Genomic DNA, 57671 nt, shown 5'->3' with positions numbered 1-57671 from the left:
CTTCCCAAGATAATCCTGATTGATATTGTTCTGGTGGTTGATTTCATAAGCCAGGTCAACGTCTTCTGAGATATTAATCAAGAGCGGCAAAATAGAGAAATAGCGGGAAATATAAACCATTTCATCTGTCGTCAGTTCTTCTACAATTGCTTTTAACTCATGATATTTGGAGTTGACAGCCAGCTCCTCCATAAGGGAGATTTTTTCAAAGGTCTCAGGGCCGAGAAGATTCCGAGTAATATCAGCAAGCAAGTCTGTCAAAATGGCGACTTCTTCTCGAATCACTTCTTTATTGCTGTAGCTTTCTAATTTGTTAAATGACATAATCTGCACCTTTCATTTTTGCAACAACTGTTCACACGAACTGTAATTAAGCTTCCTCAGACCGGCCTTGCGCCTCCGCTTCCATCTGCTCATACAGGGCATCACGGCGCTCGTTAGCATCAATATTAAGTACCAAGGCGATGGCTACTGACAAGACCAGAAGACTGTTCCCTCCTTGCGATAGGAAGGGGAAGGTTACTCCTGTAGAAGGAATGAGACCTGAAATTCCACCGATATTGATGAAGGTCTGCATGAGTATCATGCCGCCAATCCCCAAAGCCATCATGGAGTTAAATGGATTCTTGGCCCGAATCCCGACCAAGATAATTCTCAGAATCAGGAAAAAGAGTAAGGCCAGAATCAGACTGGCACCAAAGAAACCAAACTCTTCTATCACGATAGAAAAAACAAAGTCCGTATGAGCTTCCGGCAGATAGCCACGCTTCTCGATAGAGTTACCCAGTCCTAGCCCAAACCAGCCACCATTACTCATAGCATAGTAGGAATTTGCCAACTGGTGGCCTGAGCCAGACAGATCCTTGAAGGGATTGAAGAAAGCGCTGAAACGCTTGGCCACATATCCAAAGACTGGAATCTTGGCCACGCGCTCAACCCCAATCAACCAAATGCTAGCTAGAACCAAGCCGGAAACACTAACAATGGCTCCCAGCATCGTAGAAAACCATCGATAGCCAATCCCGCTGACAGCTATCATTATCACGACAGTCAAAAATAGAATAGTCGCATTTCCAAGGTCTGGCATAATAGCTACAATCCCAATCAGAATAGCCACCATAGTCCGCCAGTCGTTAAAGGCTTTTGGAAACCAATGGTTGTGAGTCAGGGCTTGATAGTCATAGACCTTTATCTCCTCCTGCCTCTTTGTGAAGCGAAAAGCTAGATACCAGACCAGAATAATCTTCAAATACTCCGCAGGCTGAATACTGAAAGCTCCAAGCTTGAGCCAACCATGGGCGCCATTAATAGTCCCTGTTATAAAACGAGATAAAAGCAAGAGGATAATCTCAGCAAAGATAACTATAGTCAGGATACTTCCTTTTTTTAAGAAACCCAAGCGGATTCTATATAGGAGCGCAATTATAAAGAGACTTATTATCCAAAAAATCCCCTGATTCATGACCATCCCAAAACCATTTCCTCCGGCCTGAATCGAGGTAGGACTCGTCGTTGAATAGACCACAATCAATCCCAAGACAGATAAAATCAAATAGGGAATCAAGATGGAATAATTCAACAAGTGTTTCTTGTCAATTTTCATATTTCACCATTAAACTTCTAAAAATTCAATTCTCATTATACCACCTTTTGGATTGAAAAAAAAGCACTAGCGCAAAGACAGGGACAATCATGGCTTACTTTGCCTTATTTATATAAAAATGTGATAAGATAGGAAGCAAACAAAGGAGAATAACATGACAGACATTTACGATATCGAAATTAAAAAACAAGACGGAAGCCCGCAAAAAATGAGTGATTATAAAGGAAAGATTCTGCTGATTGTCAATACAGCGACCGGCTGCGGCTTCACTCCTCAGTACCAAGAACTGCAGGAACTCTATGAGCGCTATCAGAAAGACGGATTTGAAATCCTGGATTTCCCCTGCAATCAGTTTGGCCAGCAGGCTCCTGGAGACGCTGCAGAAATCAATAGCTTTTGCAGCCTTAACTACGGAACGACCTTTCCCCGATTTGCTAAGATTGATGTCAACGACCCTCATACTGCTCCACTCTTTGACTGGCTCAAAAAAGAAAAGGGCGGTCTTCTGGGCGAAAACATAAAGTGGAATTTCACAAAGTTTCTGGTCAGTCGAGACGGAACAGTCATCAAACGCTTCTCTCCACAAACCTCTCCCCAAAAGATAGAAGAACTCATTCAAAAGCTATTATAATATTATAAAAGGTAGGAAAAAGCAAAACGATTTAGCCAACGGTAACTCATCTTCCACTGCTTGGCTAAGGTCTTTAAAAACAAGACATTTTGGGCTTTCAAAACGTCTTGTTTTTGCTTTATAATATTTCAATTATATTACATTTCATTCATTTTCCAGCAATTATGGGGATATTTTTTGCTTTTTTATTTGTTTTAAGTTAAAATAAACCAGTATGAGGAAGAGGATTAAACCGCTTGCAATCCTAATTTTCTTTGCTTCTTTTATCGCTTTTATTTTGATAAGCAAGCAAATTACTGACTCTCAGGAAAAGCAAGCACAGGCAAAAATTTCACAAACTAAACAGACTCCAAGTTCCTCAAAAAAAGAGGAAACATCTGACGATTCGTCCTTGGATGAAGAGTTTATTTCCAGACCAATCATTGACATTTCTGGCTGGCAGCTGCCAAGTGAGATTAATTACGACTTACTTGCACAGAATGTTTCAGGAGTAATTGTCCGTGTTCATAGTGGAGCGCAGGCAAAAAAAGAAAACGCAGCAACTCATCTGAATGGTCTGGACAAATCTTATGAAAGACACATCAAAGAATTTCAAAAGCGCAACATCCCTGTTGCTGTCTATGCCTATGTGGCCGCCAATAGCAAAAAGGAAATGGAAAAAGAAGCCGAAAGTTTCTACAAGGCTTCTGCTAAGTATCATCCAACCTATTATTGGCTAGACGTCGAAGAAAAGACTATGTCTGACATGAATGCGGGAGTTGAAGCTTTCCGAGCCAAGCTAGAGTCACTTGGTGTTAAAAATATTGGTATCTATATTGGAACCTATTTTATGGAGGAACACAGTATCTCCACTGACAAGTTCACAGCAATTTGGATTCCGACTTATGGTAATGACGACGGCTACTACAATGCCGCACCAAATACGGAGCAAGATTACGACTTGCACCAGTACACATCACAAGGTCAGCTGACTGGTTTCTCCCATTATCTTGATTTGAACCAGCTGTCAACCTTGAAAGACCAAACAGCTACTTATCAAAAGCTATTTACAGTTCCTAAAGAAAGCCAATAGCTCAGAACGACAGCTCAAATCTTAATGATTGCTGTCGTTTTTTATTGTCAAAAAATAGGAAATTCCCAGCCGTTTCTTCTTAATAAAACCTATATTTTATGATATAATGATTTGATAAATGAAATTAGAAAAGGAAAATACAATGATTTCTTGGTTGAATAGAATTTTCAAAGGAATGGTCATTGCACTTGGCTTTATTTTACCGGGAGTTTCAGGCGGTGTTTTAGCAGCTATCTTAGGTATTTACGAGCGCCTGATTCATTTTTTAGCGCATTTAAAGGAAAACTTCGTCGAAAATGTTCTCTATTTCATACCAGTTGGAATCGGAATGATTTTAGGAATTGCCGCTTTCTCTTATCCTGTCAATCTGCTGCTGGACAACTACAAAGTGATTGTCCTCTGGGGATTTGCCGGAGCCATCATCGGGACTGTTCCTAGCCTTATTAAAGAGTCTGTTGCTAAAAGTGAGCGTGATCGGATTGATATTCTCGTTTTCTGGGTCAGCCTCATCGTCTCAGGAATTTTTCTTTATTCCCTAAACGGTATGGTCGGCACCTTGCCAGCCAACTTTCTCTCTTTCATTTTAGCAGGAGCCCTGATTGCACTGGGCATTTTGATTCCCGGACTCAGTCCGTCCAACCTTCTCCTGATTTTAGGACTCTATGCACCTATGCTGAATGGCTTTCGCAAACTGGATCTCTTGGGAACCTTTCTTCCTATCGGAATCGGAGGCGCCTTAGCACTGATTCTCTTTTCTAAACTGATGGATCATATTTTGAAAAACTACTACTCTCGTGTCTATCACTTTATCATTGGCATTGTCCTATCCAGTACACTTCTCATTGTAGTTCCTCAAGCAGGAAACAGTGAAAGCATCAGCTATCATGGAGTTTCTATATTGACACTTGTCCTTGCAGCCTTTTTCTTTGGTCTAGGTACCTGGCTGGGTCTCTGGATGTCACAATTAGAAGAGAGATATACTAATGGCTAAAAAAACAAAAATCAAAAAATCACTGGTCGAGCAAATTTTAAGCAAGGCTAAGATTGAACATCGAGGTCTGCAGCTAAATGCCTTAGCCGAACAGCCGGCCGAAGGCTTGGACCGTTCGCAGATTTATAAAACCTTGGCCTTGACGGGAGACAAGACTGGCACACTAATCGGTATCCTGCCTATCACAGAGCATCTGTCCGAAAAGAAAATGGCCAAGATTTCCGGCAATAAAAAAGTCAGTATGATTCCTCAGAAAGACTTGGAAAAGACAACAGGCTATATCCACGGAGCCAACAATCCTGTCGGTATCCGGCAAAAGCACAACTTTCCAATCTATATCGACCAGTCAGCTCTAGAGCGAGATAGCATCATCGTGTCTGCCGGCGAAGTCGGCCGCAGTATCGAAATCAAGGCTCAAGATTTGGCCGATTTTGTTCAAGCTGACTTTGCAGACCTCAAGGAGAATTCTAGCTCATAATTCTTCAATACTGCACCTAATATTCTTAATAAACTCTAATAAGAAAGAAACAATCAACCACTATGAAATTATACTTTGTCCGACACGGAAGAACAGAATGGAATCAGGAAGGCCGCTTTCAGGGAGCCAGCGGTGATTCGCCACTGCTGCCATCCGCTGTTGAAGAACTGCATACCCTTGGAAAACATCTGGCTCAAACACAATTTGGCAAGATTTACAGCAGCGATCTCCCACGCGCCGTTCGCTCTGCTGAGATTATCCAAGAAGAAAGCCAGTTCCAGACTGAAATCTTATCAGTGCCTGAACTGCGAGAATGGCAGTTGGGAAAACTAGAAGGCGCAAAAATCTCTACCATAGAAGCCATCTATCCGCACCAGATGACTGCCTTCCGCCACAACCTTTCGCAATTCAATCATACGTTTTTTGATGCTGAGTCGGTCTACCATACGACCCACCGAACCATTTCCTTTATCAAGACCTTAAAGGACAAGGACTATGAACAGGTCCTCATTGTCGGGCATGGTGCTAACTTAACCGCCAGCATTCAGACTATGCTGGGCTATGACACACCTCTTTTGCGCAAGAATGGCGGTCTGACCAATGCTAGTATCACCATCCTTGAAACAGAAGACTTTGAGAATTATGAGCTGATCACTTGGAATAATACGGATTACTTACTTGAAAAGGCAGAAAATTAAGGCTGGATTTCTAGCTTTTTTTCTTACTTTATAGCCAAATATAGATGAATTTCCCTATCTTTTGTGATAAAATAGGTAGGAAAACTTTTGGAGGAAAAACATGACTACTGAACATATTGAGGAATTAAATGACCAGCAGATTATCCGCCGTGAAAAAATGGCTGCGCTGGCTGAGCAGGGAATTGACCCTTTTGGCAAACGCTTTGAGCGAACTGCTAACTCTGCTCAACTGAAAGAAAAATACAACGATAAAGATAAAGAAGAATTAAACGAACTCAATGAAACAGCTATTATCGCTGGCCGTCTCATGACCAAGCGTGGCAAAGGAAAGGTTGGCTTTGCCCACATCCAAGACCGTGAAGGCCAAATACAGATTTATGTGCGTAAAGATGCGGTTGGTGAAGAAAATTATGAAATCTTTAAAAAGTCTGACTTAGGAGATTTCCTCGGTATCGAAGGTGAGATTATGCGGACAGATATGGGTGAGCTTTCTATCAAGGCGACTCACCTCACTCATTTGTCTAAGGCTCTGCGTCCCCTGCCTGAAAAATTCCACGGCTTGACAGATGTTGAAACCATCTACCGTAAACGTTATTTGGATTTGATTTCCAACCGCGAAAGCTTTGAACGCTTTGTCACTCGCTCAAAAATCATCTCAGAAATCCGCCGTTACTTGGATGGCCAAGGCTTCCTTGAAGTTGAAACTCCTGTTCTCCATAATGAGGCAGGCGGTGCTGCTGCCCGTCCTTTTATCACCCACCACAATGCCCAAAACATTGACATGGTACTGCGGATTGCAACCGAGCTTCACCTTAAACGTCTTATCGTCGGCGGTATGGAGCGAGTGTATGAGATTGGGCGTATCTTCCGTAACGAAGGAATGGACGCAACTCACAATCCAGAGTTCACTTCCATCGAGGTTTACCAAGCCTATGCGGACTTCCAAGACATCATGGACTTGACTGAAGGTATTATCCAACATGCAGCCGTCTCTGTTAATGGAGATGGACCAGTCAACTACCAAGGAACTGAAATCAAGATCAACGAACCATTTAAACGCGTTCACATGGTAGATGCCATCAAGGAAATTACGGGTGTTGATTTCTGGCAAGATATAAGTTTTGAAGAAGCTGCTGCCTTGGCCAAGGAAAAGAAAGTTCCGCTTGAAAAACACTTCACCGAAGTTGGCCATGTTATCAATGCTTTCTTTGAAGAATTTGTGGAAGAAACCTTGATTCAGCCAACCTTTGTCTACGGTCATCCTGTAGCAGTATCACCTCTGGCTAAGAAAAATCCAGAAGATCCACGCTTCACGGACCGTTTCGAGCTCTTCATCATGACCAAAGAATATGCCAATGCCTTCACCGAGTTGAACGATCCAATCGATCAATTATCTCGTTTTGAAGCACAGGCCAAAGCTAAAGAACTGGGTGATGACGAAGCAACAGGCATTGACTATGACTTTGTCGAAGCTCTGGAATACGGTATGCCACCAACTGGAGGCCTAGGAATCGGTATCGACCGTCTGGTTATGTTGCTAACAGATGTTACGACCATTCGTGACGTCCTGCTCTTCCCAACGATGAAATAATCTTAACTTTAGACAGATTTTAACAAAGTAAATCCTACTGGTATTCCAGCAGGATTTTTTACATCAAAAAAAGTCTGGTTCCCCAGACTTTTGTTGTATTATTCATATCTCAGTGCTTCAATTGGATCCAGTTTGGAGGCCTTGTTGGCCGGCAAGATTCCGAAGAGAACACCGATAGTTGCTGAGAAGAGAAGGCTGACGATGCTGACTGGTAGAGATACCGTCACTGGTGTTCCTTCCAGCATTTGACTCATGGCTGAGCCTAATACAGACGCAAGTCCTGCAGCTAGAAGCAGGCCAATCAACCCACCAATCAGTGTCAAAATCATAGACTCAATCAAAAATTGCATCAAAATATTGCCACGCGTTGCTCCCAGAGCCTTCCGTAGACCGATTTCACGAGTCCGCTCAGTGACCGATACCAGCATGATATTCATAACGCCAATACCACCAACAAAGAGTGAGATTCCGGCGATGGCACCGATAACTCCTGTCATGGCACCATAAATATTTTGCACTTCCTGATAGAGGGCACTATCATCTGTCACTTGATATTCTCCCTGTTGGAGACCAGCAATTTCTGTTAATTTCTTGGCAACCTTAGGGCCAAGTTCTGGAACTAAGCTAGTATCATTCACTCGAAGAACAATCTCTGAAATTTCATCTACTCCAAAGTTTGCGGCTATGAGTGTATTGGTTGTAATAGCATTACCTCCATAGACCTGCATAGAGCCAGATGCAGCAGCAGTTTCAGGATCTCTATAAACCCCAATCACCCGATAGTTACTGGCACCCACTGTCACAATTTTATTGATTGCCTCTTCAGCGGAAGAAAAAAGGGTCGCAGCCAGACCTTCGTCTAGCAGCACAACACTGGCAAAGCCTTGATAGTCTTGCTGTCTCAGAGCACGACCAGCAATTATTTTGTATTTTTTCACCTGAATATAGGTCATATTTGCACCGACAAAGTTGACGCGCTCAGCCTTCTTATTTTCGTAGCTAAAGGTTTCCATAGCTGAGTTGGTCACATAGTAGCCGTCCACTCCCTTGATATGGGTCAATTCCTTAACCCATGCTTCCTGAGCCTTGGGTGGTTCCACCACTTCTTCGCTTTCATCTTCCACATTTACAGAATAGAGATCAGCCGTTTGTGTATAGGAGCCGTCCTTGCTCTTTTTAGGAGAAAAGACGAGGCGCATGTTTTTCTGACTTTTGGTAAAACTCTCATTGACCCGTCGGGTAATGGAATCTCCTAAGGCCATGATAACCACAACCGAAGCCACTCCGATAATAATCCCAATCATGGTCAGGAAAGACCGCATCTTGTGTCCAAGAATGGAGCTAATGGCAAATTTCCAGTTTTGCATTAGACTAGTCCTCCTTCCTTAGCGCTATCAGATGAGATAACACCGTCACGAATGACAATCTGCCGTTTGGCATAGGCAGCAATCTCAGGCTCGTGGGTTACCATGATAATAGTTTTCCCTTCTCGATTGAGCTCAGTTAAGAGCTCCATAATCTGCTCGCCAGTCTTGGTATCCAGGGCCCCCGTCGGTTCGTCAGCCAGAATCAGAGAGGGATTATTGACCAAAGCACGAGCAATAGCAACCCGCTGCTTCTGTCCTCCAGAAAGCTCTGAAGGCAGGTGATGCATCCGCGTGTCCAACTCCACCTTGGTCAGAAACTGCTCGGCCAAGGACTTGCGTTTAGACTGACCGACACCTGCATAGATCAAGGGCAGTTCCACATTTTGCAAGGCATTAAGCTTAGACAAGAGAAAGAACTGCTGGAAGACAAAGCCGATTTGCTTATTCCTAACCTTGGCTAGCTTCTTATCACCTAGCTTAGCTACTTCTTCGCTTCCTAGATGGTATTCACCAGTGGTCGGACGATCCAGCATCCCAATGATATTCATCAGAGTAGACTTACCAGATCCAGACGGTCCCATGATGGCAACAAACTCGCCCTCTTCAACCTCCAGACTGATGTCTTTTAGTACCTGCAATTCCTGGTCTCCATTGCGATAGCTCTTATTAATATTTTTTAACTCAATTAGCTTCTTCATAAGATTTCACCTCTTGACCGTCTTTCAAGCTATCTGTCGGATTGATGATAACTTTACTATCCTTTGTCAAACCAGATGAGATTTCTTGATTTTCAGCATCAGCATTTCCGAGCGTCACTTCTGTTTTCTTGGCAACTCCTTTTTCCAGAACCCAAACATAGTTCTTGTCTCCGTCCATTACCACACTGCTGACTGGCACAATGAGTCCCTGAGTATTGTTTTTAACTTCGATATTGACAGAGAAGCCTTGCTTGAGCTCACCAATCTCGCTGGTAATGTCAATTGTAAATGGATATTTGGAACCTGAAGCTGTTCCGCTGCCACCTGTTCCAGATGGTTGAGCTGCTGCCTGCTGGCCGTCTTTCGGATAGTTGGAAATGTAGCTGATTTTACCAGTCCATTTCTTGTCTGGGTAAACTTTTGATGTAATGGTCACTTCTTGACCGACAGACAAGTTAGCCAGATTGTATTCGGATAATTCACCCTTAATCTGCAGATTTCCATTGCTGACAATGTGAACCAAGGTTTGAGTGGCACCAGTTGTTGATTTTGAAACATCACGGTTGACTTCTACGACCGTACCATCTGCAGTGCTGGTCACTGTCAAGGCATTGAGAGTAGCTTGCGCTTTATTCATATTATCAACTGCATCAGCCCGAGCATCGCGCAGGTCAGCTGCCTGAGACTCCACAGAACGCTGAGCCTGAGCTTCAGACGCCCCATCTGCTTCTTCGTCACCAGTTGTATTTACAGTCACACCATTGGTTTGCAAGTCATGCAATTGACGATCAGCTTTGCTAACCGCCCGAGCAGCTGCATCATAAGCTGCCTGAGCCTCTGCACTTTTATAAGTTACCAACGCTTGACCGGCAGTCACTTGGTCGCCTACATTGACCAGTACATTTTCCAAGTCACCCTTGGTGCTGTCATAGTAGATGTACTGCTCATTGCTAGCGGTGACATTTCCTGTCAGCAAGACTGAAGAAGCCACTGAACCTTCCTTGGCCTTCTGAACCAGCGGAGTCGTATCGACCGGTGCCTCAGAAGGATTACCTCCGTTTAAAAACATGAAGAGAATTGCTCCTGCAACAACTGCAATCGTAGCTCCAATAATGCTAAATAATTGCCATTTCTTTAACTTTTTCATCTTTTTTCCTCCTCTTGATGAAAACGATTTTCTTTTGTTATATTATATCACAAGGCTATCATAATTCTTCTAAAAAAATTTACAGTTTTTCACAAATGGTTGCTATTTTATCTCAGATAGTCACTCCGCTAAAATCCGTAGCAGATTTTTGCATTCACCTTCTAAAAAAGGTACAATTACCTCATATAATAGAAGGAGATTCTAACAAGATGAAAGAATTTGATATGATTGCTATTGGCGGTGGCAGCGGGGGGATTGCTACCATGAATCGGGCCGGTGAATACGGTGCCAAGGTTGCCGTTATTGAAGAAAAGAAACTGGGTGGCACCTGTGTCAATGTCGGCTGTGTTCCAAAGAAGATTATGTGGTACGGAGCTCAAATAGCTGAAGCTATCCAGCATTATGGACCAGACTACGGCTTTACCTCTGATAATCAAGCTTTTGATTTTGCTACCCTTCGGAAAAACCGCGAAGCATACATTGACCGAGCACGTTCATCTTACGATGGCAGCTTCAAGCGGAATGGTGTCGAGCTGATCGAAGGACGTGCCCGTTTTGTGGACGCAAACACTGTCCAAGTCAACGGCGAGCTCATTCGCGCCAAGCATATCGTTATCGCGACCGGTGCTCATGCTGCTATTCCAAATATACCTGGCGCAGGCTACGGAGAGAATTCCGACGATGTCTTTGCTTGGGAAGAGTTACCTGAATCTGTAGCCATTGTCGGAGCAGGATATATAGCAGTTGAGCTAGCTGGCGTGCTCCATGCTCTAGGAGTTAAAACAGATCTTTTTGTTCGTAAGGATCGACCACTGCGCAACTTTGACAGTTATCTGATTGACGGCCTGCTCCAAGAAATGGAGAACTCTGGACTCCAGCTTCATCCCCATAAGATTCCGCAAAAGCTGGAAAAACTGCCTGATGGTCAGCTCAAGCTCTATTTTGAAGATGGCAGCAGCCACACAGCCCAGCATGTTATTTGGGCAATTGGTCGTAAACCAAACGTCCAAGACCTCAATCTGGAAGCAGCTGGCGTCACTCTCAATGAACGTGGCTTCATCTCTGTAGATGAGTACCAAAACACTGTTGTACCAGGCATCTATGCTCTAGGCGATGTAACAGGTGAAAAAGAATTAACTCCTGTTGCTATCAAGGCTGGACGAACTCTATCTGAGCGTCTTTTCAATGGCAAAACAGATGCTAAGATGGACTACTCAACTATTCCAACTGTCGTCTTCTCCCATCCCGCTATTGGGACAGTCGGCCTGACTGAGGTAGAGGCTATCAAGACTTACGGAGCAGAAAATATCCACGTTTACACATCTAGCTTCACATCCATGTATTCAGCTGTTACCCAGCACCGCCAACAGGCCAAGTTCAAGCTCATCACTGCCGGTGAGGATGAAAAAGTCGTTGGCCTTCACGGTATTGGCTACGGAGTAGATGAGATGATTCAAGGTTTCGCAGTTGCTATCAAGATGGGCGCTACCAAGGCTGACTTTGATGCTACAGTTGCTATTCACCCGACCGGTTCCGAAGAATTCGTTACCATGCGATAAAAAATTCAAAATCAGAAGAGGTTTGGTATTCCAGCCTCTTTTTGACTTCTGCTACCATTTTATAATAAAGATGATGACCGTTCCATAACCTAATCTTTCATTTTACTATCGAATCTTACATTTTTGTAAGATTATAATTAAAGCTATTTCAGCTTCATTTGACATTCCTTTCAAATAATAGTCTAATAGAAGAAATTCAGATTTTTTTCAGACAATAAACTTCTGCATCACTATTTTAAAAGATAAATTGTCAAATATCCATCAAGAAATTCCAAAGATTATAAAAAGCAATTTTTTTATTAGTTATTATATGAGACAAGGAGCCTGAAATGAAATCTCAGACTCCTTTTTCTTTATGGTAAAATAGCTACAGCTCTAACTGGTGAACCGCTGGCTTGATGCCAGTTGGGAAAACTAATCGAGATGAGAGCACCTTTAGCCGGCAGCTGATCCAGATTGGTCATAACTTCTAGCTGATAAATGTCCTGCTCCAAAAGATAGTATTCATTGAGCAGCCCATGCTCCGCTGTAGGAATACCCGCATCTGTATCAAAAGTTTCGTGACCTACCGCCTTGACACCACGCTCATGGATAAGGAACTCTAGAGCATCTCGTCCCCACCCAGGAGTATGCTGAATCTCCTGAACATCCAGATTGCGCATAGCTGATTGACTCGGCCAACGCTTGGACCAGTCTGAGCGAAAAGCAACAAACGTTCCTGGCTCAATCTGCCCGTGCTCCGCTTCAAAATCTAAAATATCCTGCTTGTCCAGAATAAAGTCTGGATTCTCTGCTACTTCCTTAGACTTATCAATAACTACCAAAGGCAGGAAAAGATCTTTTAGTTCAATCTCTTCCAACCAGCGACCACCCTCCACAAAGTGAATCGGAGCATCAATATGAGTCCCGTATTGGCCAACTACAGAAAACTGCTGAACATGAAAACCGTCTTTCAAAGTGAAAATGTCCTTCTTCTCCAAGGCAGGCAGAGCTGGAAAATGCGGACTGTCTTCCCTAATCTGATGGGACAAGTTAACCCATTTTTTCTCCTGTAGTTCCTGATAAATTTTTAATAAATCTGTCATAGCCTTCTCCAATCTAGTCAGTCTTGCTTTGGGAAGATGTTGATTACGCACCCACACCTCTAGCAAAAACTCTTATTTACTTTTGCATTATTATATCAATCAAAGTGTGCTGCTGCAATTCTTTATAGCTCTTTTAGATAATCCTTTTTTATTGAAAATAATATAGTTTAAAGCTATAGCTAATTTTTCTAATGAAGCCTATTCAAACATTGAAAATTTTGATATGATAGTACAAAGCAATCCAGAAATGAGGAAAACTGATGAGTAAAACAAAAAAACTTTTTGCGGCCTTGGGCATCCTTTTCTTTAATATTTTTGGTCTTATCGCCTTCATCATCTTGCTCATCAGAAGCAAGAAACGGAAATAAGAATTTGTCTATCTAATTGTCTCGTCCGATACAGAAGGACTTGACTTTTTTTTATTTACCTTTTAAAATAGTTACCATATAAATAAAAAGAGGTTTACTATTTATGAACAAGAACAAAGCTTTTCTTCTTGCCCTCCCAGCTATAGGAGCTGCATTTTTAGCTGTCTTATCTCAATTAGCTTTTTCTATCGGCCCCATTCCTATCACACTTCAGACTTTTGCTGTCGGTTTGATTGCAACCATTTTCAAGCCCCGTGAAGCAGTTTTGTCTGTTTTCCTTTATCTGCTCTTGGGAGCTATTGGCCTGCCGGTCTTTGCCGGAGGAAGCGGTGGTTTTCAGGCTCTCTTTGGCCCAAGCGCTGGATATCTCTGGTTCTACTTACTCTTTGCCCTAGTGACATCCAGTCTGACCCATAAGGACAGTCCTTTCTATATAATTTTTATAGCCAATGTATTGGGTGACGCTCTCGTCTTTGTCGGTGGTATCCTAGGACTGCATTTCTTAGGAGGTCTTGATTTCTCTAAATCAGTCGCGGTTGGCCTAACTCCTTTTATCCTGCCTGACTTGCTAAAAATGGTTGCTATCACCATTATCAGCATTCCTATTTTTAAGAGCTTGAAATTCCATTCCTACTTTTCAGAGAAATAGAAAAAACTGATAGAGAAATGGCACTGACCCCCAATAATGGGACAAGAGAAAACCCCTATGATGCGATCAGTTTTCTGTAATCTACAGGAGACAGGTCATTTAATTTCTGTTGAATTCTAGTTTTATTATAAAATATGATGTAATTTTTGACAATATCTGTTATACTATCTTTGGTGAAGTTTCTCCACTTATGGAGATAGAAGGTTTCAGACTTGAGAAAAGAATGGAACCATTCGATACAGGCATTATCTGCTGGCGTTCCTTTACGGGACATGGAGCGGGTGATGCCTTTTTCAGTACAAGCCTGATGGTATGCTTTTGAGGTGTAGACAGATCCCTGATCACTGTGTAAGAGTGCCCCTTGAGGTAGGTCGAGTTGATGAAGCGTGTCGAGCACAAAGTCCGTATCCTGGCAATCTGAGATGGTATAAGCCACAATTTCACGATTATAGAGATCCATGATAGAGGATAGATAGAGTCTACAGTTTCCAAAGTAGAGGTAGGTAATGTCTGTGACCAGCTTCTTGAGTGGCTTATCAGCTTGAAAATCACGAACTAGCTTATTGGCTGTCACATAGTAAGGCTTCCCTAATTTGGGTCCTTTCTTGGGACGGACACGGCAGAGGCAGCCCTTTTCCTTCATGATACGATAGACCTTCTTGCGATTCACGATGAGGTTATAAACTTTCTTAAGCAAGCGAGTGATGGTTCGATAACCGTAAATAAAGTGATTTTCCATGCAGAGTGCTTCGATTTTCTCTGCGATTTCGTCCCTTTTCTGAGAGTTCCTACACTCCTGTCTCCAACGGTAAAAGGTTGAACGTTTGATACCGAAACACTCTAAAATGACAGATACAGGGGAGGTTTTCTTGTGTCTCATTTTATGGGGGCAGTGCCCTTTCTCTATCAGTTTTTAAATGCATCCACGAGAACTTGAAATTCTTCATTGGAAAGGGTAATGCCCTTGCCCATCTTGCTGTGGTCTGGGCTCCAAGTCCGAAGATCATACTTAGCTGGTGCTCCGTTAAAGCTAACTCGATTGAGCTCCTTGGTCCAGCCCTTGTCATTTTCAGACAGGACCAGAAGTTTTTCTTCGATTTCGAATGTAAATTCAGCCATATTTCACCTCTTGTTTTATTTTCCAACTAATAATTCGTAAAAGAATTTACAATTTAGGGAATTTTGTTATATAATATATTGTAACAAGTTATGGAGATTTTAGCTATGAAAAAATATCTCGAAATGATTTTACAAAGAGCCAACGAATTTATCAGTGGCAAAAAGAATGAACAAGGACCAGAGGACAGCGGCCGCATTCTGCGTACCATCGAACTAGCTCTGCGTAAACAATCTGGTGTCCACGTTATCTTTCTGGATAAAAGCTTCACCGGCGATATTGTCAAATACGATCGCGAGCGCCTGCAGCTGATTATCAAGAATTTCAAGAAAAGTATGACCACTATTATCCGAGTGCAGGACATTAAGCGAATCAGTCTCGTACCCAATAATATCCGTGAAGCCCAAAAGAAGGACATTCGCATCACCAATCGCCGTTTCAAAAGATAACTCTTCCATCCAACTGGATGGAAGAGTTATTTGTTTGTCTGAAAATAAATCGAGCGATGCTTCTTGCATCCAGGATTAAAAGGATGAGTACAGATAGGACAAGCATCCTCACAGCCAAGGTACTGAGAAATAGTCAGCTCAGTCCTGCAATGGCCACAAAGGACTACTCGATCTTCTAACCGACTGACAGGATAGGCCAGAAAAGCATGATCTTCGTAGCGGTCATGACAGAGAAAGCAAGGATAGTATTTCTGACAAGCAAAGCACTTAAGGGCTATGATATCTCTCTCACTGTGATAATGCTGGCAGCGAGTCTCCTCATCAAGAATATCTCCGTAAACCTGAATCATGCTATTTCCTCTCTGAAAACCTGTATTCATAAAGATGGCTTTTAAATTAAAAAGCCACCTATGAATATAAGATTAAGCTCGGACGGTCACGCTAGTGCCATCTTCCTTGTAAAGATTAATCAAACCTTCCTTTCGAGCTCGCACCATATCGCCAGCCTCTACAGGCTGCTCCAAGTGAATGGTCAGAAGCTCCATCGGATTAGGAGCCCGATCAATTTTGTTCCCATCAGCATCTCGAAGGTCTGTGATAAAGGTTTCAAAATGACGAAAGCCTGGTCCGTAAAACTCAACTTGATCCCCTTCATGAATAACATTTCGCTGACGAATAGTCGCTGTCTGACTGTCTGCGTCATAAGCTACTACTTCAGCTACAAATTTGTATTCTGGAATCTTGCGTCGCGCTCCGAACAGCTGCTCATTCTCAGTTGGAGTATGATAGTAGAATCCTGTGGCCAATTCACGTTGAGCAACCTTCCACATCTCATCGACTAAATCCTGCTTGATAGCTTCAAACTTTTCAGGACTTTCTAGATAAGCATTCACAGCTGCTTTATAGCAGTTAGTCACCGTAGAAACGTAATGAATAGACTTCATCCGTCCCTCAATCTTCAAGCTATCCACCCCATTTTCAATCATGTCTGGTATGCGGTCAATCATGGACATATCAACTGCGGACATGGAAAATTCTTCCGGAACTTCACCTTTCAAGCTCTTACGTTCTTGTCCAAAAGGCATATCGTAGAGGTCATATTTCCAACGGCAGGATTGCGAGCAGCCTCCACGATTGGCATCACGCATACTCATGTGGTTGGATAATGTACAGCGTCCAGAGTAGGAAATACACATGGCTCCATGAACAAAGGCTTCTATTTCAACATCAGTCCGTCTGCGAATTTCAGCTAGCTCAGCCATTGACACTTCGCGAGCTAGGACAACACGAGTCAGTCCTAGATTTTTCCAAAACTCAAGCGTTTCATAGTTAGTCGCACTGGCCTGAGTTGATAGGTGGATTTCCAGACCAGGTGCTTCTGATGCTGCGATAGCAATCAAAGCCGGATCTGAAACAATGACAGCCGCAATCCCGATATCCCGCAAACGGCGGAACCACTCACCAGCTCCCTCTTCATTTCCCTCGTGCATGACCATATTGGCCGCGACATAGACCTTGGCACCATAACTAGCCGCAAACTGAACCCCTTCTTCCATCTGTTCAAAGGTAAAGTTCCCAGCCCGACTGCGCAGACCATAGGCCTGTCCGCCAATAAAAACAGCATCTGCTCCATATCGAACAGCTACTTTTAGCTTTTCCAAAGTACCAGCAGGTGATAACACCTCTGGTCGTTTCAACTTTCTTGCCATCATTTTCTCCTATTTGCAATATAAAAGTGTTGATGTCTAATCCTTATTATTTTATAGTAATTTACCCCTAAAAGCAAGGTTCTTTGAATTATTTTCACAATTCTAATTTTCGAATTAATTCAAAAAAATAGTTTGGAACATATACTTTTTACTCATGTTTTAGAAATCTTATTTTTGTTCTCAAAAAAGAACTCCTAAAAGGAGTCGTAGTTTAAATATTTATTTTATCATATCAGGGTCATAGTCATAAAATCCTGTATCGAGAAAACGATTTTTCGGATGCAGTTTGTGAATCGCCTCATCCAGCACAAAGGCTTGATCTGAGCTAAACTTGCCTGCTTCAATCAAATCTCTCGCCTCTACAAAAATCTTAGCAATCCCGACAAAGTTGTGACCAGGTGTGTAGAGACCTTCCAACTTCCAGTGGCAGAATCCATGGTCAACCAACTCTATCAGCTTGGTCATCAAATCCAAGTCATTATTGGCAAAAATATGAGTACCATGATTGTCCTCAAAAATCGAGTAATGGCTCTGCGGATCGCTTGGTTCCGCCAGAAAGAGGTCTCGATCCCGTGTCTTTTCATCATCGATATGAGTAAAATTATAGTAATTCTGCAAAAGAGGACGCTTGGAGTGATGGATGACACTAGCTCCGTAAACCAAGACTTCAGCAGGAATTTCCAGAATCTCTGGCATCTTAAAAAGCTCTGCAGAAGGAATCTCACGCGCCAAGACAGCTTCTGAAACACCAGCGTTCTTAGCCCAAAAGTTAATCTGTCGGCTGCTGGTAACCATGGTCGATGCGTCGTAAATGGTTTTTAATTTGTAGCCATCGCGCTGCAGCACATAGAAAACACCAGCATCACCAACGGTAATATAATCTGCCCCAATCTCCTGCAGAAAATCAAGATAGGGCTTGATCTTATCCATCATTTCTTGATGCATGAGCGCGTTCACCGCAACGGTCAACTCTTTTCCTGCTTGGTGAACCAAGTCAGAAATTCGAGTTAATTCGTCTAAACTAAAATTATGAGGCAAACGAAGGCCGTAATTTTTCTCACCGACATAAATTCGATCGACTTTTGCCTCCAAAAGTTCCTCAACTTGTTCTATACTTTCAGCTGTTGCTGTAATAATTATCTTTTTCATAAAACCATTATAGCAAAAAAATATAAAGGAGTGGTTTTTCATTCGAATTTATTCGTTTTGTAACTCTTTTGTAATATTTAAAACTGCAAAAAAATGGTAGAATTAGAGGGTACTGTAAGGAGAGAGAATTATGCCCGTAAGAAAATACCAACAATATGATGACCCAACTGACTACTACTACCAAGAAATTGAATCTGAACAAACACCACTCTATCAAGAGTACTTACCTGAAGCAGAAACATCACCAAGATTAAGTGAACTCTTTTTCTTCTTAAATATTGCTGTTTTCTGTGTCTTGACAGTTTTGTTTAGCTTTGTATTTTTGAGTTTAAAAATGAATACATTTATGTCCTTCACTTTGGCCATTGCTTCCAGCCTGATTAGCATTCAATCTTATCGCCTGTTCGCAAAGAAACGCCAAACTAGCAAATAAACCAACCTTGTGATTCTACGATTTTAAAATATAAGAAAAACCGACGACGCTTTAAGTCCTCGGTTCTTTTTTTCGTTCTTGTAAACAAAGAAGACTAGCAAAATTGCTAGTCTTCTTTGTTTTATTTTTCTTCTTGACTGTCTGTTTCAAGAGCCTTTTCTTCTTGTCCTTCTGTCGCTTCTGCTCCGAAGTCAATGATGATTTCTTCTGAAGGTTCTTCTTCCTCTTCGAAGATCACAGGTTCTTCCTCAGCTAAGCTGCTTTCTTCTTTCTCAAATTTTTCTTTGATTTCGTTAAACTTATCTTGCGAGTAGTCCACGACTGACTTGGTCGTTTCTTTGACCGATTCGATGACTGTTTCAGTTGTAATCTCGCCTTTCTCAACCTTTTCTTTGGTTTGTTGAATTGCACTGACAGCTTGATTTGAAAAGTCTTTAGCGGACTGAACGACAGCTTCGTGTATATCATCAGGATTTTCTTGATATTCCTTTACAAAGTCCCGAACCTTATCTGTCGTTTCCTTTCCTTTCTTACTGGTCAGAAAATAGGCAGCAGCTGCACCAGTAACAGCGCCCAATAACAGTGATGAAAATTTTCCCATAATAGACCTTCTTTCTTATTTTTTAAACAATTTTGAAGCAAAACGCAAAGCAGATAAACCAGCTGTAGTTTTGACGGTTCCTTTACCAGCAGACACCGCTTTTTTACTCAGCGTACGCGCCTGAACGTTTAAATCTGAAACAGATTCAGATAAGTCCGCCACAGCTGTAAACAAAGGATCAATGGTTGCAACTTTTTGATTGATGTCGTCAGTTAAGACATTGACCTTGGCCAGTAAATCATTGGTTTGGTGAAGGGTCACGTTGACATCAGAAGTCAAGACCTTGATGGTATTTTCTGTTTCATCAAGCATCTTACCAGCTTTCTCGCCCAGATTTTTGACAGTAATCGTCAAGTAAATCACGAAGATAATGAGCGCTACCGCTAGTAATGCATAAGCAATTTCAATTATCATATTTCTCTCCTTTCATTGCAGACATCTCTTACAAGAGTCAGCGGCTCTAAGAATTTCTTATTCTTGATAATAAGGGGCTTGCTTTTTTCTTTGGTATATGATGATGCCAATTCCGACAAAAATAAGAATCAGCGACAGCCATTGGGAAACACGCAGACCAGCAAACATAAGACTGTCCGTCCGCATACCCTCAATAATCATCCGACCAAATCCATACCAGATTAGATAGAAGGCGGCGATTTCTCCCTGCCTCAGCAACTTAGGCCGACGGCGGAGAACAATAATCAAGATAAAGCCAAGTAGGTTCCATAGAGATTCGTAGAGGAAAGTTGGCTGTCTGTAACTGCCTTCGATATACATATTCTCACGAATAAAGCTAGGCAGATAGTCCAAACTCTTAACTGCCGCACCATAGGCTTCATGGTTGGCAAAATTTCCCCAGCGACCAATACTCTGGGCAATCATGACACTCGGTGCTGCGATATCTAGAAAATCAACCGGATGAATCAGCCTTCTCCGACAGAAAAAGTAGAGAACGATAGCACCAGCTATCAGCCCACCGTAAATGGCAATCCCGGCTATTCCGCCATTCCAAAAATCAATGATTTTTATCAGATTCTTACCGTAATAATCCCATTCGAAGGCTACGTAATAAAGTCGGGCACCAACGATAGCTACGGGAAAAGCCACTAGGATAAAATCCAAAATATCATCAGGAATAATCTTCCGGCGTGGAGCCTCCTTCATGGCAAGATAAACGGCTAAAACTAAGCCTGTGACAATACAGATGGCATACCAGCGAATACTGATAGGCCCTAGTTGGATAGCTACTGGATCAATCATGTTTCACCTCATTCCGGCTGATTAGATCAGTTAGCCGTTCTTCAAAAATCTTAGTAGCATCGTAGCCCATTTGCCTAGCTCGATAGTTCATCGCCGCAGCCTCAATCACGACCGAGATATTGCGACCAGTCTTTACAGGAATCCGAATACGTGGAATTCTGACACCGGCAACCTCCAGCTCCTCTGTATCATTACCTAGACGGTCAAAAGTTTTTTGAGTGTCGTAATTCTCCAAATAGACAGCTATCTGAACTTGAGAAGAATCTTTGACAGCACTGGCTCCGTATAAGCTCATGACATCGATGATACCAACACCACGAATTTCCAATAGGTGGCGCAGGATTTCAGCCGGCTCTCCCCAAAGGGTCACTTCATCCTTGGCATAGATATCCACTCGGTCATCCGCAACCAAACGATGGCCACGCTTAACCAATTCAAGTCCTGTCTCACTTTTACCAATTCCACTGTCCCCTTGGATGAGAACTCCCATGCCATAGATATCCATCAGGACCCCATGAACACTGGTCCTCTCAGCCAGACGAGAATCAAGATAACTGGAAATTTCTCCAGACAAGCGGCTAGTAGAGGCTTTGCTTCTAAGAATAGCAACCTGCTTCTCATCAGCCGCATCAATCATTTCTTTAGGAATCTCTAAATTTCGAGCAATGATAACCACCGGCGTCTCAGGCTGGAACATTTTCAGCAGTACTTGATGGCGATTATGAGAGCTCATCTTCATCAGATAAGACCACTCTTTCATCCCAATCAGTTGTATCCGCTCGGGTGTATAAAAATCAAAATATCCAGTCATTTCAAGTCCAGGCCGAGAAATATCTGAAGTTTTAATTTCTTTCTCCAGTAAAACTTTATCTCCGTACTCCTGAGACAGACGAGACATTTTTAAGAGGTCTTTGACCTTTACCGACATTGTCTTCTCCCTTCAAATTTGTCTTCCTCTATTATAGCAAATTTTTACCTCAAAAGAATCCTTAAGATTGATTTTAGGTCGAAAAAATATTTTGATTTAAATCAACTTTTTAGTGAAAATAGAAAAACAGCCACGACATCAATCAATCAGGCTGCTGAGAATTTTCTTTTGGTTCTTAAAACAAGGATGGTTTTCTACAAAAGCCGGAACCTCTTTCAGAGGCAACCAGAGATGAGCATCTGTTTCACCCGTTTGATAGCGGACTTGACTCTTATCCCCAGACACAACCACTTCATAATAGTCGAAATGGCACTGGTCTTTGATAGAGCACACCTGCTCCAAAAGCCTGATGCTGTCAGGAACCAGGCCCGTTTCCTCTTTTAACTCACGCAGGGCGGCTGTCTGACTATCCTCTCCTGCCAGCACACTGCCTCCCGCCCCGAACTCATAGTAGCCAGGATAGAGACTTTTATTTGCTGACCGTCGCATAAAGAGAATATCGCCATCCTGATGGCGAACCAAGACATTAACACAGAGATGAAACTGTCCTTTAGGAATTTTTTCTCCTCGAACTAAGAAATGAGGGAGTTGATTTCGATTTAAGTCATAAGCATTCCAAACTTCTGTCATGTTTCCTCCTTGAATAAATTGCTAATATTTTGGTGATGTTTTTAAGTGTCAATTTACCTGGTTTTCTATCCTGCTTCTTTTTTAGATTTTATCTAAAAGAAGCAAGCAGAAAATAAATCATGGTATAGAAATGTCTTACTAAAACATTCCCTACTTCAAGTAAAAAATCGGGAGTGCATCCCGAAATTTTCTATTTTATTAAGAATTACCAAAACCATCCGTCTTTATCGTCTTTGATAGCTTCCGCTTCTTTTCGTTTGCGTGGGCCAGTTCCGTACATTTCTTCTTCTATGTCTTCTTTATAAGGCATAACCATAGCCAGCAGGATATAGATGAGAATTCCCAAGCCGAAATTGACCACAGTAAAGATAATAAAGAGGAAGCGCACCAGGCTCAGATCAAAATCAAATTTATCAGACAGACCGGACAAGACACCGGAAATCAGTCGATTCTTTTTCAACTTATAGAATTTCACGTTCATGATAGAGACCTCAATGATCATATTTACTTTATTCTACCATATTTCATGAGAAAACAATCGGGCCAAAGGCTGATTATGGATTAGAATATTCATTCTTTTAAAAAAGAGAGTTCTTCAGTGAACTCTCTTGCTGATTTATCAAGCATTCTCCGACAAACGGAGCTTGCCCATACAGCGTCCGCAACGGTATTTTTGAAGATTAACTCTGCGTCTGCGACGGATAAGTGCTCCGCAGCTCAGGCATTCATAGATGAGAAAGGATTGCGAGTCGGACAAGGATGGAGCATAACGCAAACCGTCAACTCGCTTGAGCAGTTCTTTAAAATCTCTATCTCCATGGCGGTATCCTTTGCCCTGATAATAGAGGTGATAGTGGGCCAGCTCATGGCGGACAATTTTTCGAAAAGTCTCCAGCCCAAAAGTTTCATAGATTTTTGGGTTAAAATCCAGATGTCCGTCTTTAGGAAAGAAGCGTCCCCCTGTAGTACGGAGACGCTTGTTCCAATAAGCTTGGTGGCGGAATTCCCAGCCAAAATCTTCAGCTGAAACCCGCTTGACATAGTTAGTTAGATTCATTTGGTGCTATTAGAGAGAGGTTGACCTTCTCCCGCTCCACATCCAGTTTATCCACCCAGACTGTGACTAAGTCACCAACTGATAGAACCTGACTAGGATGCTTGATATAGTCTGTGCTCAGCTTGGAGATATGAATAAGACCGTCTTCGTGGATACCGATATCCACAAAGGCTCCGAAATCGACAACATTCCGGACGACACCTTCCAGCTTTTGACCGATGCGCAGGTCCTTGATATCCAAGACATCCTGCCTCAGAACTGGCGCGTCAAAGGAATCACGCAAATCCCGGCCAGGCTTGAGCAGATCCGCAATAATATCTTTTAGGGTTTCTTCTCCCAAGCCTAGCTCTGCAGCCAAACTAGCAGTCTGCACTGCTTTTAATTTGGCTTGGGCTGATTCATCCAAACTGCTAATTTCCAGACGCTTAAAGAGCTCCTCCACCGCCTTATAAGACTCTGGGTGAACGCCTGTATTGTCTAGCAGGTTATCACTTTCGGGAATACGCAGGAAGCCAGCTGCCTGTTCAAAAGCCTTTGCGCCCAGACGCGGCACTTTCTTGATGGCCTCGCGAGACCGAATCAAGCCTTCCGTTTCCCGGTACTTGACAATATTTTCTGAGATAGATTTATTAAGACCAGCTACGTGAGCTAGAAGGGCAGGACTGGCGGTGTTGATATTAACACCAACTTGGTTAACCACGGTATCAACGACAAAGTCCAGGCTTTCAGACAGCTTTTTCTGGCTGACATCATGCTGGTACTGACCAACTCCGATGGACTTAGGATCAATCTTAACCAGTTCAGCCAAAGGATCCTGCAATCGGCGGGCAATGGAAATAGCTGAGCGCTTTTCAACGGTCAAATCTGGAAACTCATATCGAGCCAGTTCACTAGCAGAGTAGACAGATGCTCCGCTCTCATTGACGATGACATAGCTGACATTCGGATGAGATTTCAAAACTTCTGCTACAAATGCTTCGCTTTCTCGGCTGGCAGTTCCGTTTCCGATGGCAATGATTTCCACGCCAAACTGCTCAATCAGCTCTGACAACTCCTTCTTAGATGCTTCAATCTGAGCTGGCTTTGCTGGCGCTACTGGATAGATAACATGAGTCGTCAGCATCTTACCTGTCGCATCAACAACAGCTAGCTTAGCCCCTGTCCGGAAAGCTGGGTCAAAGCCCAGTACTACGCGACCTTTGAGAGGGGCAATCAGGAGGAGATTGCGGAGATTATCTGAGAATAGCTGAATCGCTCCATCCTCAGCGGCCTCAGTCAGCTCGGTTCGAATACGGCGCTCCATGGCTGGAATGATTTTCTTTTTAACTGCTTGCTGGACAGCTTCGATAATATAGGCATTTTTCACCTTGAAACGAACTTCAAAGAAGCGTAAGATCTTCTCAAGATTGTGCTCAAAACCAACCTTGAGAATACCTAGCTTCTCACCACGGTTAAGAGCCAGGGTACGGTAGCCTTGCATAGTTGCTACTTTTTCGGAAAAATCATAATAAATCTGGAAGACCTGCTTTTCATCCAAATCACCGTCTTTGAGACTGGATACGATAAAAGAATTGGTCTGCATCTCATGGTAGGTCCAAGCCCGCAGCTTGGTATCTTCAGAAATTGCCTCGGTCAGAATATCCACTGCTCCAGCAAGAGCAGCTTCTCCTGTCGAAAAGGCTTCACTAGTAAGTTTCTCAGCTTCTTCCTGTAGATTAGCCGCATCCTGTAGGATTAGGCGGGCCAAAGGAAAGAGACCTGCTTCACGGGCAAGGGTAGCCTTGGTACGACGCTTCTCCTTATAAGGCAGATAAAGTTCTTCCACATCTGCCAGCTTTTCAGCGGCTTCAATCTCAGAGCGCAGCGCATCCGTAAGTTTGCCCTGCTCCTCAATCTTAGCTAAGACCGTCGCTTTACGCTCCGCCAAGGCAGTCATGCTCTTATCTAGGTCAATGATTGCCTTAATCTCGACCTCATCCAGATTTCCTGTCATTTCCTTACGGTAACGAGCAATAAAAGGAATCGTATTTCCTTCAGCGGTCAGATCTAGGACCTGTGATACTTGGCTTTCTTTAAGGCCCAATTTCTGGGCAATTTTTTCAATATTTATATTTTCCATAACAATCCTATTATATCACAAGTGCTTTGAAAGATAGGCAGTTTTAGAACTATTTAGTACTATTTGTACAAAAAAATTTAGGGTAAATCAGCGACAAAGAGTCTCCTATGTTTCAAAATTTCATTTTTTGATAATTGGTAGTATAATAGAATTATTATCTTAGAAATGAGGTGCCTCTATGGCTGTTAAATTTACTAGATCAGACGATTTGGACAAAATGTTCGAGGAGTTTGCGACCCTGCCCAAGATGGAAAAGGTAGAGTTCCCTGAGGAAGACAAGAAAAAATCTAAAAACGAGAAGGATAAGAAAGAATGAGCTTCTTCTCTCAGCTGCCGGCCAGTGTCCTGCAAGCCGGTGCCATCTTTCTCTCCATTATCATTGAAGCCCTGCCTTTTGTCTTAATCGGAAGTATTATTTCTGGCTTTATCGAGGTGTATGTCACGCCAGACAAAGTTTATCGTTTCCTACCCAAGAACAAATGGGCTCGGATTTTCTTTGGAAGCTTGGTTGGTTTTGTCTTTCCTTCTTGCGAGTGCGGAATCGTCCCTATTATAAATCGGTTTCTGGAAAAGAAAGTTCCCAGTTACACAGCTGTGCCTTTTCTGGTAACGGCGCCAGTCATCAACCCCATCGTGCTTTTTGCGACCTACTCAGCCTTTGGTAATTCCTTCCGAATGGCTCTGCTTCGTGCTTTAGGTTCTATGGTCGTGGCTATTCTTTTAGGGATTTTCCTGGGCTTCTTTGCAGACAGCAATATTCAAAAAGAAAATCGCAAGGCTGTTCATGAGCATGACTTTTCACATCTCAGCAAAGGAAAAAAGCTATTTCAGGTATTTGTGCAGGCCATTGACGAATTTTTCGATACAGGCCGCTATCTGGTCTTTGGCTGTCTCTTCGCCAGCCTGGTCCAAGTCTATGTGCCAACCAGAATCCTGACCTCTATCAGCTCGACACCAGCTGTTGCAATTCTTCTCCTCATGCTACTGTCCTTCCTGCTCTCACTTTGCAGCGAAGCTGATGCTTTCATCGGTAGCTCCTTGATTGCTAGCTTCGGCCTATCGCCAGTCTTAGCTTTCTTGGTCATTGGGCCTATGCTAGATGTCAAGAATCTGCTGATGATGAAAAACTACTTTAAGACACGCTTTATCTGGCAATTTATCAGCCTGGTTACCGTCGTCGTCTTTCTTTACTCTTGGCTTGTGGGGGTAGTGCTATGATTCGATTTCTAATCTTAGTCGGCTACTTTGAGATTACCATGTATCTGCAGCTGACGGGCAAGCTTAATCAATATATCAATCTCCACTATTCCTATCTGGCATACTTGTCTATGATTCTGTCCTTTGTCTTGGCAGTCGTGCAGCTTATCATCTGGATGAAAAAGATGGAGGTTCATAGTCATTTAAGCACTCGCTGGGCCAAGTTAGGCAGCGTGCTGCTCCTCGTCATTCCGCTTTTTGTAGGAATTTTCTTTCCAACTGTAACCTTGGATTCGACAACAGTTTCGGCTAAAGGATTTCATTTCCCGCTGGCTGAGGGAACTTCAACTGCTATTCAGCAGGACGAAGGCACAACCAGCCAATACCTGAAGCCGGACACCAGCACCTACTTTACCAAGGGGGCTTACGAAAAAGAAATGCGGGCAGCCGCTAAGAAATATGTCAAGCAAGATACCATTCAGGTCACAACTGAGAACTACATGGAAATCATGGAAGTCATCTATGATTATCCCGACGAGTTTGTAGGCAAGACGCTGGAGTTCACCGGGTTTGTCTACAATGACCCCAGCGATCAGAAGAGCCAATTTCTCTTTCGCTTCGGTATTATCCATTGTATCGCCGACTCAGGTGTCTATGGCCTCTTGACGACTGGAAATACCCAGCATTTCGAGAATAATACCTGGATTCATGCCAAGGGAAAAATTACCATGCATTACCATAAAAGTCTGGGGCAAAGCCTGCCAACTCTAGAAGTCGAAAGTTTTGATAAGGTAGAAAAACCGGACAATCCTTACGTTTATCGGGTATTTGAATAAAGAAAACGAGGCTGGCACAATCGTGTCTAAGCCTCATTTTTTGTATTTGAATATGTTTCAAGCAGCGGTCAATTTCTTTCTATTTATCCCCCTTTTCAGAAACCGAATTTCTGAATACAATCTTTAGAAAAATTGTGATAAAATAGAGACATCATTTAGAAAATAGGTATCAGGATGTCTTCAAAAGTTATTGTAACAATTTTCGGAGCCAGCGGTGACTTGGCCAAAAGAAAACTCTATCCATCCCTCTTCAGGCTCTATAAGTCTGGCAATCTTTCCAAGCATTTTGCAGTTATCGGAACCGCCCGCCGGCCTTGGAGCAAGGAGTATTTTGAGTCTGTAGTTGTCGAAGCAATCGCTGATTTAGCTGACAGTCCAGAGCAAGCCCAAGAGTTTGCCAGTCACTTCTACTATCAAAGTCATGATGTGCAGGATACCGAGCACTACATTGAGCTGCGCAAGCTTCAAAATCGACTCAATGAGCAATACCAAGCCGAGCACAATAAACTCTTCTTCCTATCCATGGCTCCGCAATTTTTCGGTACCATTGCCAAACATCTCAAGTCTGAAAACATCGTAGATGGCAAAGGATTTGAACGTCTGATTGTCGAAAAACCTTTCGGAACAGACTTGGCAACTGCCAGCCAACTTAACGAAGAACTCTTGGCGGCCTTTGATGAAGAGCAGATTTTCCGTATTGACCATTATCTAGGCAAGGAAATGATTCAGAGCATCTTCGCTATCCGCTTTGCCAATCTTCTCTTTGAAAATATCTGGAATCGTGACTACATTGACAATGTCCAGATTACCTTTGCAGAAAAGCTAGGCGTCGAAGAACGCGGCGGTTACTATGACCAGTCCGGTGCTCTGCGCGATATGGTGCAGAATCATACCTTACAGCTCCTGTCACTCTTAGCTATGGACAAGCCGAAAAGCTTCAGCAAAGAGGACATTCGGGCAGAGAAAGTCAAAGTTTTTGAGCGCTTGGTACAGCCAAATAAAGAAGACTTGAAACGCTTCTTTATCCGCGGTCAGTATAAGTCTGGCACAGTCAAAGGCAAGAAATACATCTCCTACCGGAGTGAACCTAATGTCAATCCTGACTCCATGACTGAAACCTTTGCTTCAGGAGCTTTCTTTGTAAATAGCGAGCGTTTCCGTGATGTTCCATTTTTCTTCCGAACTGGTAAACGCCTCACTGAAAAAGGCACTCTTGTCAATATTGTTTTCAAGCAGATGGAGTCTATCTTTGGTGAGGAATTAGCACCAAATGTTCTGACCATTCATATCCAGCCGACTGAGGGCTTCTCACTTAGCATGAATGGCAAAGAGGTCGGCGAACGCTTCAGCTTAGCTCCCCTTTCTCTGGACTACCGGACAGACGCAACAGCCAGCGGTGCTTCCCCTGATCCTTACGAAAAATTAATCTTTGACGTCCTCAACAATGACTCAACCAACTTCAGCCACTGGGATGAAGTCCGCTCCAGCTGGGAACTGATCGATCAGATTGAAGAGCTCTGGCATAGCAACGAAGTGCCTCTTCATGAGTATCCTGTCGGTTCTATGGGACCAGATGCTTCCTTTGAACTCCTTAAAGAATTTGGAGCTGACTGGCAGTGGTCTCCAAACAAATAAAATTTAAAAATTGTTCATAAAAAAACCAGTACTCGTACTGGTTTTTTGTTTTATACTAAGCCTTCAAGCAGGCCTTTCATAAAGTTCTCTGAGTTGAACTCACCGATATCATCAATCTTTTCTCCAAAGCCAATCAGCTTCACTGGAATATCCAATTCCTGACGAATAGCTAACACAACCCCGCCTCGAGCTGTTCCATCAATCTTCGTCAGTACAATTCCTGTGACTGGGGTGATTTTAGAAAATTCCTTGGCCTGAACCAGAGCATTCTGACCAGTTGAAGCATCGAGAGCTAGGAAAGTTTCATGCGGTGCTTCTGGATCCACCCGCTTAATAATGCGGCCAATTTTCTCTAGCTCTGCCATGAGATTGTCTTTATTTTGCAGGCGTCCCGCCGTGTCAATCATAAGAACATCAACCTGCTCTGCTTGAGCACGCTCCATACCGTCATAAACCACGCTGGCAGGGTCACTCTTTTCAGGCCCCGTTACTACTGGAACATCTACGCGCCGACCCCATTCAGCCAGCTGAGCCACTGCTCCAGCTCGGAATGTATCTGCAGCTACCAACATGACTTTCTTACCTTCTTGTTTGTACTTATAGGCTAGTTTACCGATAGAGGTAGTTTTACCAACTCCGTTGACCCCAACAAAGAGCATGACAGTCAGACCGTTTTGGAAATTGATTTTTTCATTAAAGCGGCCATCTTTCTCATATATGTCCACCAATTTTTCAATAATCAGCTGGCGCAGAGCAGCTGGTTTTTTAGCATTTTCCAGACGGGCTTCATAGCGTAGTTCCTCAGTCAGACTGGAAGCTACTTGAACCCCTACATCACTAGTGATGAGCAGCTCTTCCAAGTCTTCGAAGAACTCTTCATCTACTGAGCGGAAATTAGCAAAGAAGGCATTGAGCCGTGCTCCAAATCCTGTCCGAGTCTTCTTTAGGCTGCGGTCATATTTTTCCTGAGTGGATTCCTCTTGAGGAAGTTCAACAGACTCTTCTGTAGCTGCTGCTTCTGATTCTTCAGCAACATCAGCTGCTTGGTCGACCTGTTCTGATTCTGTTAGTGACTTAGCTTCTGTTTCTGGCTCGAACTCATTATTTGAATCAGTTATCACCTCGTCATAAGAAGTTGCTTTATGCTCAGTATGAGATGATGCTTCATCCGAAAGATCCGCTTGTCCAACAAGTTCTTCTACCGTTTCGTCACTGCTTTCAGGCTGGTGCTCTTCTAGAGTTTCTTCAGTCTGAGTTGCTCCTTGAGCCACTTCTTGATTTTCTGCAATAATTTCTCTTTCATGCTCTGGCTCCTTGCTTTCTTCTTGAATAGCTTGAGATGCTAGCTCTTCAACATCAGCCAAACTATCTTTTGTATCCGAAATTTGGTCATCAAGTTGCTGCTCGTCCTGATAGGACCGAACAGCTTCCGCTTCAAGATTTTCTCCTGCTTCTGGAACAGGCGCTGTTTCTTCTTCAAGCTCGCCAATGTTTTCCAACGCTTCCTTGACAACTTCTTCAATCGGCGGTTCTTGCTTTTTTCGGCCAAAAAGGCGATCAAATAATCCCATCGGCTAATCCTCCTTTAGTACATATTCTTCAATAGCCCAAGCCACTGCATCCTCATCATTGGTCATAGGTGTCACCACATTGGCTGCTTTCTTGACGATGGCTACTGCATTCTGCATGGCCACTCCCAAACCAGCCCACTCAACCATAGATAGATCGTTGGCTTCATCACCACAAGCCATGACTTGACTTCTCTCAATGCCTAAATGGGCAATCAGTTTCTCCAAACCATTGGCCTTATGGACATTTTTCGGTGACCACTCCAGCAACATTTCTCTAGATTTGAAAATCTCATAGCGCTCAAATAATTCTGGTGAAATTTGCTCAATAGCCGCATCCAATGGTTCTTGAGCATAAGCGGTCACACATTTATTATAAGTCTGCTGGCTGGACAAATCACTAAAATCAATAGACTCAAAGGTCAGAGCTGGATTGAACTGAGCATAAAGCGAGTCTTGATCGGACTGAATTTGATAGACAAGTCCTTCGCAGATAGCATCAAGGGGAATGTGGAGTTTATCCGTCTCCTCGTAAATCCGGGCTACATCATCATAAGAAAAGACTGTTTTATCAAGGATTTCTCCAGTGTTGCGCTGAACAAGACCACCATTAAAAGTAATGGTGTACTCATCCTCTCGACCGTCTGTTCCCAGCTCATGCAGGAAAAAATCCATAGCCTTAAGGGGGCGACCAGTAGTCAGAACTACCTTAACTCCCTTGGCCTGAGCTGCTTTTAAAGCTGCTAAATTGCGGTCAGAAATCTTCTTGTCTGAAGTCAGGAGAGTTCCATCCAAGTCCAGAGCAATCAGTTTTATATCTGCCATTATAATCCCTCCATGTAAGTGATAACCGACTGAGCATCATGGTGACCGATGACTTCCTTGGCGACTTCTAAAATCTCAGGGCGAGCATTTTCAGTCGCAATCGGATAGCCAGCCACCTGCATCATGTGCATATCGTTGAGATTATCCCCAAAGACCATAACCTGAGAAAGATCTATGTCTAACTTCTTGGCCAGCTCGACAATGGCAACCCCCTTATCCACATAATCCAAAACAATGTCGATAGACTTGTAGCCAGTCGTCATAGCCTTGACTCCATCGATATTCTCATTGACCCAAGCTTCACCAGCTGCGACTTGGTCCTCAGCAAAATTGGTCGTAAACTTGAAAATTTCATCGTCGATATCAGCCAAGCTCGCCACTTTTTGAATATTTTCATTATAATGAGCACTGAAAGAAAGATAGGTCGGATCCACAGTCTCCAAGACATAGCAGGCACGTTTGCCTGTCAAAAGCAGCTCATTGACATTGACATAGGGTGATTCCTGCAGCTTGTCAAAAACCTTGAGGTAAAAGTCCCGAGGCATAGTTGCTTCATAGAGATCATCGCCGTGAAACTCAACTAAACTGCCGTTTTCAGCAATAAAAATAATCTCATTGCGCACTTCCTCAAACAGCTTTTCCAGCGACAAGAGGGCGCGCCCGCTGGCTACGGCAAAATACATATCTTTTTCTTTAAAGCGAGCCAAAACATGCTTGAGCCGGTCCATATCAAACTGACCTTTACTGTCCAAAAAGGTCCCGTCCATATCCGTTGCTACTAATTTTATACTCATTTTACATACTTTCTAAATCTTTTAACTTGACCGAGACAATCTTAGAAACGCCAGATTCCTGCATGGTAACTCCGTAAATAGAGTCTGCAGCTGACATGGTTCCCTTACGGTGAGTGACCACGATGAACTGGCTGTCCTTGTCAAATCGATTGAGATAATCCCCAAAACGTTTAACATTGGCCTCGTCCAGCGCTGCTTCGACTTCGTCCAAGATGACAAAAGGAATGGTCTTAACACGGATGATAGAGAAGAGCAGAGCCAAAGCCGACAAGGCCTTCTCCCCACCACTCATCAGATTAAGCGACTGGATCTTCTTGCCTGGTGGCTGCACGGAGATTTCTACACCAGCTGTCAGCAAGTCTCCCTCCGTCAATATCAGGTCTGCCGAACCACCGCCAAACATCTGACGGAAAGTCACCTTGAAGCTTTCACGAATGGCTTCAAAAGTTGATTTAAAGCGTTCCTTGACTTCGTCATTCATCTCTTCAATCGTCTCTAAGAGCAGATTTTTGGCTGATAGGACATCGTCTCGTTGCTCGTTGAGGAAGTTCAAACGGTTGCTGACTTCTTCAAACTGCTCAACTGCTTCCAGATTGACCGGACCTAAAGCTCGAATGGCTTTTTCCAGATCCTTCACCTGGCTTTCAGCAGCTGGCAAACTTTCTAACGGACGAGCCTGGCTGCTTGCTTCTTCGAAGCTCATCTGATAGTCATCTGTCAGATTGCTTGCCAGACGGCGCATGACATCCATGAGCTTATCCTTTTCTGCCTCAGCCTTGGCCTGCCGGCGAATCAATTCTTCATTTTGATGGCGGGCTTGCTCCAAACGACTGGCAATATCGTCAGACTGTCCTTCTAGATCTTCAAGCTCAAATTTCAGACGAATCAGTCTTTGATCCAGCTCAATCTTTTCTTGCTTGGCAGTCTCTAATTGCTCTTCCAGAATTGTAATATCCACCTTCTGCAGGCTGGACTGTTCCTTTTGCTCCATCAAAAGCTCCAAGGTTGCCTGCTCTTTTTCAAGGCTGGCTTTTTCCTCAGACAGTCGTTCCAAGTCATTCTTTTCAAAGCGTTGGTTGGAGGTCAACTCTGTCCGCTGAAGCTTGAGTTCAGCTAGGCGAGAGGAAAGCTTGTCGAAACGAGCCTGAACTGCATCTTTGTTCGACTTCACCTGCTCAATTTCCGCAGTGATGTCGCTTTTCTCTTTCTCAATCTCCATCAAGCGGGTCTGCAGTCGGTCTTTCTCTTCTGAAATATCCAAAGCAGATTGACCAGCCAACTCTTGCTCCTGTAGATTTTTCAGACTTGTAAGCTCTTCTACGCGCTTGGCTAACTGTTCATAGGCTAGATTAGCCTTTTGCTCAGCCAAGCGAGCCTGCTCACCGTCTGTCTTGATTTGTTCCAATACCTGCTTAGCCTGACTTAGCTGGTTTTGCAGAAACTGCACTGCTTCTTCCTGCTCTTTCAAGCTGTCATTTTTCTGCTTAATCTCTTCAAGCAGAGCATCTAACTCCGGCTTGATAAAGATAGTATTGTTATTGCGGTTGGCACCACCGGCATAAGAACCGCCAGTCCGAAGCTCCGTCCCATCCAAAGTCACCATACGAACCTGATAGCGTACTTGGCGAGCTGCTGCTCGGGCATGCTCCACTGTATCAAAAATAGCGGTCGTTCCCAGCAGATTTTGAAAAATGTTGTCTAAAGACGAATCATAGCTGACCAGAGAAGAAGCCAGTCCTAGAAAACCAGGACTCTTTTCAATTGTAGCACGGTTATGGTCAGCCAGCTGACGCGGCTTGATGGTTGTTAAAGGCAGGAAGGTTGCCCGACCAGCCCGATTTTTCTTCAGAAATTCGATAGCCCGAGTCGCAGCCGCCTCATCTTCCACGATAATGTTCTGACTGCTGGCTCCCAGCGCAATTTCCAACGCTGTCTGATAGTGGGGGTCGAAGCTAAGCTTTTCGCTAACTGCTCCTACAATACCACCCAGTCGACCTGCCTCCTGCAGTACACTCTTGACTCCAGCATAGAAATTACTGTGATTTTTGAGAATGGCTTCCAAGCTATTGGAACGTGCCTGCTTGTTTTTGAGGTCGTCCAAAAGCTCCAACATCTTAGTCTGATGATGCTTATAGTCAGCCTCCAGCTTCTCTACCAACTGAACCTGACTTTGGTAGTCAGCCAGTAGATTCTTGAGGGCTTGGCGAGCAATTTCCAACTCTTCCAAACCAGCCTGCTCCTGAGTCTGACTAGCTTCTAAATCTTCTTGCAATTTAGCATAGTCTGCCTTCTTGCTCTCAGCCAATTTAAGCTCGCTAGCCAGCTGGCTCTCCAGAGAAGTCAAGTCATTAGAAAGATTCGCCTCTTCCTGCATGAGCTTGACATACTGCTCACGCAGATGTTCAATCAGCTGGTCTGGATCATCTGAGAAGTCTGCTAATTCTGCTTCCAAAGCAGCGATAGACTGCTCATTGTCAGTCAGTTTGGCAGCTATTTGGCTCAATTCAGCCTGCTTGTCTTCTATGTTGTTTTCTATCTGAGCCAGTTTTTCTGACAAAGCGGCCAAACGTTCTTCATTTTCCCGACGGCTCGTCGCTGCCTGACTGGACTCCAACTTAGAAAGGTCAATCTGACGCTCCAAATCACTGATTAAGCGGGTCAATTCCAGCAAACTAGCTTGATCATCAGACAAAGTTTGATTGAGCTCATGGCGCTTGGCCTTCAAGGTTTGGTTTTCAACTTCCAGTTCATCGCGCTTGCTATAGTAGGCTGCTAGCTCCTGCTGGATATTCCTTAAATCTTCTTCAGCCTGGGTCAACTTTTCCTTGTTAGCTGTCAGCTGAGCCACCAAAACATCCAAGTAAAGCTCTCGGCGCTGGCCATCCAGACTCAAGAAGCGCTTAGCAGTTTCAGCCTGCTTCTCCAAGGGCTTGACCTGGCTCTCCAGCTCGTAGATAATGTCTTCCAGTCGATCCAGATTATCCTGGGTTTGACTAAGCTTGCTTTCCGTTTCTTTGCGGCGTGTCTTATACTTAAGCACTCCAGCCGCTTCTTCAAAGATTGCCCGACGTTCCTCGGGCTTACTGTTGAAGATTTCCTCGACCTTCCCTTGGGAAATGATGGAGAAGGAATCTCGTCCCAGCCCTGTATCCATGAAAAGATCATGGACATCGCGCAGACGGACTTTTTTGCCGTCAATCTTATACTCACTGTCACCGCTGCGGTAAATGTGACGCTCCACCCGAATCTCATTAGCAGCATCCTTGATAAATTGGTCACTGTTGTCAAGAACTACCACCACTGATGCGTAATTAAGCGGCTTGCGGGTTTCTGTTCCCGCAAAAATCACATCGGGCATCTTGCCGCCCCGCAGACTTTTCACACTGGACTCTCCCAAGGCCCAGCGCAGGCTCTCCGTAATATTGGACTTGCCGGAACCATTTGGCCCAACAACCGCTGTCACTCCCTGATCAAAGACAACTTTAGTCTTGTCAGCAAATGACTTGAAGCCCTGAATTTCAATTTCCTTTAAAAACATGAAGAACTTTCCTTTTCAAATGCGTTTTTAGCAGCTTCCTGCTCGGCCAGCTTTTTAGAACGCCCCTGGCCTTGACCGGACTTGCGGCCATTGATAAGAACGGCCACCTCGAAATTTTTGGCATGAGCAGGTCCTGTCTCGGAGACGACCTGATAGGCAATTTCCACATCGCCATTAATCTGCAGCAACTCCTGCAGCTTGGTCTTATAGTCCGTCACCCGCTCAAAATCTCCCGCTTCCACCTTGGGAATCATGACTTGATAGAGAAAGCTTTTGACTGCTTCCACACCCTTATCCAAGAGCAAAGCGCCTAAAAAGGCCTCGAACAAATCACCTAAAATCGTATCACGATTCCGGCCGCCAGACTTCTCCTCACCGCGTCCCAGCTTGATAAACTGATCAAACTGACAATCACGGGCAAAGCCTGCCAAGCTCTCTTCCCGAACAATCATAGAGCGCAGCTTGGATAGGTCGCCCTCTGGTCTCTTAGGATACTTGGTATAAAGATACTCCGAAATAATCAGTTGCAGAACAGCGTCTCCTAAAAATTCCAAGCGCTCATTGTGTGAAATTTTTAAGAGGCGGTGCTCATTGGCATAGCTCGTATGGGTAAAAGCCGTTTCCAACAAGGTCTCATCAGAGAAGATCAAGTCAAACTGCTCCAGCAATGCTTTTTTCAAATTTTCCATTACTATTTTACATCATGCTGACTTCAGTCAGATAAGCAGCATGATACCTTTTCCTTTCCAAAGATATACAGTCTCTATTATAACAAAAAACAGGCGCAAACGCACCTGCTGACAGTGATTTCTATTCCTTATCCGGAATTACTTTAAACAAATAATAGGTGATAAAAACAGTCAGACCCAACAGTCCAATCTTAACCCAAATAATAGGTGCTAGAAAAATGGAAATCCCCATCAAGATATAGATGGAAACGATAATCTTTTTCTTTCGCTCCTTGGCAATTGTTCCCGTCTCTCGAAAATCTGCCACGTAGGTCTGATACATCTTGGTATGATAGAGCCAATTCTCAAAGCGCTTGGAACTGCGCGAAAAACAGGCAATGGACAAGAGAAGAAATGGTGTCGTCGGCAGGAGAGGTAGAAAAATCCCCAAAACTCCCAACCCTAAAGATAATAGACCTACCACAAAGTAAATTGGCCGCATACAAGCTCCTTTCCGATATTTAAGAATCACTTAAGTTCATTCTCTGACTAAGAAAAGTTCAAACTATCGATTTTTAATATTTAAAACGGGTATAGATGAATTTTTAATTGTTCTTCTGCTCATTTTTATTCTCCATCTCTTTTTTTCGCTGCTCTTGAATTTTAGAGACTTCTTTTTGCCACTCCATGTAGTCTTTATAAGTATCTAATGTTTTATTCTCATTATAATCTTCACTCGTAACAATATCAACTGTTTTTTCACCTACTGGAGTAAACCAATGGCGTAGGATTTGGTATTCTTCTTCTGCAGTAACCAATCCTTGACGAAATCCAATAGAACTTATTTGTGAATCATCTTCCATATGCTGTATAATTTCTGGATACTCTCGACTTAAATTAATCTCCTCCGACAACTTACTACCAGAATTCAAAGTCAGTCGATCTCTATCCAGCGAAGCGCCTCTTTCTTTGAGAATATCATAAAAATTTGTCCCATAAATCAAATCTCCCAATCTATATTGATAGCGTGATTCTAAATGGTGCAAGATGGGATTCTCATCTTCTATCTTATATGTTTCTAAATTTAATAAGACAAATGTGGGACTATCTCCCTTCCACTTACGGAGCTCCAAAATTTGATAATCTTGACCATCTTGGTAAATAACGCTTCCTAAGGCCCCTAAATAGTAAGAGGAATCATATTTTTTTACCAAAGCATACAAATCCACCTTCTGAGCGCTTGGTTTCTTCTGCTCAATATCATAGATGTATATATTCCAATACCAACCTTCTGATGGTCTCTCCGAAGAACTGGCTCTATCAAATCTCCGCTCATCTGTCACTAAGTAGCGCTGCCCAAGGCCTCCATTTGGAAATATATCTTTGTTGGATGATTGTATCAAAACAAACTGATTTTTATCACCGAAAGTTTCAATATTTTCTATTTTTGGCTTCTTAATTTCTCCATATTCAACTTTTGGTACTTTCCTATTGAACACTATGTAACAATAGATAAAAACACCTATCAATGCAAGTCCTACAGCCATAATGGTAATTAAGATATATTTTTTTCGAAACATTCTCAGAACCTCCCTTGGGCAATACGATTGAAATCAGCTTCTCGCATAAAAACTTACCACAACTATTTTTGTATTAACTTATTATATCATACAGTCCTTTAAAGTAGAGAAAAAGAGACTGGGACAAAAGTGTCTCAGTCTAGCTTTACTATGTTCAAAAGGTCTTGATTCGCTATCTGATTACTCAACACCAAGTGGCTGTTGAGGTTGCAAACCCTAATTGCGAAGTAACTTACTTTCGATTTTGTCCATCTTTTCACTTCAAAAAGTTCCTTTGATGAAGACTTTTAAATACTCGTCAAAGGCGTTGCGGTATCAGGCGAGGTATCATAGACCTGGAAGTCGTGGCCGACTGCCATATCAGCTTGAGCCAGTTGATTGACCATGGTCATGTGGGCCAATTCCTTGATATTGTTTTCCTTACTGAGATGTCCCAGATAGATTCGCTTGGTGCGATTGCCCAAAGTCCGAATCATGGTCTCCGCTCCGTCTTCATTGGATAGGTGACCCATATCCGACAGAATCCGCTGCTTGAGACTCCAAGGATAGGCACCGCTGCGAAGAATTTCAATATCATGGTTACTCTCAATCAGGTAACCATCGGCATTTTCGATAATCCCAGCCATCCGGTCACTGACATAGCCCGTATCCGTCAGCATGACAAAGCTTTTGTCATCCTTCATGAAGCGGTAAAATTGTGGACAAGCTGCGTCATGACTGACACCAAAGCTCTCCACATCCAAGTCTCCAAAGGTCTTGGTCTTGCCCAGTTCAAAGATATGCTTTTGACTAGCATCCAGCTTGCCCAAGTCCTTTTCCATAGCCTTCCAAGTGGCCTCATTAGCATAAATATCCAGATGATACTTGCGGGCCAACACTCCAACGCCATGAATGTGGTCCTTGTGCTCATGAGTCACTAAAATGGCATCCAAATCCTCAGGCTTGCGGCCAATTTCGCCCAACAAGCTCGTAATTTTCTTGCCTGATAAGCCAGCGTCAACCAGAATCCGCTTTTTGTCTGTTTCCAGATAGAAACAGTTACCGCTTGATCCTGACGCCAGAATACTGTATTGAAATCCTTTAGTCATGTTTACTTTCTATATATCATCTTCATTATCCCAGTCATCATCCCGGACACCATCATTCTCATAAGGCAAGACAATGGTAAAGGTCGAGCCCACACCATACTCACTCTTAGCCCAGATAAAGCCCTGATGCTGCTTGATAATTTCCTTAGCAATAGCCAGCCCCAGACCTGTTCCGCCCTGTGCACGGCTGCGTGCCTTGTCCACTCGATAAAAGCGGTCAAAAATCTTAGGCAAGTCCTGCTTGGGAATTCCCAGACCTTCATCCGCAATCGAGAGAATCAACTGCTCATCAGTTGTCTTGATGGAAACAGTAATGGTTCCACCATCTGGCGAATACTTGATGGCATTGTTCATGATATTATCAATCACCTGAGTCAGCTTATCTGTATCAATCTCCACCCAAATCGGTGTTATCGGATAATCACGGATAATCTCATATTTCTTAGTTTCGTCTTGATTTTTAATCTTGTCAAAGCGATTGAGGATAAAGGTGATAAAGGCGGTGAAATTCGTCAACTCTACTTCCAAATGGCTCGTCTCGTTGTCAATACGGGACAGACTAAGCAAGTCCGTCACCATCCGCATCATGCGATTGGTTTCATTGAGTGATACCTTGACAAAGTCCGGTGCTACTGGCTCAGACAAGGCTCCCTCATCCAGGGCTTCCAGATAGGACTTGACACTGGTCAGCGGAGTCCGCAACTCATGGCTGACGTTAGAGACAAAGAGGCGACGCTCCCGTTCTTCCTTGTCCTGCTCTGTCGTATCATGCAAGACAGCTACCAAACCAGAAATGAAGCCCGACTCCCGCCTTACCAAGGCAAAGCGAACCCGCAAGCTCAAGTACTCACCATTTTCATCCTGAGAATCAATAGTCAGCTCAGGAACATTGGTAATCAGGTCCCGCAAATCATACTCGTCTGAAATCGAAAGCAGATCCAAAATACTCATATTTTGGACCTCATCTCTCTTAACTCCCAACTGCTTGGTTGCCATATCGTTGATAGTGATAATCTGCCCCCGGCGGTTGGTCGCAAGCACGCCATCTGTCATATAGGACAGGATACTGGAAAGGCGTTTAGTTTCTTGCTCAAGGTTTTCATGTGTCAGTCGAATGACCTCTGAAAGATCATTGATACTGTTGGTCATATCTGTGATTTCTGGACTGCCCTGCATGTCCAGCACCTCAGAATAGTCCCCTGCAATCAAATCTTTAACCTTTTGATTAAGCTGTACAAGCTTTTGGTTATCCCGGCGATTTTCCAATAAAAGCAAGGCCACAACTACAATGAAGCCAATAATAATGATTGCAAAGACAAAATCCGCAGAAATCACAAATTGTTTAATTGCTTCAATCATTATTTCTCATATAGTAGCCAACCCCGCGGCGAGTCAGGATATACTCAGGTCGGCTTGGCGTATCTTCAATCTTTTCACGCAGGCGGCGAATGGTCACATCCACTGTACGGACATCGCCAAAATAGTCATAGCCCCATACTGTTTCCAGCAAGTGCTCACGTGTCATCACTTGTCCGATATGTGTCGCCAAATGGTGAAGCAACTCAAACTCACGGTGGGTCAGCTCCAACTCCTTGCCATGCTTCTTAGCAACAAAAGCATCTGGCAAAATCTGCAGTTCCCCAATGGTCAGCTCGTTCGGGCCACTTTCTTCCACTTGGTTTTCCACAACAAGGTCTGCCCGACGAAGAAGTGCCTTGACGCGCGCCTGCAGCTCACGATTTGAGAAAGGCTTGGTCACATAGTCATCTGCACCGATTTCAAGGCCAATAACCTTGTCAAACTCACTGTCCTTAGCAGACAGTACAATAATCGGCACATTGCTGGTCTTGCGAATAGTCCGAGCCACTTCCAGTCCATCCACTTCTGGCAGCATCAAGTCCAGAATCAAGATGTCTGGCTGTTCTGCCTCAAACATTTCCAAGGCTTCCTTACCATCAAAGGCAGTCAAAACCTCATAGCCTTCCTTGGCCATATTAAACTTAATAATATCTGAGATTGGTTTCTCATCATCTACAACTAATATTTTCTTCATATGTTCACCTTAACATAAGATTGGGATTGAATCAACTCCATGATAGAAAAGTTATGACATAGTCAGCTAAGTCGTCCTGCATCAAAACGTGCAAAAGGCAATCTAGTTTGCCTAGCTAGACTCCCAATCCAATTTTATTTATTTATCTAGTCTTATTATACCAAAGTTTTCTTAAAAAACACTAATTCAAGCCATTTTTATTCCACATTTGTAGAAAATGGACAATTCTCATCCAAAAAATTTTTCTCTGAATGGAAATACTCATTTTTATTCAATTTGACAGTTTATTTATTCTATGGTAAAATCTATGTCATATTATCTAACACAAAGGAGAAAGATATGGCTTTAGTTGAATTTAAAAATGTCGAAAAGTATTACGGAGACTACCATGCTCTGCGCAATATCAATCTCAGTTTTGAAAAAGGACAAGTAGTCGTACTGCTGGGACCATCCGGCTCAGGAAAATCTACTCTTATCCGTACAATCAACGCTTTAGAAGGTATTGACCAGGGAAGCTTGATCGTCAATGGCCACGAGGTCACGAACACTGCTGCCAAAGATCTGGTCAATTTACGTAAAGAAGTCGGAATGGTCTTTCAACATTTTAATCTTTACCCCCACAAAACGGTGTTAGAAAATGTTACCTTGGCACCTATTAAAGTTCTAGGAATGGATAAACAAGAAGCTAAAAAAATCGCTCAAAAATATCTAGAATTTGTCAACATGTGGGACAAGAAAGACTCTTACCCAGGCATGCTGTCCGGTGGGCAAAAGCAAAGGATTGCCATTGCCCGTGGTTTAGCTATGCATCCTGAGCTCCTGCTCTTTGATGAACCGACTTCTGCCCTGGACCCTGAAACAATCGGGGATGTTCTGGCCGTTATGCAAAAATTAGCCAAAGACGGCATGAATATGATTGTGGTCACACACGAAATGGGCTTTGCCCGTGAGGTAGCTGACCGTATTATCTTCATGGCAGACGGTGAGGTGTTAGTGGATACTACTGATGTTGATGCTTTCTTTGACAATCCTACCGAGCCTCGCGCTAAGCAGTTTCTCAGTAAAATTATCAACCATGAGAGCGATAATGTGCTTTCTTAAAAAGGAGAAGACCTATGAAACTACAAAAAATACTCATTAGCCTACTCTTACTCCTTCTGACTCTAGGCTTGATTCACGCCACTCCTGCACAAGCCGATTCCAGTAGCAGCCAACAGGTCAAGGCCATCCAGAAACGCGGAGTCCTTAATGTCGGTGTCAAGCAGGATGTACCTAACTTTGGTTACCTAAATCCTGATAGCAATACTTACAGCGGTCTAGAAATCGATATTGCAAAGAAAATTGCCAAGGAACTAGGCGTCAAAATCAACTACGTCCCAGTTACCGCACAAACTCGCGGACCACTTCTGGACAACGGACAAGTTGACATGGTAATTGCGACTTTTACCATCACAGATGAGCGTAAGGAAATCTATAATTTCACAACCCCTTACTACACCGATGCTTCTGGTTTTCTAGTTAATAAATCCAGCAAAATTACAGACGTCAAGGACTTGAATAACAAGACTATCGGCGTCGTCCAAGGCTCTATTACTCAAACCTTGCTGGAAGAAATCGCTCAAGAGAAAAAACTCAACTTCAAATATGTGGAGTTAGGCTCCTATCCTGAACTTGCTGTTTCCTTACGGGCTCACCGTATTGATGCCATTTCTGTTGACAAGTCCATCCTGACAGGCTATGTAAGTTCCAAGTCAAACATTCTGGATTACAGCTTCAAAAAAGCCGATTATGGTGTGGTAACAAAAAAATCCAATACTCAATTGAATGACTATGTAGATGGCCTAATCTCTAAATGGAAGGAAGACGGCAGTCTACAGAAAATTTATGACAAATATGATTTAAAACCATCTGCTTCAACAGATGATTAGAAAGGAGACCCCATGAGTTTTAGTATTTCTTCTTGGCAGGCCTACTTTGCGGACTTTGGCATGTTTTTCCAAGGATTCCTCTTTACCTTAGCCATTTCTATCGGTGCCCTAATCTTGGCTCTTCTACTAGGGATTTCCTTCGGAGCTATCAGCACAGGTAAGCATAAAGTTCTACGTGGCCTAGCTCGTGTTTTTGTTGAGTTTTATCAGAATACACCACTCTTAGTGCAATTTGTGATTGTCTTTTACGGTCTTCCGCTAGTTAGTAATTACACCATCATGCCTTCAATCTATTGGACTGCGGTTCTCTGTGTAGGACTGTACCACGGTGCTTATATCGCTGAAGTTATCCGCTCAGGTATCCAGTCCATTCCTCGCGGACAGACTGAAGCTGCACTATCTCAGGGCTTTACCTATGTCGAAACCATGAGATACATCATCCTGCCCCAAGCTTTTCGGATTATCCTGCCACCGCTAATCAATCAGGTCGTCAATCTGATTAAAAACACTTCTACCGTCGCTATTATCTCTGGTATGGATCTGATGTTCGTAACCAAGTCTTGGTCTGCTCTGAACTCCAACTACATCCCAGCCTTTGCTGGAGCAGCTTTGCTCTACTTCCTCCTTTGCTTCCCAATCGCTAGCTGGGGACGTAAGGTAGAGGAAGCCAATAAACAAGCCTACAGCATCTAAGGAGGTCTCTATGGAAAATATTTTAAAAGTCTTAACCACAAATAACCTCCTCTTTATCCTTAAGGGGCTCTGGCTGACACTGCAAATTTCTTTCATTTCCATCGTCCTATCCACGATTTTTGGAACTATTCTAGCAGTCATGAGAAACGGAAAAAATAAACTACTCAAACTGATTGCCAGCATTTATATCGAATTTGTCCGTAATGTACCCAATCTGCTCTGGATTTTCACTATCTTTTTAGTCTTTCAGATTAAGTCAACGCCAGCCGGTATCATTAGCTTTACTGTCTTTACTTCTGCTGCTTTGGCAGAAATTATCCGGGGCGGCCTCAATGCCATTGATCCAGGTCAGACTGAAGCCGGCTTATCTCAAGGATTTACTCAGTTTCAGATTCTGCGTTATATCATCCTACCTCAGGCTATTCGAAAAATGCTGCCAGCCATCATTTCTCAATTTGTAACAGTGATAAAGGATACCAGCCTGCTCTATTCTGTTATTGCGCTCCAAGAACTCTTTGGTTCTGCTCAAATTCTAATGGGACGCTATTTTGAAGCTGAACAGGTCTTCGCACTCTACCTATTAGTAGCAGCCATCTATTTCCTGATTAACTTCGCTATTTCCAGCTTCTCGCGTAAGCTATCCCAACGCTGGGCTCAAGCTGCAGAATAGATAGCTCAAATATATAACTACTGTGCAAAAGTTGAGTTTACCAACTCAGCTTTTTTATTTTTAATATTTGTGGTAGAATAATATCAAAGGATAGACAAGGAGAACGATATGAAAAAACTAACATGGCTTTTTATCACTGTCTTAACACTAATCTTTCTCAGCGCCTGCGGTCAGCACGCTAGCTTCCAGGGAAAATGGAAGGCTCAGAAAGCAAATGGAGAGGACATTGACATTGTCTTCAATGACAAGACCGGCAAGCTAGGTGATAAAGAATTTCACTATAAGATAGATAAGTCAGGCTATCAAGAAAATACTAAATATTACAGTATCACTGTCAGTGACACCTATCACTACACCATCCTTTTCCCAGATGATGATATGAAAATAGCTACTCTTCTAGAACCTGATGACCCGTCTAGTGACCCACTTTACGGAGAAATGCTCTATGCTATGAACCGAAATGAGTATCCTGATTTTGATGATTATGTGGATAAATACTTGAATTAAGTTTAAACTTGCTAACATAATTAGTTAAAGAAGTTTCTACCTACAGATAGAAAACAATTAAACCCGAGCCAATTGGCTCGGGTTTAATCGTTATCTAATGAATTCTACTTTTCAACGCGTGATTTGTTGGCAATGTCTGCTAAGATCTGCTCTACAAATTCGTCTACTGGTATTGTATGTGTTTCTTTTTGACCGTAGCGGCGGACATTAACAGTACCGTCTTCTCCTTCCTTGTCACCAACGATAAGCTGATAAGGAATCTTGCTAGTTTGTGAAGCACGAATCTTGTACTGCATTTTTTCATTACGCTCATCCACATCAGCACGGACACCCTTGTCGCGCAGCTTTTTAGCTACTTGCCAAGCATAGTCAATATGGGCTTCGTTAGAAACAGGAATCAAAGTCACTTGATGCGGAGCCAGCCAAGTCGGGAAGGCACCCTTGTAATTTTCAATCAAGATGGCTGTAAAGCGCTCCATGGTTGAGATAACTCCACGGTGAATCATAACTGGGCGATGCTCTTCACCGTCAGCTCCGACATATTTGAGGTCAAAACGCTCTGGCAAGAGGAAGTCCAGCTGGATAGTTGACAGAGTTTCTTCATTTCCAAGAGCTGTTTTAACCTGGATATCGAGTTTAGGGCCGTAAAAGGCTGCTTCTCCTTCTGCCTCAAAGTAGTCCACACCCATTTCGTCCAAGGCTGCTCGCAGCATGGTTTGGGCATTTTCCCACATCTCATCGTTATCAAAATACTTATGCGTATCCTGAGGGTCACGAAGAGAGAGACGGAAACGATATTCTGTCAAGTTGAAGTCAGCGTAAACGTCGATGATCAACTGCAGCGCACGTTGGAATTCCTCTTGAATCTGCTCTGGCGTTACAAAGAGGTGGCCATCGTTGAGAGACATTTCACGTACACGTTGAAGACCAGTCAGGGCACCAGATTTTTCGTAGCGGTGCATCATGCCAATCTCGGCGATACGGATTGGCAACTCGCGGTAAGAGTGAACATGGTGTTTGTAAACTTGGATGTGGTGCGGACAGTTCATGGGACGAAGAACAAACTCTTCTCCATCACCCATATCCATGGTTGGGAACATATCCTCTTGATAGTGCTCCCAGTGGCCAGAAGTCTTATAGAGCTCTACAGAAGCCAAAGGCGGAGTGTAGACGTGTTGGTAGCCGGAAGCCAACTCTTTGTCAACGATGTAGCGCTCCAACTCACGACGAACAGTGGCACCGTTTGGCAGCCAGAATGGCAAACCTTGCCCCACTTCTTGAGAAATCATGAAGAGATCCAGCTCTTTACCTAACTTACGGTGGTCGCGTTCTTTAGCTTCTTCCCGCATTTGCAGATATTTCTTCAGGTCTTTCTTGTCAAACCAAGCAGTACCATAGACCCGCTGCATCATAGCATTGTCGCTGTTCCCGCGCCAATATGCTCCAGCCACGTTCAAGAGGTGGAAGATTTGAATCCGACCTGTAGATGGAACGTGAGGCCCACGGCAGAGATCCACATATTCACCCTGACGGTAGATGGTCAAACCGCCCTCATCTTCTGAGTGCTCTTCAATCAATTCCAACTTGTAAGGATCGTTTTTGAAAATTTCACGCGCCTCATCCTTGGTCACTTCCTCGCGGATGGATGGGAAGTTTTCTTTGACGATTTTCTTCATTTCTTCTTCGATACGAGGCAGATCTTCATTTGAAATTTGCCCTGTTTTATTGTCCGTATCATAATAGAAACCATCCTGAATGGCAGGACCAACGCCCAAGTGAATATCTGGGAAAAGACGGCGAGCCGCTTGCGCAAACAGGTGGGCTGCAGAATGACGCAAGATGTCTAAAGCATCTTCGTGGTCAGGTGTCACGATTTCAATGGCACCATCTTCAGTGATGGCACGAGTCGTATCAATCAATTTGCCGTTGAATTTACCAGCCAAAGCTTTTTTAGCTAGGGAATTGCTGATAGATTGAGCAATTTCAAAAGTTGTAACGCCAGATTCGAATTCACGCACAGCGCCATCTGGGAAAGTAATCTTAATCATGAGTTTTCTCCTTTAATATCTATTCTATTTATATTGGACAATTTAAAGATTCGAGCAATCTCTTCCGCAGTCTGCTTTTCTGATTGACTACCATCTGTTATGAGGCTAGAATAGCCTAATCTCACCGCTTCCTTCCGAACCATTTGAGCAAAAAGAATGTCTCGCTGCATCCAGTTTTCAAAAGCTTGCTCAGGATTGGTTGTTCCCTCTAAGACATAAGGAACCCATTCTCTCTGTCTATAATGCTTTTTCTGAAAATCAGCTGTCGGAGTCAAGCATAGATAAGAGGGCACTGGGCATTCAAGCTCCTTTACCAAGTGAGGCAAAAGTCCTGCCCCCTCCACTAAGAAAGGTCTATCTTGATTTTTTATCAAGTAAGATTTTACATAAGGAAAAATCTCTTCATAAAAGCGCCATTCTTCATCTGCCATCTCTTCTGGATTTCTCATCCAGATTTGTTCCGGATTTCTGTCCTGTCTAAGAAGGCAAATCGGCTGTGAGTCTGCACTTGCTTGACTCATCATCTCGTCTACCAAATCATCCAGTTTGATATGAAGCAGCTGATACTGTCTAGCAAGAAGTGAAGCAATTGTTGACTTCCCACTACAAGGCGATCCGCCAATCATATAAAGCACCATTCTCCCTCCTTCTGACAAAAGAAAAACGACATCCTCAAAAGGACGTCGCAACGTGGTTCCACCTTCATTTATGCAAGCCAAAAGACTTACACCTCGAATCGGCTCTAACGTAGCCACCGTTTTATGTTTGCATAAAAGCTAATAGAGTAGTCCCAACTGCATCCTCTACGCGATTTCCAGCTCCACGCGCTCTCTAAAAGATTTCCTGCAGGTGATTTGTCTCTAGAAAACATTATAGCACGATTGGAAAAATTTGCAAGAGCTATTGGCCATCAAAACCGGAAAAACGATTGAGAGCCTCTTGACTCAAAGTAGCTGCTTGACGTTTTTTACGGTGTTGCTCTGCCAACAGCATTCCTCCCAAAGAAAGGAATAACAAGACATGAATATCCCTAGCATTATAAAGCGTGGAAGTGATTGGATTATAAATCTTGTCTCCTGAGTAAAAAAGGCCATCAAAAAAATTTTTGAATAGATAATAATAATGGACACCAGGAATCAGAAGGAGGAAGGGCAAAACGAAGCCATTCTTCCGAGTATTTATATAAGCAATCCCTGCACCAACAAAGGGCAGCAGTAAAAGATAATACAAAATATTAAAGTTTGAAAGCCAGTTCAAAACACTTTCTACACTTTCTGTATTGTCTATAAGATATCTCCAAAGCTCTTGCCAAATCCAATCTGAAGCAATGAAAATGCCATAGAACAAAAGCAACCACGGCAACTGTTTGAGATATTTTTTCATAAGATTTCTCCTCTATTTCTAAACAAAACCTTGCATCAATAGCTATTGCCACAATGATGCAAGGCATGTTTCTATTCTAATAATTTAGTAATATTCCTGATTTTTTTCACTTGCTTACTCGAAGCTTTGAGGATACGAACGGAGCCATTGATTGGAAGAGAAATGACTTTTCCAGGCAGATAGGCCACTGTCTTGGCCAGACGCTTGGCAGCACTTTCCTCTGGGCTGAGCTCGTTATGGAAGTCCTTAGAAATGGTTAAATCCAGATAAAACTCATAAACTCTGCGACCAAAGTTCTCCGCTGAAATCTCGTAGAGCTTGTCTGCTAACTTCTGCTCATCCATATCAGGTGTCGCAATAATTGCCTCTAAAATAGCGCCTGATAAATCCCGCTCTTGGTAATAAAGGGTCCCAAAAATCTTGTCACTGATAACATTATCCAGATAAGGATTTCCATGGGCAATAATCGGTGTGCCGCTGGCTAAGCTTTCCAGATAAGTCAGACCTTGGGTCTCACTGGTCGAGGCAGAGATAAAGAAATCCGCAGCTTTATAGTAAAGAGCCGTATCACTAGGAGCAATCATCCCCGTAAAGATGACAGCTTCTTCAATCTGAAGCTTGGCAACCAGTTTTTTCAAGTCTTCTGCATAAGGACCGTCGCCGACAATGACTAGCTTGACTTTGTCATTTTCTTCTAGGACGGCAGGCATCGCCTCAACGATAGCCTGGATATTCTTTTCATAAGAAATACGGGACAGACTGAGCAGCATAATCTCATCTTCAACCAGTCCTAGCTTGAAACGAAGCTTCTTGATATCCTCACGCGAAATTTCCGGCCGCTCAAACTTCGCCAGCTCAATCCCTGTCGGAATTACCCGTTTTTCTGCTTCGATTTTATAATCAATCAAGAGATCATAAACAATCTCGCTAGGGCAGATAACCCCATCCAAGTCACTCATGAAGCCACGGACGATATATTTGACCATGCTAGGACGGATGACCATCCCCTTGGCAATATAGTGCACATAATCTTCATACTGGGTATGATAGGTATGTACTACCGGAATCCTTAGCTCTTTGGCGATCCAAATCCCCAGCAGCCCTAGTGAAAACTCAGTCTGGGTATGGATAATATCCAGCTGGTACTGACGGGCAATTTCTAAGGCATGAGAAAAGCCTCGGTAAGCCACTCTTCGGTCCTTAAAGGCAAAGAAAGGTACGCTGGGAATCCGAATAATCTGCCAATCCTCATAACGATTGACATCCTTGTCCGTCGTCGTAAAAATAAATACCGTGTGACCTAATTTTTCCAGCTCCGTCTTCAAAGTCCGAATACTGGTAGCAACCCCAGAGACCTGAGGAAAATAGGTATCTGTAAAAAGACCAATACGCATCTTACATCTCCAAAACTGTTTGATAAGCCTCAACTAACTGACCTGAGACATCGTCAATTGACCGGCTTTTAGCCACCTGATAGCCTGCTTCACGCTTATCCACCTTTTTATCTAGGATATTTCTCAGAGACTGGACAAACTCATCTACATTGTTGCAGAGATCGGCTGAACGCTCATCCACCCAGCCCTGATAGACTGGAATATCACGCAGCACAACATTCTGCTCACTGGCCAGGGCTTCCAGGACAACAATTCCTTCAGTTTCCTCATAGGACGGGAAAAAGAAGGCATCTGCTCCAGACATGGCTCCCTGAAATACCGCTCCCTTAAAATAGCCAGGGAATTCGACATTATCAGGGTGGTCAAAGAGAACCAGACGGCGAATCTTGCGCGGAATCAGCCAGAGATTGATAGAGCCCAGCCAGATAAAGCGCACATCTGGCATCCTGCGGGCAACCTCTACAAAATCCTCAATCCCCTTGCGGCGGAAATAAAGACCAGCACAGACGACCACCTTCTGCCCATCTTCAATCTTGAAATACTTTTTAAAAACTTCTTCCTTGCGAGAATCTTTCTTATACTTAGGCAGGTCAATACCGTTTGACACAGCCACCATAGGCGTAGTGACCCCATAAGACTGGATCAGCTGCTTGGAATACTCCGACGGCGTGATAATGAAATCCGCCTTTTTATACATGTGAGTTAGGTATTTACCAAAAAGCGGAGCAAAAAGATTGGAACCAATAAAGGAATTTTCAAAGTCCTCCTTGGTCGAATGCCCATGCATAATCACTTTTTTATTGCCCCTCTTGGCAGCATGCAGGAGAAGCAAGCTACGAGGACCATAGGTATTGATGTGGACCACATCATAATCTCCTAAAACGTCCGTCGTATAAGGAATCCCAGCCAAATCCAAGGCATGCATCTGATGCTGGAGGGCTCGGCCGATTCCTGATTTCTCCAAAACGGACTTTCCTTCAAGATACAGTAATACTTTCATACTTCCTATTATACCTAAAATAAAATAAAAAGGAAATCCACAAGGGCAAATGAGGTAAAAAATCCATCCAAAGCCTGATAAAGCTTAGAAAACTGCTCTAACTGAATGGAAACACAAAAAAGCTGAGGTACTACACCTCAGCCTCGCTTCATAATCATAAAACTCTCTTAAAGCAGTAATTTGCTTGGTCTCTTTTGTCGCTTTTCAAGCTCAGAAGACTTGATAATCAAGCTTCTATCTCACCGCTTATTTCCGAGTTGATTTACGCTCGCTAATGCTGTGAGCTAGGAGAACTTCGCGTTCTTCCAATTCTTCCTTATGCATAATCTTAGTCAGCATGCGCATACTGATAGCGCCGATGTCATAAAGAGGCTGACCGATTGTGGAAAGGTTAGGACGAGTGAAACGAGCTACTTGCGAATCATCACTGGTAATGATTTCAAAATCTTCTGGAACCTTGATTCCTTGATCAGACAGACCATTTAAGAGGCCTGCTGCCAACTCATCTCCTGTGACAAAAGCTGCAGTTGCTTTGGAAGCAATAACACGCTCTGCCAAGTGGTAGCCATCATCATAAGAATATTTAGATTCAAAAACCAAGCCTTCGCTGTATGAAAGTTTCTTGTTCTTCAAGCCATCTTTATAGCCTGATAGACGGATTTTCCCGTTGATATCATCTACAAGCGGTCCGCTGACAAAGGCAATTTTTTTATTGCGCTTAGCCAGTAATTCTACAGCATCAACCGTTGCTTGCTTGTAGTCAATATTAACGCTCGGAAGCTGATGCTCCACATCGACAGTACCCGCCAAAACGACCGGTGTACGCGAACGTGAAAACTCTGAGCGAATTTTCTCTGTCAGATGATAGCCCATGAAAATAATGCCATCCACCTGTTTAGAAAAGAGAGTATTGACAACGGATACTTCCTTATCATCGTCCTCATCACTGTTAGCCAAGACAATATTGTATTTATACATTTCAGCAATATCATCAATCCCTTTTGCCAGAGTTGAGAAATAGCTATTGGTAATATTTGGAATGACAACGCCGACGGTTGTAGTCTTCTTGCTGGCTAGTCCACGTGCTACTGCGTTTGGACGATAGTCAAGACGGTCAATGACCTCTAAAACTTTTTTACGTGTGTTTTCTTTGACGTTCTTATTTCCATTCACTACTCGACTGACTGTCGCCATCGAAACTCCCGCTTCACGGGCGACATCATAAATAGTTACTGTGTCGTCTGTGTTCATATAGTTTCCTTTCTTCTATTGAAAATATCGTTTTCACTTTCCTACATTCACCATTTTATCACTTCTTGTAAACACTTTCAAGTATTTTGATAAGTTTTTGAAAAGTCTTGCTTTTTTTGACATTTTTTGCCAAAATAGAGGCATAGAAAGAAGGTTGTGACCATGACAAAAATTCAACAAATCACCCACTATCTCGAGAATGAGAAGCTAGATGCCGCTGTTCTGTCTGATCCAGTCACTATCAATTATCTGACTGGTTTCTACAGTGACCCGCATGAGCGGCAGATGTTTTTGTTTGTCTTTCCTGACCATGAGCCCCTGCTCTTTGTGCCTGCTCTAGAAGTTGAGCGTGCTTCAGGTTCTGTTCCCTTTTCAGTCCTTGGCTATATGGACTCTGAAAATCCTTGGCAGAAGATTAAAGCAGCCCTTCCGGCTCACTCCTTCAAGACTGTCGCTCTTGAGTTTGATAACTTGATTTTGACCAAATATCATGGATTGAAAACCGTCTTTGAAACTGCAGAATTTGCCAACCTGACACCTTACGTCAACCGCTTGCGCCTGATTAAGTCTGCCGATGAAATCCAGAAAATGCTGGTAGCTGGGCAATATGCTGACAAGGCTGTCAATATCGGTTTTGACAATATTTCACTGGACAATACCGAAACAGATATCATCGCTCAAATTGACTTTGCCATCAAGCGAGAAGGCTATGAGATGAGCTTTGAAACTATGGTGCTGACGGGAAATAATGCAGCTAATCCGCACGGCATTCCTGGAGCCAATAAAGTCGAAAATAACGCCCTCCTCCTTTTTGACCTTGGCTGCATGGTTAATGGCTATGCCAGCGATATGACACGGACCGTTGCTGTTGGCCAGCCGGACCAGTTCAAAAAAGATATCTACCATCTGACTTTGGAAGCCCAGCAAGCTGCACTTGACTTTATCAAGCCAGGTGTCACAGCTCATGAAGTAGACCGTGCCGCTCGGCAAGTCATCGAAAAAGCGGGCTATGGTGAGTATTTCAATCACCGTCTCGGCCATGGTATCGGTATGGATGTTCATGAATTTCCATCTATCATGGAGGGCAACGACATGGTCATCGAAGAAGGCATGTGCTTCTCTGTTGAGCCTGGTATCTATATCCCTGGCAAGGTCGGTGTCCGCATCGAAGACTGCGGCCATGTCACTAAGAATGGTTTTGAACTCTTCACCGAAACTAGCAAGGACTTGTTGTATTTTGAATAGAATTTTATAAGCCTATTTTATGTCTTGAATGATTATTGGGCGTGGCAAAAGCCATCTGCCCATTTTAGCTATCATTGTTGGAGGCTTTCAGGTATCACATTTTTGATTAATGAGGAAATCGAATACCGTGAGCGCTTCTCACTCTTCTTTAGCTCAAATAGACTTTGAACATCATTATAGCTCTCTTGGTCCTTACGCATTTATAATTTCAAAAAACGATAGAAAAGTTTCTGTCGTTTTTTCTTGTTTCCTAGTAATTATACTAAGTCATTTAGATTCACCCACTTTTTCTCCAATGAAGTCGTCTGTAGAGGCGTTCCGAAGAACTCAATTGATCCGCTCTAACCAGTTCTTACACCAGCAAGATGTTTTCATCACTGAAAAGAGAAAAAATTTTGCTACCAATAGAAAGCGTCATTAAACCTTGTCATATCAGAGGTTTTTATCCCTTCTTGCCCTTCTGATTTAAAAATGTTATAATTTTTTATGAAAAATTGTCTAAAAATTCTAATCTTTGCTGTTAAGGAGGTCTGGATGCTCTTCAAAAAGTCAGAAAATCACGGATTTTCTCGCTATATCTGCCTGCTCTTGCTTCTCATCATTTTTCTGGCTTGCTCCCTCTTTTTGGCAGTATCTTTGGGATCGGTCACTATTAATATACAAGATACTTACCAGATTATTTTCAGCAAGCTCGGTTTCTCCCTTGGCACAGGCAAACTATCGCCGTCTACAATCGCTATTGTTTGGAACATGCGGGTTCCAAGAGTGCTCTTAGGAATCCTAGTTGGTGCTGGGCTGTCTGTCTGTGGCAGCGTCATGCAATCTACTGTCAATAATCCCATCGCAGAGCCTTATATCCTGGGAATTTCAGCGGGTGCAACCTTCGGAGCCACACTAAGCATTATCTTAGGACTCAAATCCATTACTGGCACAGGTGCCTTTATAGGAGCCATTCTGGCATCGGCAGTGGTCCTTTTTATCGCATCCATGCAGGGAAAAATGACGACAAGCAGTCTGATTTTATCAGGAACAGTTGTAAATGCCCTTTTTATCGCCTTTTCCAACTTTATCATTTCTGTCGGTGCTAATGCTGACAGCCTTATGACGATCAAGTTCTGGACCATGGGCTCGCTAGCCGGAACTTCTTGGTCAGACCTTGCCTTGCCGGCTCTTATTGTTGGTTTCTCCTTTTTGTTTTTCTGTTCCCAGTATCGTATTTTCAATACCATGATGATGGGTGACGAAGCAGCTTTGACACTGGGGGTACCTCTGCATTTTTACTGGTTCCTTTATATCACAATTGTCGCAATCATGACAGCGGTGCTGGTTGCCTGCTGCGGCATTATCGGCTTCGTCGGACTAATCACTCCGCACATTGCTCGTAGATTAGTCGGTACCAACTACAAAAGGCTCTTTCCTATCGCAACCCTGCTCGGCTCTCTCTTTCTTGTCTGGGCAGATGTTTTGGCTCGAATTTTGGTCAAAAATGCCGAGCTGCCGATTGGGATCTTCACCGCTTTAGTCGGCGCCCCCTTCTTCATCTACATTGTTGCCAAAAGCCGAAAGGAGGTAAGCAGCTGATATGGATCTAACTTGCCAAAATATCCACTATGCCGTCGGCCAAAAAGAAATCTTGAAAGGGATTTCATTCAAGGTCGAGGGAAATCAGTTTCACACCATTTTAGGGCCCAACGGAAGCGGTAAAACTAGTCTGCTCAAAACCATTTACCGCCAAATCAAACCTGACAGCGGGAACATTTATCTAGACGGAAGGCCACTTGAACAGGTCAGCATAAAAAAAGCAGCCCAGAAAATAGCCGTTGTAACTCAGTTTAACCATCTTCAGTTTGACTGCACCGTCCAAGAAATCGTCATGCTGGGCAGGACGCCGCATCTGTCCCTTTTTCAAAAAGAGAGCGAAAAAGACTATGCCCTCGTCCGTCATGCCTTGAGGCAGGTAGATATGCTAGATAAGGGGGACCGAACCTATCTATCCCTGTCTGGCGGTGAGAAGCAAAGAGTCCTGCTGGCACGCGCTTTGGCCCAGCAGCCAAGCCTACTGCTCCTAGACGAGCCAACCAATCATCTGGATATCAAATACCAGCTGGATATGCTGCGTATCGTGAAAGACCTAAAGATCAATGTTTTGGCTGTTCTACACGATATCCAACTGGCTTGTCGGTATTCAGACTATTTGTACCTCATGAAGGGAGGTGAGATTGCATACCAAGGCGCTCCAAAGGAGGCCATCACCCATGATTCACTGCAAGCCGTTTACGGTATTCAGAGCAAAGTGATCTGGACTAACGATCGACAGGCCATGATTCAGTATCTATAAGAGTCTGTTTTCAGCTTTATCTATACAAGCTCCAAGTCCAAGAAAGGAAGGAAATATGAAAAAAACACTCAGTATCTTACTCGTCGCAACTGCTGCACTGACAATGGCAGCCTGTAATTCTTCATCAAAGGAAAGTACGAAAGAAAGCTCAACTTCGCAATCTTCCTCCAAAACTGAAAGCGCGAAAAAGAGTACAGCAGAGACAAAATATCCAGTGACAATCAAAACCTACGATGCCGAAGGCAAGGAGATTGATCAGGTCTTTGAAAAGGCACCGGAAAAGGTCATCACCAACAACCTTTCAACAACCGAAATCTTGATTGAACTAGGATTGAAAGACAAGATCGCCGGTATGCTCAATCCAGACAATGATGTCACAGATAAATACAAGGCTGATATTGCAACCATTCCGCAAGTTGGCGACAAGAAAACCGTATCACAGGAAACTGTGCTATCCTATGAGCCAGATGCTCTTCTTGGCCGAAACATGATGTTTTCCGAGAAGTCTCTGGGGACAGTCAGTGCCTGGAATGAAAACAAAATCCCTGTCTATACACAGAAGGCTTCCCTGTCCAATACCAAGCAAGACCTAGGCAATATCGTTGAAGATGTCAAGAATATAGGAACCATCTTTAATGTCCAAGACAAGGCCAATCAGTATGCTGACCAGCTGCAGGCAAGAATTGACAGTGTTAAGAAGACCAATAAGGCTAGCCAAGGCGAAAAGAAAAAAGCGCTCATCATGTGTGCTTACAACGATGAGACTTTCGGTGCCTATAAATCTGCCTTGCAGGAGAGCTTGCTTAACCAGCTCGGCTATACCAATGTAGCGACTGGAACCTCTGACTTGACCTTGGAAAATCTGGTCTCTATGGATCCAGAAGTCATCATCTACGTAACCAGCGACCGCAACAAGGCCATGGATGAGCAAGCAGTTGATCTAATGAAAGCTAATCCTGTTCTAGAAGATGTCCCAGCAGTCAAAAATCAGAAAATCATGACCATATCCTATGATGAGTTCATGGATTATGGTCCTGCTGTAATCGACTCACTCGAGAAAATCAATGACTTTGTCAATAAATAAGACCTTTGTCTGGGAGGGTATCACTGTCAAAATTGCCCTGCCCCAAGATTATGACGGATCGAGACCTTATCCTGCTGTCTTGCTAAACGATGGACAGATAAACTACCTAAGCAAGCTTTCTTCATCGGTAATCTTGATCGGACTGATATCAAACAACAGGCTGGACGATTATACCCTCTGGAAAGCCAATGCTCTAAAGCCTGACAATCCCGATTTTGGCGGCGGAGCAGATAGCTACCACCAGAAACTATTCAACGGTATATTAGCAGAAATCAGACAGAGTTACCTACTGGATGAAAATAGAATTGCCTATGGTGGCTACTCTCTCGGTGGACTAGCGGCTGTTTACAGTCTCTATAGCGTTTCCGAGATTCCTTGTGTTTTTTCTATCTGCGGTTCTTTTTGGTACCCAGGTTTTAGCGACTATTGCCAGACACAGGACTTGAAAAACAAGGACTGTCTGGTTTATTTGCAGAATGGAAAGACAGAAGGCGCGAATCACTCAAACCGACTTTCCAAAGCTCCTTTTTATGCTGAAGAAATTCATCGCTTGATTCAGAAAGAAATCCTTACCACTTTCTCCGTCTTTGATTCTTACGGTCATCATGAAGCCCTCAAAGAGCGCTATGCTGCCTTTTCCGATTGGCTGGCCACACAATGGCATCTCGACTAATGAAAAATCCCTTTGTCACTCACAGTAGCTGACAAAGGGGTTTTTTAGTTTATTGCTGTACGTAAAAAAGACTCTCACCAGTAAAATGGTAAAAGTCTTGGAAAAAAATTACACTAAAATTATTACTGTCCCTCATCCCCAAATTTACCAGTATGAAGGTGGGTAATACTGTCATGACCAGGTAAAACGGGCAGACCGCCAGAATCCTTACGGCTGAACACTTCAAGCAAGCCTGGTGTCAATTGAGAGTTTTTCAACTGCTCAGGGCTAATCTCATGGACAATTTCTG

At 43.3% G+C, this 57671-nt stretch carries 59 protein-coding genes and 1 pseudogene (1 of these 60 running past the window's edge); 24 read left to right on the top strand and 36 right to left on the bottom strand.

Annotated features, from left to right (window positions below):
• Together ppc and QZ169_RS04395 are read right to left on the bottom strand one after the other, a co-directional pair.
• On the bottom strand, nt 1-324 hold the start of the coding sequence (gene ppc / locus QZ169_RS04400; protein ID WP_295505076.1) for a phosphoenolpyruvate carboxylase. Its footprint begins 2523 nt before the window's first position; 324 of the gene's 2847 nt are visible here — the first part of the coding sequence; its start codon is at nt 322-324; its stop codon lies off the left edge, out of view.
• Between the two features lie 46 nt (nt 325-370).
• The gene (locus tag QZ169_RS04395; protein ID WP_002930988.1) at nt 371-1603 is read right to left on the bottom strand and encodes a cell division peptidoglycan polymerase FtsW; all 1233 of its coding nucleotides are present in this window, start codon (nt 1601-1603) and stop codon (nt 371-373) included.
• A gap of 154 nt (nt 1604-1757) precedes the next feature.
• Here QZ169_RS04395 and QZ169_RS04390 point away from each other — a divergent pair, with 154 nt between their 5' ends.
• From QZ169_RS04390 to lysS, 6 genes are all read left to right on the top strand, one after another.
• Nucleotides 1758-2234 (top strand): glutathione peroxidase, encoded by a 477-nt coding sequence (locus tag QZ169_RS04390; protein WP_295505075.1) that lies wholly within the window; start codon nt 1758-1760, stop codon nt 2232-2234.
• Nucleotides 2235-2448: 214 nt separating this feature from the next.
• Entirely contained in the window at nt 2449-3306 is an 858-nt protein-coding gene (locus tag QZ169_RS04385; protein WP_002894996.1) for a glycoside hydrolase family 25 protein, read from the top strand.
• Nucleotides 3307-3448: 142 nt separating this feature from the next.
• Complete coding sequence (locus QZ169_RS04380) at nt 3449-4297, top strand: DUF368 domain-containing protein (protein WP_032912420.1); 849 nt, start codon at nt 3449-3451, stop codon at nt 4295-4297.
• The gene (locus QZ169_RS04375) at nt 4290-4775 is read left to right on the top strand and encodes an aminoacyl-tRNA deacylase (RefSeq protein WP_295505074.1); all 486 of its coding nucleotides are present in this window, start codon (nt 4290-4292) and stop codon (nt 4773-4775) included. The genes QZ169_RS04380 and QZ169_RS04375 overlap by 8 nt, the downstream gene beginning before the upstream one ends.
• Before the next feature lie 62 nt (nt 4776-4837).
• Nucleotides 4838-5473: a histidine phosphatase family protein gene (locus QZ169_RS04370; protein WP_295505072.1), complete on the top strand. Its 636-nt coding sequence runs from the start codon at nt 4838-4840 to the stop codon at nt 5471-5473.
• Between the two features lie 100 nt (nt 5474-5573).
• Nucleotides 5574-7064: a lysine--tRNA ligase gene (gene lysS / locus QZ169_RS04365; RefSeq protein ID WP_295505071.1), complete on the top strand. Its 1491-nt coding sequence runs from the start codon at nt 5574-5576 to the stop codon at nt 7062-7064.
• Between the two features lie 98 nt (nt 7065-7162).
• Here lysS and QZ169_RS04360 read toward each other — a convergent pair whose 3' ends face one another.
• From QZ169_RS04360 to QZ169_RS04350, 3 genes are read right to left on the bottom strand one after another with little or no spacing between them, the layout of a single operon-like run.
• Nucleotides 7163-8431: an ABC transporter permease gene (locus QZ169_RS04360; RefSeq protein WP_295505070.1), complete on the bottom strand. Its 1269-nt coding sequence runs from the start codon at nt 8429-8431 to the stop codon at nt 7163-7165.
• A complete protein-coding gene (locus QZ169_RS04355; RefSeq protein ID WP_002906126.1) occupies nt 8431-9129 on the bottom strand; it encodes an ABC transporter ATP-binding protein in 699 nt (232 codons plus the stop codon). Before QZ169_RS04355 ends, QZ169_RS04360 begins: the two co-directional genes overlap by 1 nt.
• On the bottom strand, nt 9113-10276 hold the full coding sequence (locus QZ169_RS04350) for an efflux RND transporter periplasmic adaptor subunit (protein WP_002920756.1): 1164 nt from the start codon (nt 10274-10276) through the stop codon (nt 9113-9115). Before QZ169_RS04350 ends, QZ169_RS04355 begins: the two co-directional genes overlap by 17 nt.
• Before the next feature lie 209 nt (nt 10277-10485).
• Here QZ169_RS04350 and gorA point away from each other — a divergent pair, with 209 nt between their 5' ends.
• The gene (gorA, locus tag QZ169_RS04345) at nt 10486-11835 is read left to right on the top strand and encodes a glutathione-disulfide reductase (protein WP_295505069.1); all 1350 of its coding nucleotides are present in this window, start codon (nt 10486-10488) and stop codon (nt 11833-11835) included.
• Between the two features lie 353 nt (nt 11836-12188).
• Here gorA and QZ169_RS04340 read toward each other — a convergent pair whose 3' ends face one another.
• A complete protein-coding gene (locus QZ169_RS04340; RefSeq protein WP_295505068.1) occupies nt 12189-12920 on the bottom strand; it encodes a cyclase family protein in 732 nt (243 codons plus the stop codon).
• Nucleotides 12921-13391: 471 nt separating this feature from the next.
• Between QZ169_RS04340 and QZ169_RS04335 the strand changes: the two genes are divergently transcribed.
• Nucleotides 13392-13937, top strand: a complete 546-nt coding sequence (locus QZ169_RS04335; protein ID WP_295505067.1) for a biotin transporter BioY — start codon at nt 13392-13394, stop codon at nt 13935-13937.
• 55 nt (nt 13938-13992) lie between these two features.
• Here QZ169_RS04335 and QZ169_RS04330 read toward each other — a convergent pair whose 3' ends face one another.
• Both QZ169_RS04330 and QZ169_RS04325 read right to left on the bottom strand, forming a co-directional pair.
• Nucleotides 13993-14817: an IS3 family transposase gene (locus QZ169_RS04330; protein WP_295505066.1), complete on the bottom strand. Its 825-nt coding sequence runs from the start codon at nt 14815-14817 to the stop codon at nt 13993-13995.
• Nucleotides 14818-14843: 26 nt separating this feature from the next.
• A complete protein-coding gene (locus QZ169_RS04325) occupies nt 14844-15056 on the bottom strand; it encodes a YdbC family protein (protein ID WP_175860060.1) in 213 nt (70 codons plus the stop codon).
• 90 nt (nt 15057-15146) lie between these two features.
• Between QZ169_RS04325 and QZ169_RS04320 the strand changes: the two genes are divergently transcribed.
• Entirely contained in the window at nt 15147-15503 is a 357-nt protein-coding gene (locus QZ169_RS04320; RefSeq protein WP_002899965.1) for a hypothetical protein, read from the top strand.
• A gap of 26 nt (nt 15504-15529) precedes the next feature.
• On the opposite strand, the gene QZ169_RS04315 is transcribed toward QZ169_RS04320, so the two are convergent.
• From QZ169_RS04315 to QZ169_RS04305, 3 genes are all read right to left on the bottom strand, one after another.
• The gene (locus QZ169_RS04315) at nt 15530-15853 is read right to left on the bottom strand and encodes a CHY zinc finger protein (protein WP_295505065.1); all 324 of its coding nucleotides are present in this window, start codon (nt 15851-15853) and stop codon (nt 15530-15532) included.
• Nucleotides 15854-15925: 72 nt separating this feature from the next.
• Nucleotides 15926-17212, bottom strand: coding sequence for a U32 family peptidase (locus QZ169_RS04310; RefSeq protein ID WP_032906623.1), 1287 nt, complete (start codon nt 17210-17212; stop codon nt 15926-15928).
• A gap of 219 nt (nt 17213-17431) precedes the next feature.
• Complete coding sequence (locus tag QZ169_RS04305; RefSeq protein WP_295505064.1) at nt 17432-18361, bottom strand: peptidase U32 family protein; 930 nt, start codon at nt 18359-18361, stop codon at nt 17432-17434.
• A 130-nt stretch (nt 18362-18491) separates the two neighbouring features.
• Here QZ169_RS04305 and QZ169_RS04300 point away from each other — a divergent pair, with 130 nt between their 5' ends.
• Nucleotides 18492-18794: a DUF3270 domain-containing protein gene (locus QZ169_RS04300; RefSeq protein WP_223311667.1), complete on the top strand. Its 303-nt coding sequence runs from the start codon at nt 18492-18494 to the stop codon at nt 18792-18794.
• Nucleotides 18795-18915: 121 nt separating this feature from the next.
• Here QZ169_RS04300 and QZ169_RS04295 read toward each other — a convergent pair whose 3' ends face one another.
• From QZ169_RS04295 to QZ169_RS04260, 8 genes are all read right to left on the bottom strand, one after another.
• The gene (locus tag QZ169_RS04295; RefSeq protein WP_295505063.1) at nt 18916-19395 is read right to left on the bottom strand and encodes a YtxH domain-containing protein; all 480 of its coding nucleotides are present in this window, start codon (nt 19393-19395) and stop codon (nt 18916-18918) included.
• A gap of 15 nt (nt 19396-19410) precedes the next feature.
• Nucleotides 19411-19809, bottom strand: a complete 399-nt coding sequence (locus QZ169_RS04290; protein ID WP_002897219.1) for a DUF948 domain-containing protein — start codon at nt 19807-19809, stop codon at nt 19411-19413.
• 57 nt (nt 19810-19866) lie between these two features.
• On the bottom strand, nt 19867-20652 hold the full coding sequence (gene lgt / locus QZ169_RS04285; RefSeq protein WP_125434373.1) for a prolipoprotein diacylglyceryl transferase: 786 nt from the start codon (nt 20650-20652) through the stop codon (nt 19867-19869).
• Nucleotides 20645-21580 (bottom strand): HPr(Ser) kinase/phosphatase, encoded by a 936-nt coding sequence (gene hprK / locus QZ169_RS04280; RefSeq protein WP_295505062.1) that lies wholly within the window; start codon nt 21578-21580, stop codon nt 20645-20647. The genes lgt and hprK overlap by 8 nt, the downstream gene beginning before the upstream one ends.
• A gap of 138 nt (nt 21581-21718) precedes the next feature.
• On the bottom strand, nt 21719-22210 hold the full coding sequence (locus tag QZ169_RS04275; protein ID WP_295505061.1) for an NUDIX domain-containing protein: 492 nt from the start codon (nt 22208-22210) through the stop codon (nt 21719-21721).
• 205 nt (nt 22211-22415) lie between these two features.
• Nucleotides 22416-22691: a PspC domain-containing protein gene (locus tag QZ169_RS04270; RefSeq protein ID WP_032906743.1), complete on the bottom strand. Its 276-nt coding sequence runs from the start codon at nt 22689-22691 to the stop codon at nt 22416-22418.
• Between the two features lie 138 nt (nt 22692-22829).
• Complete coding sequence (locus tag QZ169_RS04265) at nt 22830-23267, bottom strand: SprT family protein (RefSeq protein WP_295505060.1); 438 nt, start codon at nt 23265-23267, stop codon at nt 22830-22832.
• Nucleotides 23254-25386, bottom strand: coding sequence for a Tex family protein (locus QZ169_RS04260; protein ID WP_295505059.1), 2133 nt, complete (start codon nt 25384-25386; stop codon nt 23254-23256). The genes QZ169_RS04265 and QZ169_RS04260 overlap by 14 nt, the downstream gene beginning before the upstream one ends.
• Nucleotides 25387-25564: 178 nt before the next feature.
• Between QZ169_RS04260 and QZ169_RS04255 the strand changes: the two genes are divergently transcribed.
• The 4 genes from QZ169_RS04255 (at nt 25565) to zwf (ending at nt 29054) form a co-directional block, all read left to right on the top strand.
• Nucleotides 25565-25702, top strand: coding sequence for an SPJ_0845 family protein (locus QZ169_RS04255; RefSeq protein ID WP_002897213.1), 138 nt, complete (start codon nt 25565-25567; stop codon nt 25700-25702).
• On the top strand, nt 25699-26604 hold the full coding sequence (locus tag QZ169_RS04250) for a permease (RefSeq protein WP_149565293.1): 906 nt from the start codon (nt 25699-25701) through the stop codon (nt 26602-26604). Before QZ169_RS04255 ends, QZ169_RS04250 begins: the two co-directional genes overlap by 4 nt.
• Nucleotides 26601-27419, top strand: coding sequence for a TIGR03943 family putative permease subunit (locus QZ169_RS04245; protein WP_002914763.1), 819 nt, complete (start codon nt 26601-26603; stop codon nt 27417-27419). Before QZ169_RS04250 ends, QZ169_RS04245 begins: the two co-directional genes overlap by 4 nt.
• 174 nt (nt 27420-27593) lie before the next feature.
• Complete coding sequence (gene zwf / locus QZ169_RS04240) at nt 27594-29054, top strand: glucose-6-phosphate dehydrogenase (RefSeq protein ID WP_295505058.1); 1461 nt, start codon at nt 27594-27596, stop codon at nt 29052-29054.
• Nucleotides 29055-29104: 50 nt separating this feature from the next.
• Here zwf and ftsY read toward each other — a convergent pair whose 3' ends face one another.
• The 10 genes from ftsY to yycF all read right to left on the bottom strand — a co-directional run bounded on the left by ftsY (nt 29105) and on the right by yycF (nt 41168).
• A complete protein-coding gene (gene ftsY / locus QZ169_RS04235) occupies nt 29105-30625 on the bottom strand; it encodes a signal recognition particle-docking protein FtsY (RefSeq protein WP_295505057.1) in 1521 nt (506 codons plus the stop codon).
• Nucleotides 30626-30628: 3 nt separating this feature from the next.
• Nucleotides 30629-31447 (bottom strand): Cof-type HAD-IIB family hydrolase, encoded by an 819-nt coding sequence (locus tag QZ169_RS04230; protein ID WP_295505056.1) that lies wholly within the window; start codon nt 31445-31447, stop codon nt 30629-30631.
• The gene (locus QZ169_RS04225) at nt 31447-32241 is read right to left on the bottom strand and encodes a Cof-type HAD-IIB family hydrolase (RefSeq protein WP_295505055.1); all 795 of its coding nucleotides are present in this window, start codon (nt 32239-32241) and stop codon (nt 31447-31449) included. Before QZ169_RS04225 ends, QZ169_RS04230 begins: the two co-directional genes overlap by 1 nt.
• A gap of 1 nt (nt 32242) precedes the next feature.
• Nucleotides 32243-35779, bottom strand: coding sequence for a chromosome segregation protein SMC (gene smc / locus QZ169_RS04220; protein WP_295505054.1), 3537 nt, complete (start codon nt 35777-35779; stop codon nt 32243-32245).
• The gene (gene rnc, locus QZ169_RS04215) at nt 35770-36468 is read right to left on the bottom strand and encodes a ribonuclease III (protein ID WP_295505053.1); all 699 of its coding nucleotides are present in this window, start codon (nt 36466-36468) and stop codon (nt 35770-35772) included. The genes smc and rnc overlap by 10 nt, the downstream gene beginning before the upstream one ends.
• A gap of 121 nt (nt 36469-36589) precedes the next feature.
• Complete coding sequence (locus QZ169_RS04210) at nt 36590-36949, bottom strand: YbaN family protein (RefSeq protein ID WP_002903152.1); 360 nt, start codon at nt 36947-36949, stop codon at nt 36590-36592.
• A gap of 103 nt (nt 36950-37052) precedes the next feature.
• A complete protein-coding gene (locus QZ169_RS04205) occupies nt 37053-38027 on the bottom strand; it encodes a hypothetical protein (protein ID WP_295505052.1) in 975 nt (324 codons plus the stop codon).
• A gap of 287 nt (nt 38028-38314) precedes the next feature.
• Nucleotides 38315-39115 (bottom strand): MBL fold metallo-hydrolase, encoded by an 801-nt coding sequence (locus tag QZ169_RS04200; RefSeq protein ID WP_295505051.1) that lies wholly within the window; start codon nt 39113-39115, stop codon nt 38315-38317.
• Nucleotides 39116-39124: 9 nt separating this feature from the next.
• On the bottom strand, nt 39125-40474 hold the full coding sequence (gene vicK / locus QZ169_RS04195) for a cell wall metabolism sensor histidine kinase VicK (protein WP_002899938.1): 1350 nt from the start codon (nt 40472-40474) through the stop codon (nt 39125-39127).
• Nucleotides 40467-41168 carry a response regulator YycF gene (yycF, locus tag QZ169_RS04190; RefSeq protein ID WP_002894937.1) on the bottom strand — a complete coding sequence of 234 codons (702 nt, stop codon included), beginning with the start codon at nt 41166-41168 and terminating at the stop codon, nt 40467-40469. The genes vicK and yycF overlap by 8 nt, the downstream gene beginning before the upstream one ends.
• A gap of 339 nt (nt 41169-41507) precedes the next feature.
• Here yycF and QZ169_RS04185 point away from each other — a divergent pair, with 339 nt between their 5' ends.
• From QZ169_RS04185 to QZ169_RS04165, 5 genes are all read left to right on the top strand, one after another.
• Nucleotides 41508-42269, top strand: a complete 762-nt coding sequence (locus QZ169_RS04185) for an amino acid ABC transporter ATP-binding protein (protein WP_002920730.1) — start codon at nt 41508-41510, stop codon at nt 42267-42269.
• Between the two features lie 14 nt (nt 42270-42283).
• On the top strand, nt 42284-43096 hold the full coding sequence (locus QZ169_RS04180) for a transporter substrate-binding domain-containing protein (RefSeq protein ID WP_295505050.1): 813 nt from the start codon (nt 42284-42286) through the stop codon (nt 43094-43096).
• Between the two features lie 12 nt (nt 43097-43108).
• Nucleotides 43109-43789 (top strand): amino acid ABC transporter permease, encoded by a 681-nt coding sequence (locus QZ169_RS04175; protein WP_295505049.1) that lies wholly within the window; start codon nt 43109-43111, stop codon nt 43787-43789.
• A 10-nt stretch (nt 43790-43799) separates the two neighbouring features.
• Entirely contained in the window at nt 43800-44459 is a 660-nt protein-coding gene (locus tag QZ169_RS04170) for an amino acid ABC transporter permease (protein ID WP_049547961.1), read from the top strand.
• A gap of 108 nt (nt 44460-44567) precedes the next feature.
• On the top strand, nt 44568-44966 hold the full coding sequence (locus QZ169_RS04165) for a hypothetical protein (protein WP_295505048.1): 399 nt from the start codon (nt 44568-44570) through the stop codon (nt 44964-44966).
• A gap of 104 nt (nt 44967-45070) precedes the next feature.
• Here QZ169_RS04165 and thrS read toward each other — a convergent pair whose 3' ends face one another.
• The 6 genes from thrS to ccpA all read right to left on the bottom strand — a co-directional run bounded on the left by thrS (nt 45071) and on the right by ccpA (nt 52042).
• Complete coding sequence (thrS, locus tag QZ169_RS04160) at nt 45071-47014, bottom strand: threonine--tRNA ligase (protein WP_295505047.1); 1944 nt, start codon at nt 47012-47014, stop codon at nt 45071-45073.
• Nucleotides 47011-47703 carry an AAA family ATPase gene (locus QZ169_RS04155; RefSeq protein WP_367113040.1) on the bottom strand — a complete coding sequence of 231 codons (693 nt, stop codon included), beginning with the start codon at nt 47701-47703 and terminating at the stop codon, nt 47011-47013. Before QZ169_RS04155 ends, thrS begins: the two co-directional genes overlap by 4 nt.
• A gap of 211 nt (nt 47704-47914) precedes the next feature.
• On the bottom strand, nt 47915-48397 hold the full coding sequence (locus QZ169_RS04150; RefSeq protein WP_295505045.1) for a hypothetical protein: 483 nt from the start codon (nt 48395-48397) through the stop codon (nt 47915-47917).
• Nucleotides 48398-48468: 71 nt separating this feature from the next.
• Nucleotides 48469-49791 (bottom strand): glycosyltransferase family 4 protein, encoded by a 1323-nt coding sequence (locus tag QZ169_RS04145; protein WP_295505044.1) that lies wholly within the window; start codon nt 49789-49791, stop codon nt 48469-48471.
• Nucleotide 49792: 1 nt separating this feature from the next.
• Nucleotides 49793-50791, bottom strand: a complete 999-nt coding sequence (locus tag QZ169_RS04140; RefSeq protein WP_295505043.1) for a glycosyltransferase family 4 protein — start codon at nt 50789-50791, stop codon at nt 49793-49795.
• Nucleotides 50792-51037: 246 nt separating this feature from the next.
• Nucleotides 51038-52042 (bottom strand): catabolite control protein A, encoded by a 1005-nt coding sequence (gene ccpA / locus QZ169_RS04135; protein ID WP_002894913.1) that lies wholly within the window; start codon nt 52040-52042, stop codon nt 51038-51040.
• Between the two features lie 162 nt (nt 52043-52204).
• Between ccpA and QZ169_RS04130 the strand changes: the two genes are divergently transcribed.
• From QZ169_RS04130 to QZ169_RS04110, 5 genes are all read left to right on the top strand, one after another.
• On the top strand, nt 52205-53287 hold the full coding sequence (locus QZ169_RS04130) for a Xaa-Pro peptidase family protein (protein ID WP_295505042.1): 1083 nt from the start codon (nt 52205-52207) through the stop codon (nt 53285-53287).
• Nucleotides 53288-53821: 534 nt separating this feature from the next.
• Complete coding sequence (locus tag QZ169_RS04125) at nt 53822-54868, top strand: iron ABC transporter permease (RefSeq protein WP_295505041.1); 1047 nt, start codon at nt 53822-53824, stop codon at nt 54866-54868.
• Between the two features lies 1 nt (nt 54869).
• Complete coding sequence (locus QZ169_RS04120) at nt 54870-55625, top strand: ABC transporter ATP-binding protein (protein ID WP_295505040.1); 756 nt, start codon at nt 54870-54872, stop codon at nt 55623-55625.
• 55 nt (nt 55626-55680) lie between these two features.
• Nucleotides 55681-56709 (top strand): ABC transporter substrate-binding protein, encoded by a 1029-nt coding sequence (locus QZ169_RS04115; RefSeq protein ID WP_002912909.1) that lies wholly within the window; start codon nt 55681-55683, stop codon nt 56707-56709.
• Nucleotides 56690-57382 carry an alpha/beta hydrolase-fold protein gene (locus QZ169_RS04110; RefSeq protein ID WP_295505039.1) on the top strand — a complete coding sequence of 231 codons (693 nt, stop codon included), beginning with the start codon at nt 56690-56692 and terminating at the stop codon, nt 57380-57382. The genes QZ169_RS04115 and QZ169_RS04110 overlap by 20 nt, the downstream gene beginning before the upstream one ends.
• A gap of 122 nt (nt 57383-57504) precedes the next feature.
• Here QZ169_RS04110 and QZ169_RS04105 read toward each other — a convergent pair.
• Nucleotides 57505-57671, bottom strand: a pseudogene (locus QZ169_RS04105) (NADH-dependent oxidoreductase); the annotation flags it as partial.

It is taken from the genome of uncultured Streptococcus sp. (assembly GCF_905372115.1).
Taxonomy (GTDB): Bacteria; Bacillota; Bacilli; order Lactobacillales; family Streptococcaceae; genus Streptococcus.
Note: the sequence above shows the minus strand (reverse complement) of the source record. Positions and strands in the feature narration are given on the sequence as shown.

Coding starts and splice junctions, on each gene's coding strand:
- QZ169_RS04395 (WP_002930988.1), bottom strand. CDS start 1,603: ATGAAAATTGACAAGAAACACTTGTTGAATTATTCCATCTTGATTCCC.
- QZ169_RS04390 (WP_295505075.1), top strand. CDS start 1,758: ATGACAGACATTTACGATATCGAAATTAAAAAACAAGACGGAAGCCCG.
- QZ169_RS04385 (WP_002894996.1), top strand. CDS start 2,449: ATGAGGAAGAGGATTAAACCGCTTGCAATCCTAATTTTCTTTGCTTCT.
- QZ169_RS04380 (WP_032912420.1), top strand. CDS start 3,449: ATGATTTCTTGGTTGAATAGAATTTTCAAAGGAATGGTCATTGCACTT.
- QZ169_RS04375 (WP_295505074.1), top strand. CDS start 4,290: ATGGCTAAAAAAACAAAAATCAAAAAATCACTGGTCGAGCAAATTTTA.
- QZ169_RS04370 (WP_295505072.1), top strand. CDS start 4,838: ATGAAATTATACTTTGTCCGACACGGAAGAACAGAATGGAATCAGGAA.
- lysS (WP_295505071.1), top strand. CDS start 5,574: ATGACTACTGAACATATTGAGGAATTAAATGACCAGCAGATTATCCGC.
- QZ169_RS04360 (WP_295505070.1), bottom strand. CDS start 8,431: ATGCAAAACTGGAAATTTGCCATTAGCTCCATTCTTGGACACAAGATG.
- QZ169_RS04355 (WP_002906126.1), bottom strand. CDS start 9,129: ATGAAGAAGCTAATTGAGTTAAAAAATATTAATAAGAGCTATCGCAAT.
- QZ169_RS04350 (WP_002920756.1), bottom strand. CDS start 10,276: ATGAAAAAGTTAAAGAAATGGCAATTATTTAGCATTATTGGAGCTACG.
- gorA (WP_295505069.1), top strand. CDS start 10,486: ATGAAAGAATTTGATATGATTGCTATTGGCGGTGGCAGCGGGGGGATT.
- QZ169_RS04340 (WP_295505068.1), bottom strand. CDS start 12,920: ATGACAGATTTATTAAAAATTTATCAGGAACTACAGGAGAAAAAATGG.
- QZ169_RS04335 (WP_295505067.1), top strand. CDS start 13,392: ATGAACAAGAACAAAGCTTTTCTTCTTGCCCTCCCAGCTATAGGAGCT.
- QZ169_RS04330 (WP_295505066.1), bottom strand. CDS start 14,817: ATGAGACACAAGAAAACCTCCCCTGTATCTGTCATTTTAGAGTGTTTC.
- QZ169_RS04325 (WP_175860060.1), bottom strand. CDS start 15,056: ATGGCTGAATTTACATTCGAAATCGAAGAAAAACTTCTGGTCCTGTCT.
- QZ169_RS04320 (WP_002899965.1), top strand. CDS start 15,147: ATGGAGATTTTAGCTATGAAAAAATATCTCGAAATGATTTTACAAAGA.
- QZ169_RS04315 (WP_295505065.1), bottom strand. CDS start 15,853: ATGATTCAGGTTTACGGAGATATTCTTGATGAGGAGACTCGCTGCCAG.
- QZ169_RS04310 (WP_032906623.1), bottom strand. CDS start 17,212: ATGGCAAGAAAGTTGAAACGACCAGAGGTGTTATCACCTGCTGGTACT.
- QZ169_RS04305 (WP_295505064.1), bottom strand. CDS start 18,361: ATGAAAAAGATAATTATTACAGCAACAGCTGAAAGTATAGAACAAGTT.
- QZ169_RS04300 (WP_223311667.1), top strand. CDS start 18,492: ATGCCCGTAAGAAAATACCAACAATATGATGACCCAACTGACTACTAC.
- QZ169_RS04295 (WP_295505063.1), bottom strand. CDS start 19,395: ATGGGAAAATTTTCATCACTGTTATTGGGCGCTGTTACTGGTGCAGCT.
- QZ169_RS04290 (WP_002897219.1), bottom strand. CDS start 19,809: ATGATAATTGAAATTGCTTATGCATTACTAGCGGTAGCGCTCATTATC.
- lgt (WP_125434373.1), bottom strand. CDS start 20,652: ATGATTGATCCAGTAGCTATCCAACTAGGGCCTATCAGTATTCGCTGG.
- hprK (WP_295505062.1), bottom strand. CDS start 21,580: ATGTCGGTAAAGGTCAAAGACCTCTTAAAAATGTCTCGTCTGTCTCAG.
- QZ169_RS04275 (WP_295505061.1), bottom strand. CDS start 22,210: ATGACAGAAGTTTGGAATGCTTATGACTTAAATCGAAATCAACTCCCT.
- QZ169_RS04270 (WP_032906743.1), bottom strand. CDS start 22,691: ATGAACGTGAAATTCTATAAGTTGAAAAAGAATCGACTGATTTCCGGT.
- QZ169_RS04265 (WP_295505060.1), bottom strand. CDS start 23,267: ATGAATCTAACTAACTATGTCAAGCGGGTTTCAGCTGAAGATTTTGGC.
- QZ169_RS04260 (WP_295505059.1), bottom strand. CDS start 25,386: ATGGAAAATATAAATATTGAAAAAATTGCCCAGAAATTGGGCCTTAAA.
- QZ169_RS04255 (WP_002897213.1), top strand. CDS start 25,565: ATGGCTGTTAAATTTACTAGATCAGACGATTTGGACAAAATGTTCGAG.
- QZ169_RS04250 (WP_149565293.1), top strand. CDS start 25,699: ATGAGCTTCTTCTCTCAGCTGCCGGCCAGTGTCCTGCAAGCCGGTGCC.
- QZ169_RS04245 (WP_002914763.1), top strand. CDS start 26,601: ATGATTCGATTTCTAATCTTAGTCGGCTACTTTGAGATTACCATGTAT.
- zwf (WP_295505058.1), top strand. CDS start 27,594: ATGTCTTCAAAAGTTATTGTAACAATTTTCGGAGCCAGCGGTGACTTG.
- ftsY (WP_295505057.1), bottom strand. CDS start 30,625: ATGGGATTATTTGATCGCCTTTTTGGCCGAAAAAAGCAAGAACCGCCG.
- QZ169_RS04230 (WP_295505056.1), bottom strand. CDS start 31,447: ATGGCAGATATAAAACTGATTGCTCTGGACTTGGATGGAACTCTCCTG.
- QZ169_RS04225 (WP_295505055.1), bottom strand. CDS start 32,241: ATGAGTATAAAATTAGTAGCAACGGATATGGACGGGACCTTTTTGGAC.
- smc (WP_295505054.1), bottom strand. CDS start 35,779: ATGTTTTTAAAGGAAATTGAAATTCAGGGCTTCAAGTCATTTGCTGAC.
- rnc (WP_295505053.1), bottom strand. CDS start 36,468: ATGGAAAATTTGAAAAAAGCATTGCTGGAGCAGTTTGACTTGATCTTC.
- QZ169_RS04210 (WP_002903152.1), bottom strand. CDS start 36,949: ATGCGGCCAATTTACTTTGTGGTAGGTCTATTATCTTTAGGGTTGGGA.
- QZ169_RS04205 (WP_295505052.1), bottom strand. CDS start 38,027: ATGTTTCGAAAAAAATATATCTTAATTACCATTATGGCTGTAGGACTT.
- QZ169_RS04200 (WP_295505051.1), bottom strand. CDS start 39,115: ATGACTAAAGGATTTCAATACAGTATTCTGGCGTCAGGATCAAGCGGT.
- vicK (WP_002899938.1), bottom strand. CDS start 40,474: ATGATTGAAGCAATTAAACAATTTGTGATTTCTGCGGATTTTGTCTTT.
- yycF (WP_002894937.1), bottom strand. CDS start 41,168: ATGAAGAAAATATTAGTTGTAGATGATGAGAAACCAATCTCAGATATT.
- QZ169_RS04185 (WP_002920730.1), top strand. CDS start 41,508: ATGGCTTTAGTTGAATTTAAAAATGTCGAAAAGTATTACGGAGACTAC.
- QZ169_RS04180 (WP_295505050.1), top strand. CDS start 42,284: ATGAAACTACAAAAAATACTCATTAGCCTACTCTTACTCCTTCTGACT.
- QZ169_RS04175 (WP_295505049.1), top strand. CDS start 43,109: ATGAGTTTTAGTATTTCTTCTTGGCAGGCCTACTTTGCGGACTTTGGC.
- QZ169_RS04170 (WP_049547961.1), top strand. CDS start 43,800: ATGGAAAATATTTTAAAAGTCTTAACCACAAATAACCTCCTCTTTATC.
- QZ169_RS04165 (WP_295505048.1), top strand. CDS start 44,568: ATGAAAAAACTAACATGGCTTTTTATCACTGTCTTAACACTAATCTTT.
- thrS (WP_295505047.1), bottom strand. CDS start 47,014: ATGATTAAGATTACTTTCCCAGATGGCGCTGTGCGTGAATTCGAATCT.
- QZ169_RS04150 (WP_295505045.1), bottom strand. CDS start 48,397: ATGAAAAAATATCTCAAACAGTTGCCGTGGTTGCTTTTGTTCTATGGC.
- QZ169_RS04145 (WP_295505044.1), bottom strand. CDS start 49,791: ATGCGTATTGGTCTTTTTACAGATACCTATTTTCCTCAGGTCTCTGGG.
- QZ169_RS04140 (WP_295505043.1), bottom strand. CDS start 50,791: ATGAAAGTATTACTGTATCTTGAAGGAAAGTCCGTTTTGGAGAAATCA.
- ccpA (WP_002894913.1), bottom strand. CDS start 52,042: ATGAACACAGACGACACAGTAACTATTTATGATGTCGCCCGTGAAGCG.
- QZ169_RS04130 (WP_295505042.1), top strand. CDS start 52,205: ATGACAAAAATTCAACAAATCACCCACTATCTCGAGAATGAGAAGCTA.
- QZ169_RS04125 (WP_295505041.1), top strand. CDS start 53,822: ATGCTCTTCAAAAAGTCAGAAAATCACGGATTTTCTCGCTATATCTGC.
- QZ169_RS04120 (WP_295505040.1), top strand. CDS start 54,870: ATGGATCTAACTTGCCAAAATATCCACTATGCCGTCGGCCAAAAAGAA.
- QZ169_RS04115 (WP_002912909.1), top strand. CDS start 55,681: ATGAAAAAAACACTCAGTATCTTACTCGTCGCAACTGCTGCACTGACA.
- QZ169_RS04110 (WP_295505039.1), top strand. CDS start 56,690: ATGACTTTGTCAATAAATAAGACCTTTGTCTGGGAGGGTATCACTGTC.